Origin of the sequence: Bacillus sp. THAF10 (genome assembly GCF_009363695.1) — a bacterium.
Taxonomy (GTDB): domain Bacteria; phylum Bacillota; class Bacilli; order Bacillales; family Bacillaceae_I; genus Sutcliffiella_A.
Genome location: NZ_CP045403.1, coordinates 95,172 through 152,842, shown reverse-complemented (window position 1 = coordinate 152,842; position 57,671 = coordinate 95,172). Strand labels below are relative to the sequence as shown.

Here is a 57,671-nt window from a genome sequence, read left to right as displayed (position 1 = left end):
ACCGTCTAATAAAAAGCCGTCCTTGCAATCTTCTTTTTCTAATCTTTCACGAACGATACCGATCGTTACTTCATCCGGAACAAGCTGACCTTGATCCATAAAAGACTTAGCTTTCATGCCAAGTTCAGTTTCTTCCTTCATAGCAGCACGAAACATATCTCCAGTAGAGATATGAGGGATATTGTACTTTTCGACAATTCGTTCTGCTTGAGTACCCTTACCGGCACCCGGAAGTCCCATTAGAACTAAATTCATCTTTTTGCCCCCTCAGTATCTTTAAGAAGTACATTGGGATAAAAGCTATCCCAATTACTTCATTACTTGATAAACCCTTTATAATGACGCTTCACTAATTGGCTTTCAAGCTGTTTCATCGTTTCAAGGGCTACCCCTACTACGATAAGTAAGCTAGTTCCGCCAATCTGCACTGCTGCAGGTAGGCCGGCAAAGCTCATAAAGATAATTGGGAGGATAGAAATAGCTGCTAAGAAAAGAGCTCCAACAAAAGTAAGTCGGTAAATAATCTTTGTCAAATATTCCTGTGTATTCACACCAGGACGAATTCCCGGTATATACCCACCTTGTTTCTTTAAGTTTTCTGCCATTTGTTCAGGGTTAGACTGAACAAATGTGTAGAAATAAGTGAAGGCAATTATAAGAGCTACGTAGACAACCATACCAATTGGATTTGTATAGTCAAAAGAACTAATAATCCATCTTGTTACTGCATTCTGTTCAAAGAATGAAGCGATTGTCGGTGGTGTAATGATAAAGGATACGGCAAAGATAACAGGAATTACCCCTGCAGCATTCACTTTTAATGGTAAGTGTGTGTTGTGTCCTCCACCAGTAGGTGTACGTCCAGCTGACTTTTTCGCATACTGGATTGGAATCTTACGTAACGCCTGCTGAATGAAGATAACTCCAACGATTACAGCCAAAATAGCAAGTACGATTAACGCAACAATCACAAGATTTAAGAATAGCTGATCACCAGCTCCCTCAATCATGGATGCATAAATCTGGTTGGCGCCATTCGGGATGGCAGCAACGATACCTGCAAAGATAAGAATAGAAATTCCATTCCCTACTCCATGCGCGGTAATTTGCTCACCAAGCCACATTAAAAATGCAGTTCCTGCAGTTAACACGATTGCTATCAGTACATAAGTAGCAATGGTCGGATTTGAAATCAATTGCCCTTGAGCCATTGTGTTAAATCCGATTGACATTCCAATTGCCTGAACAAAACCAAGTGCAATAGTAAAATACCTAGTGAATTGAGCAAGTTTGCGACGACCTGCTTCTCCTTGCTTAGACCATTCCGTAAATTTAGGAACAACATCCATTTGTAACAACTGTACGATAATGGACGCTGTGATATACGGCATGATACCCATTGCAAAGATGGAGAAGTTTTGAAGTGCTCCACCACCAAAGGTATTTAATATACCAAAAACGCTTAGTTCATCCTGGAATTTCAAAATGTCTGCGTTCACCCCTGGTACTGGGATAAACGTACCGATACGAAATACGATTAGCATTAGTAGGGTGAATACTATTTTGTTTCTTATATCACCCACGCGCATAAAATTGGAGAATGTCTGGAACATTAAATCACCTCAACTGAACCGCCAGCGGCTTCGATAGCTTCCTTAGCTGCTGAGGAGAATTTATGAGCACGAACTGTAAGCTTTTTCTCAACTGAACCGTTACCCAATACTTTAAGACCAGCGTTTAATTTGCTCACTAAACCTGTTTCTACAAGTAATTCAGGTGTAACTTCCGTTCCTTCGTCAAAGCGGTTTAGTGCATCTAGGTTGATAATTGCATACTCTTTACGATGAATGTTCGTGAATCCGCGCTTTGGTAAGCGTTGGAATAGAGGTGTTTGACCACCTTCAAATCCAGGACGAACGCCACCGCCAGAGCGTGCATTTTGACCTTTATGACCTTTACCAGAAGTTTTTCCGTTACCAGAACCAATTCCGCGACCTACACGGTTGCGCTCTTTACGAGATCCTTCGTTTGGTTTTAACTCATGAAGTTTCATTGTGGCACCTCCTTATTTAAAAAAACCGTTTCTAATTATTGCTCTTTCACAGTAACAAGGTGAGATACCTTGTTAATCATTCCACGGATAGCTGCGTTATCCTCATGGACAACTGTTTGGTGCATCTTCTTCAAACCTAAAGTTTGAACAGTCACACGTTGATCTTGTGGACGACCGATTACACTGCGAGTGAGGGTGATTGCTAATTTGTTCGCCATTTTGTTTCCCTCCTTATCCTAACAGTTCTTCTACCGTTTTACCACGCAATTTAGCAACGTCCTCTGCACGTTTCAATTGCTTTAATCCGTTTAGTGTTGCACGGATCATGTTGATTGGTGTGTTAGATCCTAAAGATTTAGAAAGGATGTCTTGTACACCCGCTAACTCAAGTACCGCACGAACCGGTCCTCCAGCGATAACCCCAGTACCTTCAGAAGCAGGCTTCAATAGGATTTCACCAGAACCGAACTCTCCAAGTACTTGGTGAGGAATTGTTGTACCAACGATAGGTACAGCAACCAAGTTCTTTTTCGCATCTTCAATTGCTTTACGGATTGCTTCTGGTACTTCTTGTGCTTTACCAGTACCAAAACCAACATTACCGTTTTTATCTCCTACTACTACAAGAGCAGCAAAGCGGAAACGACGTCCACCTTTTACTACTTTCGCAACGCGGTTAACCGTAACTACGCGTTCTTCAAGTTCTAATTTGTTTGGATCAATACGACGCATCAGTGTCCCTCCTTTGTCGATTAAAATTCTAGACCAGCCTCACGTGCAGCATCTGCTAATGCTTTCACTTTGCCGTGATATAAGTATCCACCGCGGTCGAATACTACTGATTTAATTCCTTTTTCGATTGCGCGCTTAGCAACTAGTTCTCCAACTGCTGTTGCAGACTCAACATTGCTTCCATTTAACGTTAACTCTTTATCAAGTGTAGATGCACTTGCAATTGTTACAGCGTTAGCATCGTCAATAACTTGAGCATAAATGTGTTGGTTTGAACGGAACACATTTAAACGCGGACGAGTTGCAGTTCCTGATAGCTTAGCACGAACACGAGTGTGTCTTTTCTTACGAGTAGAATTCTTATCAGGTTTTGTAATCATCGTGCAGTCACTCCTTTCTTTCTGCTTATGCCGTATTACTTAGCAGTTTTACCTTCTTTACGACGTACATGTTCACCTTCATAGCGAATACCTTTACCTTTGTAAGGCTCTGGTGGGCGAACGTCACGGATGTTTGCTGCTAAAGCACCTACGCGCTCTTTATCAATACCTTTAATAACGATTTTTGTGTTTGCCGGTACTTCCACTTCAATCCCTTGTTCAGGAGTGATTTCAACTGGATGAGAGTAACCAACGTTAAGAACTAGTTTATTACCTTGCTTGGAAGCACGGTAACCAACCCCGATAAGTTCCAATCCTCTTTCGAAACCTTTTGTCACACCTTCTACCATGTTGGAAAGAAGCGCACGAGTTGTTCCGTGGATTGTACGGTGTTCTTTGCTTTCAGATGGACGTACAACTGTTAGCACGTTATCTTCTAATGTAATAGCCATATCTTGGCTGAATGTACGAGTTAATTCACCTTTAGGACCTTTTACGGTAACTGTGTTGTTGTCGTTTGTGATTGTAACCCCAGTTGGGACTTCAATAGGTTTTTTACCTACACGTGACATAAGTTACACCTCCGTTCATTTAAAGAAATTAATTACCAAACGTATGCTAATACTTCTCCGCCAGCTTGCTTTTGGCGAGCTTCTTTATCAGTGATTACACCTTGAGAAGTAGAGATGATCGCAATACCTAAACCGTTTAATACACGAGGTACTTCATTTGCTTTTGCATAAACACGAAGACCTGGCTTACTGATACGCTTAAGACCAGTAATTACACGCTCGTTGTTTGTACCGTACTTCAAGAAGATACGAATAACACCTTGCTTGTTGTCTTCGATGAATTCTACGTCACGTACGAAACCTTCACGCTTTAAGATTTCGGCAACTTCTTTTTTGATTTTGGAAGCTGGAAGTTCAAGCTTCTCGTGACGTACCATGTTCGCATTACGGATGCGAGTAAGCATATCTGCAATAGGATCTGTCATAACCATTTAATTTACCTCCTTCCCATTTATCGGGTTTTACCAACTTGCTTTTTTAACGCCAGGAATTTGGCCTTTATAAGCTAATTCACGGAAACAAATACGGCAAAGCTTAAACTTACGGATTACAGAGTGTGGACGCCCACAACGCTCGCAACGAGTGTAAGCTTGCACGTTATATTTTGGTGTGCGCTTTTGTTTCGCAATCATTGATTTTTTAGCCACATTTTCGCCTCCCTCTACCACACGCTGGTATTATTTTTGGAATGGCATTCCGAAAGATGTTAAAAGCTCACGAGCTTCTTCATCTGTGTTAGCAGTAGTAACGATAACGATATCCATACCACGAACTTTGCTAACTTTATCGTAATCAATTTCAGGGAAGATAAGTTGTTCTTTTACACCAAGAGTGTAGTTTCCACGACCATCGAAAGACTTCTTAGAGATTCCACGGAAGTCACGTACACGAGGTAAGGAAATAGCTACTAACTTATCTAGGAATTCGTACATACGCTCTCCGCGTAATGTAACTTTCGCACCGATTGGCATACCTTCACGAAGACGGAAACCAGCGATAGATTTTTTTGCTCTTGTTACAACAGGCTTTTGACCAGTAATAGCAGTTAACTCTTCAACAGCAGCATCTAGCGCTTTAGAGTTAGCAACCGCATCACCAACACCCATGTTGATAACGATTTTTTCAAGCTTTGGAGCTTGCATCACAGATTTATAGTTAAACTTGCCCATTAGAGCAGGAATAATTTCACTTTGATACTTTTCTTTTAGGCGGTTCATCAGAAGTACCTCCTTTCTTCACGTTCTATTTATCTAATTGTTCACCTGATTTTTTTGCAACACGTACTTTTTTACCGTCTACTACCTTGTATCCTACACGAGTCGGTTCACCAGACTTAGGATCTAAAGGCATAACGTTTGATACATGAATAGGTGCCTCACGGTTGATGATTCCACCTTGAGGGTTTTCTTGAGATGGTTTCGCGTGCTTTTTAATCACGTTGATTCCTTCTACAAGAACACGATCCTTTTTAGGGTAAGACTCAAGAATAACACCTTGTTTACCTTTGTCTTTACCGGAGATAACTACAACTTTATCACCTTTTCTTACATGCATCCTTTCGCACCTCCTTGACAAACATCTTTTCTATTTATTACAGAACTTCTGGAGCTAAAGATACAATCTTCATGTAGTTGTTATCACGTAATTCACGTGCAACTGGTCCGAAGATACGAGTTCCACGAGGGCTCTTATCATCCTTGATGATTACGCATGCGTTCTCATCGAAACGGATGTATGAACCGTCATTACGACGAACACCGCGCTTTGTACGTACTACAACAGCCTTCACTACGTCACCTTTTTTAACAACGCCTCCTGGTGTTGCTTGTTTCACTGTACAAACAATAACATCACCAATGTTAGCGTAACGACGACCAGATCCACCTAGTACTTTAATTGCAAGCACTTCACGTGCACCTGAGTTATCAGCAACTTTCAAACGAGATTCTTGTTGAATCATGCATGGTACCTCCCTTCGGAATTAGATATCCGAACTTGTATATTAGATAATTACAGCTTTCTCTACTACCTCTACTAAACGGAAACGCTTCGTTGAAGACAATGGACGAGTTTCCATGATTTTCACGATGTCGCCAGTTTTAGCCGTGCTGTTTTCATCATGCGCTTTGTACTTTTTAGAGTACTTAACACGTTTGCCGTAGAGTGCATGAGTTTTGTAAGTTTCAACTAGTACAGTGATTGTCTTATCCATTTTATCGGAAACAACACGCCCAGTGTAAACTTTACGTTGGTTACGTTCACTCATTTCGCGAACCTCCTCTTAATTATTTGTTAGAAGCGATCTCTCTCTCGCGAACTACTGTTTTCATACGAGCGATTGACTTACGCACTTCGCGAATACGAGCAGTGTTTTCTAATTGACCAGTCGCTAATTGAAAGCGTAGGTTGAATAACTCTTCTTTTAAAGATTTCACTTTTTGTTCAATCTCGGCAGTGGTTAAGTCGCGTAGTTCATTAGCTTTCATTAGATTCACCACCAATTTCTTCACGTTTTACAAACTTACATTTAACAGGCAATTTGTGCATTGCTAAACGTAGAGCTTCACGAGCTACTTCTTCAGATACACCTGAAATTTCAAACATAACCTTTCCAGGTTTAACAACTGCTACCCATCCTTCTGGAGCACCTTTACCGGAACCCATGCGGACCTCTAGAGGCTTAGCTGTATATGGTTTTGAAGGGAAAATTTTAATCCAAACTTTACCGCCACGTTTCATATAACGAGTCATCGCACGACGAGCTGCCTCGATTTGACGGTTTGTGATCCAAGAAGCTTCAAGAGCTTGTAGACCGAACTCACCGAAGTGTACTTCTGTACCGCCTTTTGCGTTACCACGCATTTTCCCACGATGTTCGCGACGATATTTTACGCGTTTTGGTAATAACATAATTATTTTCCTCCTTCCTCAGTTTTCTTCTTTGTAGGAAGGACCTCTCCACGGTAGATCCATACTTTCACACCTAATTTACCGTAAGTTGTATCAGCTTCAGCTGTACCGTAGTCAATGTCAGCACGAAGAGTATGAAGTGGAACTGTACCCTCACTATAATGTTCAGAACGAGCGATGTCTGCTCCGCCTAAGCGACCAGATACCATCGTTTTAATACCTTTCGCACCTGCACGCATAGCACGTTGAATAGCTTGCTTTTGAGCGCGACGGAAAGATACGCGGTTTTCTAATTGACGAGCGATGTTATCAGCTACTAATTTAGCATCAAGATCTGCTCTCTTAACCTCTAAGATGTTAATGTGTACACGTTTACCAGTTAATTGGTTTAGTGCTTTACGAAGTGCTTCAACTTCTGTACCACCTTTACCAATAACCATTCCTGGCTTAGCAGTGTGAACAGTTACATTTAAGCGGTTTGCAGCACGTTCGATTTCTACTTTAGAAACAGATGCGTCATTTAGACGTTTTGTAATATATTCACGAACTTTGATGTCTTCATGTAACAGGTTAGCGTAATCTTTACCTGCGTACCATTTGGACTCCCAGTCACGAATAACTCCTACACGAAGACCGATCGGATTTACCTTTTGACCCACTGATTATCCCTCCTTCTTTTCTGATACCACGATTGTAATGTGGCTAGTACGTTTGTTGATTTGGCTCGCTCGACCCATAGCACGCGGGCGGAAACGTTTCAAAGTAGGACCTTCGTTAACGTATGCCTCTGTTACCAATAGGGAGTTTGCGTCCATTTCAAAGTTATGCTCTGCGTTTGCGATAGCGGACTTAAGAACTTTTTCGATAATTGGTGAAGCGGATTTTGGAGTTAACTTCAAAATCGCAACTGCTTCGCCTACTTGCTTTCCTCGAATTAAATCCATTACTAGACGAGCTTTACGAGGAGCAATACGAACTGTTCTTGCAACAGCTTTAGCTTGCATGTAAAAGCCTCCTCTCTAATTAGCGTTTTGTTTTCTTATCATCATTTGCGTGACCTTTGTAAGTACGAGATGGAGCGAATTCTCCAAGCTTGTGACCTACCATGTCTTCTGTCACATATACTGGTACGTGTTTACGGCCATCATATACAGCGATTGTGTGACCGATGAATTGTGGGAAAATAGTAGAACGACGAGACCAAGTTTTAACAACTTGTTTACCCTCAGTTTCATTTAACTTTTCAATCTTGCTCATTAAATGATCATCTACAAAAGGCCCTTTCTTTAAGCTGCGACCCATGTGGAAACCTCCCTTCGTGATTGCTCTACGGCTCCGTTGAACCGTAGTACAACCCCGTTATTTTTTACGACGACGAACGATAAATTTATCAGACTTGTTTTTCTTCTTACGAGTTTTGAATCCAAGAGTTGGTTTGCCCCAAGGAGTCATAGGTGATTTACGTCCGATTGGTGAACGTCCTTCACCACCACCGTGCGGGTGATCGTTAGGGTTCATTACAGAACCACGTACAGTTGGGCGAATACCCATCCAACGAGAACGTCCTGCTTTACCAATGTTGATAAGTTCGTGTTGTTCGTTACCAACTTGACCTACAGTTGCACGACAAGTGGAAAGAATCATACGAGTTTCACCAGAAGTTAAACGTACAAGTACGTATTTACCTTCTTTACCAAGCACTTGTGCAGATGTACCTGCAGAGCGAACTAATTGTCCACCTTTACCTGGTTTTAATTCAATGTTGTGAACAACAGTACCTACTGGAATATTGATTAGTGGTAATGCATTCCCTACCTTGATATCTGCTTCTGGGCCAGCCATTACAGTTAATCCTACTTCTAATCCTTTAGGAGCTAGGATGTAACGCTTTTCTCCATCTGCATAGTTGATTAACGCGATATTTGCGGAACGGTTAGGATCGTACTCGATTGTAGCAACGCGTCCTGGTATACCATCTTTATCACGTTTAAAGTCGATGACGCGGTATTGACGTTTGTGTCCACCACCTTGGTGACGTACAGTCAATTTACCTTGGTTATTACGACCACCTTTTCTGTGTAACGGTTGAAGCAAGCTTTTTTCTGGTTTGTCTGTAGTAATCTCAGCAAAGTCAGATACAGTCATGCCACGACGTCCATTAGAGGTTGGTTTGTATTTTTTGATCGCCATCATGTTCCCTCCTTTTCAATGATGTTATTTTATTTGTTATTAAACCTCGAAGAATTCGATTTCTTTGCTATCAGCTTTAAGCGTTACGATAGCTTTTCTACGACGGTTAGTTAATCCGCTATGACGACCTACACGACGGAATTTACCTTTGTAGTTCATGATGTTAACTTTTTCAACAGTTACGCCAAAGATTGCTTCAACAGCATCTTTCACTTCTGTTTTGTTAGCTCTAACATCTACTTCAAAAGTATATTTCTTTTCAGTCATTAAATCTGTAGAACGCTCAGTAATCACGGGGCGCTTAAGAACATCACGATGATCTCTCATTATGAAAGCACCTCCTCTAATTTTTGGACAGCGTCTTTCGTAAAGATGACCTTATCGTGGTTAACAACGTCAAGTACGCTTACTCCGTTTGCTGTAACAACTGTTACTCCAGGGATGTTACGAGCAGATAGAGCTACGTTTTCTTCAACGTCTGCAGTTACGATTAACGCTTTACGATTGATTTCTAAACCTTTTAATACTGAAGTCATTTCTTTTGTTTTTGGAGCATCAAAAGCAAGTCCTTCTAATACTAATAGTTCGTTTTCTAATACCTTAGATGATAATGCAGATTTGATAGCTAAGCGACGAACCTTCTTAGGAAGCTTGTAGCTGTAGCTTCTTGGTGTAGGACCGAATACGATTCCACCACCACGCCATTGTGGAGAGCGGATAGATCCTTGACGAGCACGACCAGTACCCTTTTGACGCCATGGTTTACGTCCACCACCTGCTACTTCAGAACGTCCTTTTACTTTAGAAGTACCTTGACGTAAAGATGCTCTTTGCATAAGGATTGCATCGAACAATACGCTGTTGTTTGGCTCGATACCGAACACAGCATCTGCTAATTCAACTTCACCAACGTTTGCGCCAGTTTGGTTGTATAATGCTACTTTAGGCATTTTGTAGTTCCTCCTTTCCTAGACAATTAGTTTGCTTTTACCGCACTTTTAATTGTGATTAAAGATTTTTTTGGACCAGGTACGTTACCTTTAACTAAAAGAAGGTTACGCTCTGTGTCTACTTTTACGATCTCAAGGTTTTGAATCGTAATGCGCTCTCCACCCATACGTCCAGGTAGTAATTTACCTTTGAATACGCGGTTTGGAGCAACAGGTCCCATAGAACCAGGACGACGGTGATAACGGGAACCGTGACTCATAGGTCCACGAGATTGTCCGTGGCGCTTGATAGAGCCTTGGAAACCTTTACCTTTTGAAATTCCTGTTACATCTACTACATCGCCTTCTGCGAAAATATCAACTTTGACTTCTTGACCAACTTCTAAGCCTTCTGTACTGATTTCACGAACGAAGCGCTTAGGTGCTGTGCTTGCTTTAGCAACATGTCCTTTTTCAGGCTTGTTCGCTAATTTATCACGTTTGTCGGCAAAACCAAGCTGAGCAGCTACGTAACCGTCTGTTTCAACAGTTTTCACTTGAAGTACTACGTTTGGAGTAGCTTCGATTACTGTTACAGGGATAAGATCGCCGTTTTCAGCAAAAACTTGAGTCATACCAACTTTTCTTCCTAAGATTCCTTTGGTCATCAGTCACACCTCCTAAAAATAATAAGTATTTATTGATTAAAGCTTGATTTCGATGTCCACACCAGATGGTAAGTCTAAGCGCATTAAGCTGTCAACTGTTTGTGGTGTTGGGTTGATGATATCGATTAAGCGCTTATGAGTGCGCATCTCGAATTGCTCACGAGAATCTTTGTATTTGTGTACCGCACGTAGGATTGTGTATACAGATCTTTCCGTCGGTAATGGGATCGGACCGGAAACTGTTGCACCAGAACGTTTTGCAGTCTCAACAATCTTTTCAGAAGATTGATCAAGAATTCTGTGATCATAAGCTTTTAAACGAATGCGAATCTTTTCTTTTGCCATTATTTTTCCCTCCTTTTTTCGCCTATATTATTGATAGACATTCTCCGTGAAAATTAACCTGACGCACTCGCCATGGCAAAGCGGCCGGGTGTGTCAGCAACCTTTCACATCATCGCAGTCAAAGACCAACATTATTTATTATACATGGAGATAATAGACAATGCAACTATATTTCTAATAAATCTCTGAGCACTTTTCCTATTATAACGAGAAGTGTTTTTTAATGCAACCAGGTGTTGAAAGATTTATTCGTTTCATTTTTTTCCAGCAAGAAAAATGGGGTGTGTTTGTGTTTTGGTGTGGGGGTGGACAGGGGATGCTTGGTAGGTGGGATGGAGTTGCTGGCTGGTGTGGGTTGGAAATAAGGATTTTGGTAGGGGGGGTTGGGTTATGTACGGACATTCGGCTGGATGTTTTAGGGGTTAGTCGGATTAGCATGTGGTTTTTTGTTGGTTAGCTATCTATAAGGGGCACGGGGTATGGATGATACATTTTTTCAGATGGTATTTTGGCGAACTCGGTAGGTTTTTAGTACTTAAGACGAATAGTAGTGAAATTTTAGTTAGCTCAGTAGTCTTTTTGCACTTTTTTGTATGGTGTATGGGGGATTGCAGCAGTTATCGATGTTATTGGAACACTTTTTGGGGTTATTGCATCACTTTTCGGAGTTATTGCATCACTCCCTTAGGTTATTGCAACACTTTTCGGGATTATTGCAACACTTCTCGGAGTTATTGCAACACTTTCTCCGGTTATTGCGACACTTCTCGGAGTTATTGCGACACTTTCTCCGGTTATTGCGACACTTCTCATAGTTATTGCAACACTTCCTCCGGTTATTGCGACACTTCTCATAGTTATTGCATCACTTTCTCCGGTTTTTGCAACACTTCTTGGAGTTATTGCAACACTTCTCAAATTTATTGCAACACTTTCTCCGGTTATTGCAACACTTCAAATTTGCCTATACCCCCCAACATAACAAAAGCAGTCCCTTACGCCTTTTAAGATATGACATTTATATAGAAGAAACTCAACAAACTAAAAAACCGGTACCCCTTAAAGGGATACCGGTTTGAAAGATCATAAAGGATCTTAGATTATTCTTGGATAGATGCTACTACTCCAGCACCTACAGTACGTCCACCCTCACGGATAGAGAACTTAGTTCCTTCTTCGATAGCGATTGGAGAGATAAGTTCAACAGTCATCTCAACGTTGTCGCCAGGCATAACCATTTCGATGCCTTCAGGAAGGTTACAAATACCAGTTACGTCAGTTGTACGGAAGTAGAACTGAGGACGGTAGTTTGTGAAGAATGGAGTGTGACGTCCACCCTCTTCTTTAGAAAGAACGTATACTTCAGCTTTGAACTTTGTGTGTGGAGTGATTGTACCAGGCTTAGCTAATACTTGTCCACGTTGGATGTCATCACGAGCAACCCCACGAAGAAGTGCACCGATGTTGTCTCCAGCTTCAGCATAGTCAAGAAGCTTACGGAACATTTCTACTCCAGTTACTGTAGTAGATTTTGCTTCTTCAGCAAGACCGATGATGTCGATAGTGTCTCCAACTTTAACTTGTCCACGCTCAACACGTCCAGTAGCAACTGTTCCACGACCAGTGATTGAGAATACGTCCTCAACTGGCATCATGAATGGCTTTTCAGTGTCACGCTCAGGAGTTGGGATGTACTCGTCAACAGCGTTCATTAGCTCAACGATTCTTTCTTCCCACTCAGCATCTCCTTCAAGAGCTTTAAGAGCAGAACCTTTGATTACAGGAACATCGTCTCCAGGGAAATCGTACTCAGAAAGAAGGTCACGAACTTCCATTTCAACTAATTCTAGTAATTCTTCGTCGTCTACCATGTCGCATTTGTTTAAGAATACTACTAGGTAAGGTACACCTACTTGACGAGAAAGAAGGATGTGCTCACGAGTTTGTGGCATTGGGCCGTCAGCAGCAGATACTACTAGGATACCGCCGTCCATTTGCGCAGCACCAGTGATCATGTTTTTAACATAGTCAGCGTGACCTGGGCAGTCAACGTGTGCATAGTGACGGTTGTCAGTTTCGTACTCAACGTGAGCTGTGGAGATTGTGATTCCACGCTCTCTTTCTTCTGGAGCAGCATCGATCATGTCGTATGCCATTGCAGCACCTTTACCACTGCGCTTAGCAAGTACAGTAGTGATTGCAGCTGTTAAAGTTGTTTTACCGTGGTCAACGTGACCGATTGTACCGATATTAGCATGAGTCTTGGATCTATCGAATTTCTCTTTACCCATTATTATATCCTCCTTAAAAATCATTAATTTTTTATTATATATGTTATTAATAAGTGATTTCCACTTATTAACCTACATACTATTTATAAAACAAGATAGGGTGAAAATCAATTATTCACCTTTATTTTTTTTGATGATTTCTTCAGAAATCGATTTTGGTACTTCTTCGTAGTGATCGAAATGCATCGTGAACACTCCACGTCCTTGTGTGTTAGAACGAAGAGATGTTGCGTAACCGAACATTTCAGATAGTGGAACCATTGCGCGTACAACTTGAGCGTTACCGCGAGCTTCCATACCTTCTACACGACCGCGACGGGAAGTGATACCACCCATGATGTCTCCCATGTACTCTTCAGGTGTCACTACTTCTACTTTCATGACAGGCTCAAGGATTACAGGGTTACACTTGGATACTGCATTTTTAAGAGCTAAAGATGCAGCAACTTTAAACGCCATCTCAGAGGAGTCAACGTCATGGTAAGAACCATCAACTAATGCAGCTTTCACATCAATTAGAGGGTAACCAGCAAGTACACCATTTTTCATGGAGTCTTCAAGACCAGCTTGAACTGCAGGTACGTATTCACGAGGTACTACCCCACCAACGATTTTGTTTTCAAATTCGAAGCCTGCTCCTTCTTCGTTTGGTTCGAATTCGATCCAAACGTGTCCGAATTGACCACGTCCACCAGATTGACGAGCAAATTTACCTTCAACCTTAGCAGATCCGCGGAACGTTTCACGGTACGCTACTTGAGGAGCACCAACGTTTGCTTCTACTTTGAACTCACGCTTCATACGATCAACTAGGATGTCAAGGTGAAGCTCACCCATACCTGCGATGATTGTTTGACCAGTCTCTTGGTCTGTATGTGCGCGGAAAGTAGGATCTTCTTCTTGAAGCTTTTGTAGAGCAGTTGTCATCTTATCTTGGTCAGCTTTAGATTTAGGCTCAACAGATAATTGGATAACTGGCTCTGGGAATTCCATGGACTCTAAGATAACTTGGTTCTTGTCGTCACATAGAGTGTCACCAGTAGTTGTGTCTTTAAGACCAACTGCAGCAGCGATATCTCCAGAGTAAACAACTGGAATTTCTTCACGGCTGTTTGCGTGCATTTGTAGGATACGTCCTACACGCTCACGCTTCCCTTTTGTAGAGTTGATAACGTAAGATCCAGAGTTTAATGTACCAGAGTACACACGGAAGAACGTTAATTTACCTACATAAGGGTCAGTCATAACTTTGAATGCTAGAGCTGCAAACGGGTTGTCATCTCCAGATTCACGAGTTACTTCCTCATCAGTGTCAGGAATGATACCTTTGATTGCAGGTACATCTGTTGGCGCAGGAAGGTAATCGATAACTGCGTCAAGCATTAACTGTACACCTTTGTTTTTGAAAGCAGAACCACAGATTACTGGGTAGAATTCAACGTTACAAGTACCTTTACGGATCGTAGCTTTTAACTCTTCAGTTGTAAGCTCTTCTCCTTCTAAATACTTCATCATTAATTCTTCGTCTAATTCTGCTACTGCTTCCACTAAGCGTTGACGGTACTCGTCAGCTTGGTCTTTGTACTCAGCAGGAATTTCTCTTGCGTCTGTACGAGTTCCTAAGTCATCAGCATAGTAGTATGCAACCATATCTACTAAGTCGATGATACCTTCAAACTCATCTTCAGCTCCGATAGGAAGTTGAATTGGATGAGCGTTTGCTTGAAGGCGGTCATGGATTGTCCCTACAGAGTATAAGAAATCTGCACCGATCTTGTCCATTTTGTTAACGAACACGATACGTGGAACACCATAAGTTGTTGCTTGGCGCCAAACTGTTTCAGTTTGAGGCTCAACTCCAGATTGTGCATCTAGAACTGCTACTGCACCATCAAGTACACGAAGGGAACGTTCTACTTCAACTGTGAAGTCTACGTGACCTGGTGTATCGATAATGTTAACACGGTGGTTTTTCCATTGAGCTGTTGTCGCAGCAGATGTGATCGTGATTCCACGCTCTTGCTCTTGCTCCATCCAGTCCATTTGAGAAGCACCTTCGTGAGTTTCACCGATTTTGTGAATACGTCCTGTGTAGAACAAAACACGCTCAGTTGTTGTTGTTTTACCAGCATCGATGTGAGCCATGATACCGATATTACGTGTTTTTTCTAAGGAGAACTCTCTTGACATAGTGTATTTCTCCTTCCTAAGTATCTTAGAATGTATTTATACCTAAAGCTGTTAAGTGGGTAACCTAACAGCTCCAGATAATATGTGATCTTACCAGCGGTAGTGAGCAAACGCTTTGTTTGCTTCTGCCATTTTGTGCATATCTTCGCGCTTCTTAACTGAAGCACCAGTGTTGTTCGCTGCATCTAGGATTTCGTTAGCTAAACGCTCTTCCATCGTTTTTTCTCCACGAAGACGAGAGTAGTTAACTAGGTAACGAAGACCTAGAGTTGTGCGACGGTCTGGGCGCACCTCTACAGGTACTTGGTAGTTTGCTCCACCTACACGGCGTGCTCTAACTTCAAGAACAGGCATGATGTTTTTCATTGCTTGTTCGAACACTTCCATAGGTTCTTGTCCGGAACGCTCACCAACTAGTTTAAATGCGTTATAGATGATAGCTTGAGATTTACCTCTTTTGCCATCGATCATTAATTTATTTACAAGACGAGTTACTAACTTAGAGTTATATAACGGATCTGGTAAAACATCTCTTTTTGCAACAGGGCCTTTACGTGGCATGTTATTTTCCTCCTTTCAGGTAGCTTTTTCTATGCTGTTAAGAAGCTATTACTTCTTAGCTGCTTTTGGTCTCTTAGTACCATATTTAGAACGACCTTGCATACGGTTGTTAACTCCCGCAGTATCAAGCGCTCCACGAACGATGTGATAACGTACCCCTGGTAAGTCTTTTACACGTCCACCGCGGATTAGTACCACGCTGTGCTCTTGTAGGTTGTGACCGATACCTGGGATATAAGCAGTTACCTCAATTTGGTTAGTTAAACGAACACGCGCATATTTACGTAATGCGGAGTTCGGTTTCTTTGGAGTCATTGTACCAACACGAGTACAAACTCCACGTTTTTGAGGTGAAGACACATCAGTTTGTGCTTTCTTGAAACTGTTATAACCTTTGTTTAAAGCTGGAGATTTAGACTTTACAACTTTACTTGTACGACCTTTGCGTACTAACTGGTTAATAGTAGGCATTATTGTTTCCTCCTTCCTAACTTTTTAAGACCACATATCCAGGTGGTTCATTTTTAGGTAAAAAACAAAGTCTTTGCAAACCTTCATTCGCAAAAACAGTTTTTATTGAATAATCGCAACAGCTGAGGCACCTACTTCAATTCCGCATGCTTTTCCGAGTTTTTTCATCGAATCGACTTTAGAGACTGGAGTATTGCTTTCATTGGCAACCTGGATTACCTTCTGTGTCACCATCACATCGGCATCCTCTGCAATGACAACCTCTTGTACTGTTCCGGTTTTCAGCGCCTTCACTGTTTGTTTAGTACCAACAATGAAGGTGTTTGCCTGCATTACTTTTTCATAAGACATTCACATATCCTCCAAAGCAACAGGTTATATAAGCACCTTTGCTATATTACCATCTCTATTTTTGATTGTCAACACTTTATAGAATAACATTGAAAAGATTGCCGGGGGTTACCCGGCAATCTCTCTATTCTACTGTTACCGGCTCTTCTTCTTGACCAACTGCTTTGGTTAGATCGAATTTACGGTAACGATTCATACCAGTACCAGCTGGAACTAGTTTACCGATGATAACATTTTCTTTCAGACCTAGTAACTCGTCTCGTTTTCCTTTGATTGCCGCATCTGTCAAGACTCTTGTCGTTTCTTGGAAGGATGCTGCAGATAAGAAGGAATCCGTTTCAAGTGATGCTTTTGTAATACCAAGCAACACTGGACGACCAGTTGCAGGTGTTTTACCTTCAAGAAGTACTTTTTCGTTTGCATCGGTGAATTGGTGTACATCAAGTAGTGTTCCTGGTAATACATCTGTATCACCCGCGTCAATTACACGTACTTTACGTAGCATTTGACGTACCATAACCTCAACGTGTTTATCTCCAATTTCTACCCCTTGCATACGGTATACTTTTTGAACTTCAAGTAGTAGATACTCCTGAACAGAAACCATATCTTTTACTTTTAGTAGCTCTTTAGGGTCAATAGAACCTTCTGTAAGCTCTTGACCACGAGCAACTTCAGCGTTCACGCCAACTTTAAGACGTGCAGTATATGGAACGGTGTAGTTTCTCGTTTCCACTTCACCTTGTACGGTGATTTCTTGTTGACGATCGCGGCCTTCGTTAATAGAGGTTACTACCCCATCAATTTCAGAGATAACCGCTTGCCCTTTCGGATTACGCGCTTCGAAAATCTCTTGAATACGCGGTAAACCTTGGGTAATATCGTCTCCGGCAACTCCACCTGTATGGAACGTACGCATCGTTAACTGTGTACCTGGCTCACCGATAGATTGGGCAGCGATGATACCAACTGCTTCTCCAACTTCAACTTCTAAGCCGGTTGCAAGGTTGCGACCGTAACATTTTTTACATACACCATGGCGAGTATTACATGTGAATACAGAGCGAATCCAGACGTCTTCTACTCCTGCTTCCACAATGATTGTTGCAATATCTTCTGTAATCAAATCGTTTTCCGCTACAAGAACTTCTCCCGTATCCGGATGCTTAACAGCCTTTCTAGCATAACGGCCAATTAAGCGTTCTTCTAGCTTCTCTACAACCTCTGTGCCATCTTTAAGTGCCGTGATGTGTAGACCGCGGTCTGTTCCGCAATCTTTTTCACGAACGATGACATCCTGCGCCACGTCTACAAGACGACGAGTCAAGTAACCTGAGTCAGCAGTTTTCAGTGCCGTATCGGCAAGACCTTTACGAGCACCATGGGTAGAGATGAAGTACTCCAATACGGTTAATCCTTCACGGAAACTGGATTTGATTGGAAGCTCAATGATACGTCCAGATGGGTTGGCCATCAGACCACGCATACCAGCTAGCTGTGTAAAGTTAGATGCGTTACCACGGGCACCAGAATCACTCATCATGAAGATGTGGTTGAGACGTGGTAAGGACTCCATCAATTTGCCTTGGATTTTATCCTTCGCTGCACTCCAAATAGAAATAACACGGTCATAGCGCTCTTCCTCTGTGATTAGACCACGGCGGAATTGTTTTAAGACGGTATCTACTTTTGTTTGTGCTTCAACTAGGATTTCTTCTTTCTCTTTAAGAACAACGATATCTGCCACACCTACGGTAATACCGGCTTTTGTGGAGTAACGGAATCCAAGGTTCTTCATGCGGTCAAGCATTTCAGATGTTTGTGTAATCTTGAAGCGCTTGAATACTTCCGCGATGATGTTTCCAAGGATTTTTTTCTTAAATGGATCAACCAATGGTCTTGATTGAATGATTTCTTTTGCGTTTTCCCCTTTGTCTACAAAATACTTGTCTGGCGTTTCTACTTCCAGATTGAACTTTGTAGGCTCGTTGATATATGGGAATGACGGTGGCAGGATTTCATTAAAGATCATCTTACCAACAGTCGTAATTAATAGCTTTTGTTTTTGCTCATCAGTGAACGTTTCGTTATTTAAAGTGCCTGCATGAACGGCAACACGAGTGTGCAGGTGAACGTAACCATTTGCATAAGCAATTAATGCCTCGTTCGTATCTTTAAAGATCATTCCTTCACCAACTGCATTTTCACGCTCAAGTGTTAGGTAGTAGTTACCTAATACCATATCCTGAGATGGTGTTACAACAGGTTTTCCATCCTTAGGGTTAAGGATGTTCTGTGCTGCAAGCATCAGGATGCGCGCTTCTGCCTGAGCTTCTGCAGATAATGGTACGTGAACGGCCATTTGGTCTCCATCAAAGTCTGCGTTGTATGCTGTACATACAAGCGGGTGAAGACGAATTGCGCGTCCTTCCACAAGCGTTGGTTCAAACGCTTGGATACCTAGTCTGTGAAGCGTTGGTGCACGGTTAAGTAATACTGGATGTTCTTTAATGACAGATTCTAAAACATCCCAAACTTCTGGTTGTACGCGCTCGATCTTACGCTTCGCACTCTTGATGTTATGCGCAAGGCCGCGCTCTACAAGCTCTTTCATTACGAAAGGTTTGAAAAGCTCTAGTGCCATTTCTTTTGGAAGACCGCACTGATACATTTTTAGGTTCGGACCAACTACGATAACGGAACGACCAGAGTAGTCAACACGTTTTCCTAGAAGGTTCTGACGGAAACGTCCTTGTTTTCCTTTCAGCATATGAGAAAGAGATTTCAATGGACGGTTACCAGGTCCTGTTACTGGACGACCGCGACGACCATTATCGATTAATGCATCCACAGCCTCTTGAAGCATACGTTTCTCGTTTTGCACGATAATGCTAGGAGCACCAAGATCAAGTAATCTTTTCAAACGGTTGTTACGGTTAATGACACGACGATATAAGTCATTCAAGTCAGAAGTTGCAAAACGGCCACCATCAAGCTGTACCATTGGACGTAATTCTGGTGGAATAACCGGAAGTACATCAAGGATCATCCATGATGGCTCATTTCCGGAACCACGGAAGGACTCTAATACTTCTAAGCGTTTGATTGCTCGAGTACGTCTTTGTCCTTGAGCAGTTTTCAATTCTTCTTTTAGCGTATCTACTTCTTTTTCCAAGTCGATATCAAAAAGTAATTTCTTAATTGCCTCAGCTCCCATGGAAGCTTGGAATGTCTGTCCGTACTTTTCACGGTACGCACGGAATTCTTTTTCTGAGAGCAATTGCTTCTTTTCTAGTGGCGTATCGCCTGTTTCTGTTACAACATAGGAAGCGAAATAAATAACTTCCTCAAGCGCACGTGGAGACATATCAAGGACAAGACCCATGCGGCTTGGAATGCCTTTAAAGTACCAAATGTGGGAAACAGGAGCAGCAAGTTCAATATGACCCATGCGCTCACGGCGAACCTTTGCTCTTGTTACTTCTACACCACAACGGTCACAAACAACGCCCTTATAGCGGACGCGTTTGTATTTACCGCAGTGACACTCCCAGTCCTTTGTAGGACCGAAAATACGTTCACAGAACAACCCATCTTTTTCTGGCTTTAATGTACGATAGTTAATGGTTTCAGGTTTTTTCACTTCTCCGAAAGACCAGGATCTGATCTTGTCCGGAGAAGCTAGACCTATCTTCATATACTCAAAATTATTAACATCTAGCAAGGGGCCTACCTCCCTTATAATCTACAGGTTCTACCCAAATGCTTCATCTTAAGACCTGTTAGCATCAGTCTTTTGCAACGGTTTCTTTTACATCTTCCGCTTGATCGGAATCAAGGGAAATACCTTCAGATGATTGTTCTTCATCATCTTCTAGGTCTCTCATCTCTATTTCTGTTTCATCGCCTGAAAGAATTTTCACATCCATACCCAAGCTTTGAAGTTCTTTAATTAGTACTTTGAAGGATTCAGGAACGCCTGGCTCCGGAACATTTTCACCTTTGACAATCGCTTCGTATGTTTTCACACGACCGACAACATCATCCGATTTAACTGTTAAAATCTCTTGAAGTGTGTACGCAGCACCATAAGCTTCAAGTGCCCATACCTCCATCTCACCGAAACGCTGTCCACCAAATTGTGCTTTACCACCTAGTGGCTGTTGCGTTACTAGGGAGTATGGTCCAGTTGAACGAGCGTGCAGCTTGTCGTCAACCATGTGAGCAAGCTTGATCATGTACATGATCCCTACAGACACACGGTTGTCAAACGGCTCTCCTGTTCTTCCATCATAAAGAACAGTTTTTGCATCTCTTGCCATCCCAGCTTCTTCTAAGGTGCTCCACACATCTTCCTCACGCGCTCCATCGAATACCGCAGAAGCAACATGAATACCAAGTGTTCTCGCAGCCATCCCAAGGTGAAGCTCAAGCACCTGACCGATGTTCATACGGGAAGGAACCCCCAGTGGGTTAAGCATGATGTCGATTGGTGTACCATCTGGTAAATATGGCATATCTTCTTCCGGTAAAATACGGGAGATAACACCTTTGTTACCATGTCGTCCAGCCATCTTATCTCCTTCAGAAATTTTACGCTTCTGAACGATGTAAGCGCGAACGAGCTGGTTAACACCTGGTGGTAGCTCATCGCCATCTTCACGGTTAAACACTTTCACATCAAGGACAATACCGCCGCCACCATGAGGAACTCTTAATGACGTATCGCGTACTTCCCTAGCTTTTTCTCCGAAGATTGCATGTAATAGACGTTCTTCTGCAGTAAGCTCTGTAACCCCTTTAGGTGTTACTTTCCCTACAAGCAAATCGCCATCTTTTACTTCTGCACCAATACGGATGATTCCACGGTCATCAAGGTTCTTTAACGCTTCTTCCCCGACGTTTGGAATATCACGCGTGATTTCTTCAGGTCCAAGCTTTGTATCACGAGCTTCTGATTCATACTCTTCAATATGAATAGATGTATAAACATCATCCTTCACAAGGCGTTCACTCATAATGATGGCATCCTCGTAGTTGTAACCATCCCATGTCATGAATCCAACAAGAACGTTACGACCAAGAGCCAATTCACCTTTTTCCATAGAAGGACCATCAGCAAGGATTTCTCCTTTTGTTACTACATCGCCAACGGAAACGATTGGACGCTGGTTGTAGCAAGTACCTTGATTGGAACGAATGAACTTAAGCATTCTGTACTTATCAAGATTGCCTTTTACCTGCTGACCATCTACTTCCTCCATGCGGCGTACCCATACTTCACGAGCTTCTACACGTTCTACTACACCAGGATGCTTACAGATTACAGCTGCACCTGAGTCTTTAGCTGAAACGTGTTCCATACCTGTACCTACAATTGGAGCTTCTGGCTGCATCAATGGAACAGCCTGACGTTGCATGTTCGCTCCCATTAGCGCACGGTTGGAGTCATCATTTTCTAAGAACGGGATACACGCTGTTGCAGCGGATACTACCTGTTTAGGAGAGACGTCCATATAGTCGATACGGTCACTTGCAACAACCGTGTTCTCACCGCGGAAACGGGATACAACATTGTCATCAAGGAACGCACCGTCATCACCTAAGCGAGCATTTGCTTGGGCTACCACATAGTTGTCCTCTTCATCAGCTGTTAAATAGTCAATTTGATCCGTTACTTTCCCTGTTTCAGGGTCTACTCTTCTATATGGTGTTTCGATAAATCCAAATTTGTTTACCTTCGCGAAGGAAGATAAGGAGTTAATCAAACCAATGTTCGGACCCTCTGGCGTTTCAATCGGACACATACGGCCATAGTGAGAGTAGTGAACGTCACGTACTTCAAAGCCTGCGCGCTCACGCGTAAGACCACCAGGTCCAAGCGCTGAAAGTCTGCGTTTATGTGTTAATTCAGCTAATGGGTTTGTTTGATCCATGAACTGAGATAATTGAGAACTACCAAAGAACTCTTTTATAGAGGCAATAACAGGTCTGATATTAATGAGCTGCTGTGGCGTGATAGTGTTGGTGTCTTGAATAGACATTCTTTCACGAACCACACGCTCCATTCTGGATAACCCGATGCGGAACTGATTTTGTAAAAGTTCCCCAACTGAACGTAAACGACGGTTACCTAAATGGTCGATATCATCTGTGTCGCCAACTCCGTGCAGAAGGTCAAAGAAATAACTGATAGACGCGATAATGTCAGCAGGTGCAATGTGCTTCACCTTTTCATCGATAAATCCGTTACCAAGAACAACAATTTCTTTTTCTCCTTCTGAATCGTTTGGAGAGTAAATCTTAATAGATTGCATTGGAACCTCATCTTCAATGACACCACTATGAGGGTGGAAAGAAGTTAGTCCAACACCATCTTCAATAAATGGCAGAATACGATCTAACGTTCTGCGGTCAAGTAATGTACCCTTTTCAACAATGATTTCTCCTGTTTCAGAGTCCACCAATGTTTCCGCAATACGCTGATTGAATAATCTATTCTTAATATGAAGCTTTTTATTAATCTTGTATCTTCCAACGCTTGCCAAATCATAGCGTTTAGGATCAAAAAATCTTGATTCCAATAGACTTTTCGCGTTTTCTACCGTTGGTGGTTCACCAGGGCGAAGGCGCTCATATATTTCAAGTAATGCCTTTTCAGTGCTTTCTGTGTTATCCTTATCTAAAGTATTGCGCAGGTATTCATTTTCCCCGATAAGATCGATAATCTCTTGGTCAGATCCGAACCCAAGGGCACGCAAAAGAACCGTTACTGGTAGTTTACGAGTACGATCGATACGAACATAAACAACATCTTTCGCATCTGTCTCATATTCTAACCATGCACCACGGTTTGGAATAACAGTAGCTGAAAAGCCTTTTTTACCATTTTTATCTACTTTTCCGCTGTAATACACACTTGGAGAACGCACTAACTGAGATACAATAACACGTTCTGCACCATTAATAACGAACGTACCAGTATCCGTCATCAACGGGAAATCACCCATAAATACATCCTGGTCTTTTACTTCACCAGTTTCTTTGTTAATGAGACGAACCTTCACACGTAAAGGAGCTGAGTATGTAACATCTCTTTCCTTTGATTCTTCAACAGAATATTTAGGTTCTCCTAAGCTATAATCGATGAATTCTAAAGATAGATTTCCAGTGAAGTCTTCAATCGGAGAAATATCATGAAACATTTCTCTTAGCCCCTCATCAAGGAACCATTGATAAGAAGCAGTTTGAATTTCTATTAGATTTGGTAAATCTAATACTTCACTAATGCGAGCATAACTTCTGCGTTGGCGGTGTCGTCCGTATTGAACTAGTTGACCTGTCAACTGATTCACCCCTCGTATCAAGCGTTATTAAAGAAGATGTTCAAAAAAACACAACAAAAATGACAGTAAACCTTCCTTTTAGAAAAGTTTCCTATATCAATTCAAGCCTTTTTTTGAACAGCCTTTCTAGCCAAACAAAAAATATTTAACACAGAATCCATTATCAGAAACTATGTCAAAAATAAAAAATGGTTTCAATACAGAAAACCACATTTTTTTACAATCGCTCTATTGATTTTACTATCTTTTCCAAGCATACTAATTTTATACATGTAAACATCATAAAATTATTATTGCTCAGAAAAATACATATTGGCATTAAACAATGCTACCATAACAAAAAAGACTAGTCAACCTTTTTTTGACTTAATAATATAGTAGCCTTTTTTCTTTGTCACTACTTCCACTTCTTCATACAGACTCTCTAATCTCTCTAGTGCAGAAGGAGCTCCTTGCTTTTTCTGAATAACAATCCAAAGCTCTCCTCCAACCACAAGATGATCCTTTGCTTTTTCCAAAATTTCATGAACAACCGTTTTGCCAGCGCGAATGGGTGGATTAGATAAGATGGCAGCATAATTAGTAGAGGTTACCTTTTCATAGCGATCACTCATGAATACAGAAACATTTTCTACATTATTCGCTTTCGCATTTTCCTTCGCCAATTCCATTGCCCGTTCATTTACATCAACCATATGAACTTCTCGGCTTGGAAATGCTTTAGCTAAGGATAACCCAATCGGGCCGTAGCCGCAGCCTACATCTAAAATTTCACCAGCAACTTCCGGCAATTCAAACGCATCAATTAATACACGCGAACCGAAATCCACTTCTTTTTTAGAAAAAACACCTGTGTCTGTGGTGAAATGTAAACGATGACCTTTTAGTTCGAAATCCCACTGCTGGCGATTACTTTCCACAGAAGGTTTGTTTGTATAATAATGATTAGTCATACTTAGTCTCCTTATCTGATTAACAACCTTTACTTTGTTAACCAACAACTCAACCGCATATTCCAGGTTTCTAGCATACTTGAAAAAAACAGTAACGAATCGTTTAAAAAAAGCCCGCTAGGTAGCGAGCTTTTTCTTTTAAGAGCCTGTATTACTTAACTTCTACAGAAGCTCCAACTTCTTCAAGTTTAGCTTTGATTTCTTCAGCTTCTTCTTTTGCAATGCCTTCTTTAAGAGCTTTAGGAGCATTGTCAACTAGTTCTTTTGCTTCTTTTAGTCCAAGGCCAGTAAGTTCGCGAACTACTTTGATAACCTTGATTTTTTGTCCACCAGCGTTAGCTAGTACTACGTCGAATTCAGTTTGCTCAGCAGCAGCTTCAGGAGCAGCAGCACCAGCAGCTACAGGAGCAGCAGCAGTTACACCAAATTCTTCTTCGATTGCTTTTACTAGATCGTTTAATTCTAAAACAGTCATATTTTTAACCGCTTCAATGATTTGTTCGTGTGTCATTGTTAATTTCCTCCTTAGATATTATAAGTTTTATTGTTTGTCTTACTTAACTTGCTAGATTGAAATTATGCACCTTGTTCTTCTTTTTGATCTGCAACTGCTTTTGTAACAAGAGCGAGGTTGCGCATTGGAGCTTGAAGAACGCTAAGCAACATAGAAAGTAGACCTTCGCGGGATGGAAGTTCAGCAAGAGCTTTCACTTCTTCAACCGTTGCAACGTTTCCTTCGATGACACCAGCTTTGATTTCTAACGCTTCGTGTTTTTTCGCGAAGTCGTTAAGGATCTTAGCAGGAGCTACTACATCTTCAGTAGAGAATGCGATAGCGTTTGGTCCTGTTAATGCATCGTTAAGTCCGTTGATTTCAGCTGCTTCAGCCGCACGGCGAGTTAAAGAGTTTTTGTAAACCTTGAACTCAACACCTGCTTCACGAAGTTGCTTACGAAGTTCTGTTACTTCCGCTACGTTAAGTCCGCGGTAGTCTACTACGATTGTAGATACAGACGCTTTGAACTTGTCGGAGATTTCTCCAACAGCTTGTTTCTTTAATTCAACTGCTTTGCTCATCGTTACACCTCCTAAAAGTTGGTTACTACTCATACCGATCGGTGTACATTAAAAATGCCCCCACGCAGGTGGAGGCAGAAATTTTATCGCATAAAAGCACAAGGCTTTTGTTCGTAAAAATTCACACCTCGGTAGGAAATTAAGCTTTTTCAAGCACCTACTGTCTACGGTACAAACAATATCAATTTATAAACACAACGATTATTATAATCGTGTTGTTCTGTAATGTCAATATGTTAGTTTTTAACAGGTACTACAGTAGAAGTATCTACTTTTACACCAGGTCCCATTGTAGAAGTAACAGCAACGTTCTTCATGAATGTACCTTTTGCAGCAGCAGGCTTCGCTTTTTGTAGTGTTTCAAAGATTGTAGCTAAGTTATCAACTAGCTTGCTATCTTCGAAAGAGATTTTTCCGATTGGTACGTGGATGTTACCGGATTTATCAAGACGGTATTCAACTTTACCAGCTTTGATTTCGTTAACAGCTTTTGTCACATCAAATGTAACTGTACCAGTCTTAGGGTTTGGCATTAAGCCTTTAGGACCTAATACGCGTCCAAGCTTACCAACTTCACCCATCATGTCAGGAGTAGCAACGATTACGTCGAAATCGAACCAACCTTGGTTGATTTTCGCGATCATGTCAGCATCTCCAACATAGTCAGCTCCAGCAGCTTCTGCTTCTTTCGCTTTTTCGCCTTTAGCGAATACTAGAACCTTTTGTGTTTTACCAGTACCGTGTGGTAGTACTACTGCACCACGGATTTGCTGGTCGTTTTTACGAGGGTCAACTCCAAGGCGGAATGCAACTTCCACAGTAGCGTCAAACTTCGCAGTGTTTGTTTTCTTTACTAATTCGATAGCTTCGTTAACAGTGTAAGCCGTTTGACGGTCTACAAGCTTCGCAGCTTCGATGTACTTTTTACCTCTTTTAGCCATTTTAAATGTCCTCCTTATGTGGTTTTAGCGGAATAACCTCCCACGAATAAAGGTTGCGAATGAGCATAAGCAAATCCGCAACCCCAAACAGCAGTTAAATCAAAAGCGATGGGATTAGTCTTCGATAACGATACCCATGCTACGAGCAGTACCTTCAACCATGCGCATTGCAGCTTCTACGCTTGCAGCGTTAAGGTCTGGCATTTTCGTTTCCGCAATCTCGCGTACTTTATCACGCTTAACTGTTGCAACTTTATTACGGTTTGGTTCACCAGAACCAGACTCAATACCAGCTGCTTTTTTAAGTAAAACTGCAGCAGGTGGAGTTTTCGTAATAAATGTAAAGGAACGGTCTTCAAAAACCGTAATTTCAACAGGAATAATTAATCCAGCTTGATCTGCTGTACGAGCGTTGAACTCTTTACAGAAGCCCATGATGTTAACACCTGCTTGACCTAGTGCTGGTCCAACTGGTGGTGCAGGGTTAGCTTTCGCCGCTGGAATTTGTAGCTTTACCATTTTGATTACTTTTTTAGCCACGAGACACACCTCCTTAAGTCCGTGATGTGGTATCTGGGATTGCTCCCTCCCACTCAACTCATTCTTTATATATCTAATAAAGAATATTTTTTGTATTAATAGTCTCCATTCAGAGACATACTGACCTTTGAAATAATATCATTTTTACAATACGATTTCAAGTTTTTTTACATTATAATTTTTCAATTTGTGTAAAATCAAGCTCTACAGGCGTTTCTCGCCCAAACATATTCACTAGTACTTTGACTTTATGCTTCACTTTATCAAGCTCCACAATATGCCCTGTGAAGTTCGCAAATGGTCCTTCTGTAACCTTTACAGATTCTTTTATCTCGAAGTCTACCTCGACTTGCTTTTCCATCATGCCCATTCTCTTTAGGATAAAAGCAATTTCATCATCCAAAAGTGGAGTAGGCTTGGAACCAGAACCACTGGAACCAACAAATCCAGTTACTCCTGGAGTGTTTCTTACAACATACCAAGAATCGTCGGTCATGACGATTTCAACCAATACATAACCTGGGAACACTTTCTTTTTTGTTACTTTTTTCTTGCCGTTTTTAATGTCGGTTTCTTCTTCTTCAGGAACTACTACACGGAAGATTTTGTCTTGCATTCCCATCGATTCTACACGTTTTTCTAAGTTTGCTTTTACTTTATTCTCGTAACCGGAATAAGTATGAACGACGTACCAATTTTTTTCCATCCTCAAGGACTAGTGTCCGTCCCTCCCTTTTCTATCATTTCTACTATGATTTCTCTTAGTTTGACTTTTAAAAAACACCGTTTAACGCCGATGTTGGTTTCCGCAAAATGGCTTCGTGTCCTGCAGGGGCGAGTTGTGAGCCTCTTCGGCTTTCGCCTTTAGGGTCTCAAGATTGTCGCTTCATTCCCGTGGGAGTCTCCGCCATTTGCTCCAATCACCAGCTTGAAACAAATTAATAAAAAGCAAAACTAGTAGTATGGATTTTTTTCCAAATGAAAAAACCCGTTGAACGGGCTTTTGTCAGAAAGTAATATTCACATTATACCATGATATATCATTACTTATTCAAGCGCAAAAGGAATTATTTAATCACAGCGCGCAATAACTCGGAGATTCCTAAGTCCACTGCCCAGAAAAACAAAGCCATAACTACTACAGTTGTTACCACTGTAATTGTGTATCGAGTTAATTCTTTGCGTTTTGGCCAACTTACTTTCTTCATTTCACGAGCTACATCACGAAAAAAACCAGACAAACGTTGCATCCATGTAACCTCCAACCCCAGAAATACTGATCTATTTTGTCTCCCGATGAACGGTGTGAGCATTACAAACCTTACAAAACTTCTTTATCTCTAGACGCTCGCCACTTTGTGATTTCCCTTTCACTGTTGAATAGTTACGGGAAGAGCACGCCGCGCAAGCCAGTGCTACCTTACTTTGCATGAGTAACACCACCTACACATTGATGTCCATAAAAATGTAACATAGATGTAATAATTAGTCAATGTCAAGTGAATTGCTCACATGCTAAACTTCTGTAAAATTTCGAAGCGTTTACAAGGTAATTTCTCTTAGCTCTAAATATCTTTCAAGTTTTCTTTTTACTCTTTGTAACGCATTATCGATTGATTTTACATGCCGGTTTAAATCTTCTGAAATTTCCTGATAGGATCGGCCATCTAAATAAAGGGCGAGGACCTTTCTCTCCAGGTCACTTAAGAGTTCCCCCATTTTTACTTCTATATCATCAAACTCTTCTTGATTAATAATAAGCTCTTCAGGGTCCATCACTTTTGCACCGGAAATAACATCCATTAGTGTGCGGTCTGATTCTTCATCGTAAATAGGCTTGTCCAGTGATACATACGAATTTAATGGAATGTGCTTCTGCCTAGTCGCTGTTTTTATGGCAGTAATAATTTGACGCGTGATACAAAGCTCGGCAAACGCTTTAAAGGAAGTAAGCTTGTCCTCTTTAAAATCACGAATTGCTTTGTACAGCCCTATCATTCCTTCTTGAACAATATCCTCACGATCTGCACCAATGAGAAAATAGGATCTGGCCTTTGCACGGACAAAGTTTTTGTACTTGTTTATTAAGTAATCAAGTGCTTCACTATCTCCTGTATGCACAAGCTCTACCATTTGTTCGTCTTCCATAAGCTCTAATGTCCTGTTGGCATTTCTCGGTTCGCTTAATATCACACCTATCCCCCCGGATGAATCAGTAGATAGAAATATTATACAGTAGGCGTAAATTGACCGTCAACCACTCATCGCTGTCCTCGGCGCCATTTTTCGAAAATTGCAGAAATTTCATGATCTAATTCAATCCGTTTGGACGGCTTCTGATTTGTGAATTTTGACACCCGTTTCTTAATGCGCTCTTCAATGTTATTGGATTCATTTAACAGTTCCCTGGCCGACTTTCTTAAAGCTCCCTGGCCAAAAATAGCCCATTGTTCCGTAAAGTCCGATGTAGCTACGTGGATCTGCGTCCGAATATCACTGAGACTGATTGCAAGCTTTTCAATTCGCTCATCTGCGGTTTCATTTTCCTTTGTATAAATAACTTCTATTCTGTGATTTTTATATTTTGTTTCTATTCCTTGTGAAAGATGGGCATCAAATACAATAATTACTTTATAGCCTGTGTAAGCTTGGTATTCTGCCATTTTGGAAATCAGGATGTCACGAGCCAGAGCGAGATCCTGATCTTTCCATTTCCTAAGCTCTGGCCATGCTCCAATTATGTTGTATCCATCCACCAATAGAATATCCATCCCGCTTACTCTCCTGCCGGCATTCTTTTACGAAAAACCTCATACATTAATAGACTTGCTGCCACAGATGCATTCAATGAGGTTACCTTACCAACCATGGGCAAAGAGACAAGAAAGTCACATTTATCCCGTAAGAGTCGTGCCATTCCCTTGCCCTCACTTCCGATAATGAGGCCAACAGGTAAGGAGCCATCCATGTTTCGGTAATCCACCTTCCCCTTCGCATCTGTACCGAAAATCCATACGCCTTTTCCCTTCAACTCATCCACCGTACGGGCAAGATTCGTTACACGAACAACAGGAATATGTTCAATGGCGCCAGTGGAAGCCTTCGCCACCGTTGCAGTAAGCCCTACCGCTCGTCGTTTTGGAATGATGATTCCGTGTGCACCAACGGCATCTGCTGTTCTCATGATGGAGCCTAAATTATGCGGATCTTCTATCTCATCTAGTATCAAAAAGAAGGGATCTTCGTTTCTTTCTGCAGCTACTTGAAATAGATCATCCATTTCTGCATAGTCATACGCAGCCACAGACGCTACTACACCTTGATGATTTCCTTCCACCATCTGATCTATTTTTTTGCGCGGCACGAATTGCACCAACACGTTTGCTTCTTTCGCCATTGCGATAACCTGTTGGATCGAACCTTTTTGTCCGCCTTCTGCTATCCAAAGCTTATTAATTTCACGGTTTGACTTTAAAGCCTCCAACACTGGATTGCGCCCCATGATAAATTCTTGTGTCATCCTTCCTCACCTCTCTTACCTTCTGCAAGCTCTATGCAAGTAACTATGATTTCTTCCATTCTTTCCATTTGTCCTCCTAAATACAAGTAGCCAAGCAATGCTTCAAACGCCGTAGAATAACGATAGGTTTGAACATCTGTGTTTTTTGGAACGGTCCCAGATTTGGCATTCCTACCTCTGCGGATGACCGCCTGTTCCTCCTCTGTGAAGAAACCCTTGTCCATTAATTGATGAAGGTGCTGTGCCTGCGACTTTGCAGACACATAACTTGTAGCAGCCCGGTGTAGCTGATTCGGACGAACCTTACCTGCTTTCAACAGATGATGCCGGATATACCCTTCGTATACGGCATCTCCCATGTAGGCAAGCGCTAAACTATTTAGCATCTTCACATCTATTTTGTTGTTCATGAAGGTCTATCCTCTTTTCCAACGTGTACCTTGAGCTGTATCTTCCAAAATAATATTTTTTGCCTTCAGCTCATCACGAATTTCATCTGACCTAGTAAAGTCACGATTTTTACGTGCTTCTATTCGTTCCTGAATTAACTTTTCAATTTCCTCATCCAGCAGCTCTTCCTCGGCGGTCAATGATACGCCAAGCACCTCAAATAATTCTTCAAACTGTGTAATAAATGCTTCTAACACCTTTTTAGACGTGTTTTTCTCGTTTAAGTAAACATTGGCCTGTTTCGCCATTTCAAAAAGCACTGATACTGCATTAGCCGTATTAAAATCATCATCCATCACTTCAACAAATTCGCGATTGAACCCTGCTATCTTCTCTACCCACTCTGCTTCATTCTCAGCAAGGTCTGCTGTGTTTGCTAAGCGATGCTTAAGATTTTCATAGGCTGTGCGAAGTCTGTCCAAGCCGTTTTTTGTGCTTTGCAAAAGCTCCTCGTTGTAATTGATAGGATGACGGTAATGAACCGATATCATGAAAAAGCGAAGCAGCTGTGGATCATACTTTTTGATAATATCGTGTACAAGCACAAAGTTCCCAAGTGACTTGGACATTTTTTCGTTATCGATATTAATATACCCATTATGAAGCCAGTATTTTGCAAAGGTTTTTCCTGTCATAGCTTCAGACTGGGCAATTTCATTTTCATGATGTGGAAAGGATAGATCCTGGCCGCCTGCATGAATATCAATCGTATCACCTAAGTATTTTCGTACCATAGCTGAGCATTCAATGTGCCAGCCTGGACGTCCTTCTCCCCATGGGCTCTCCCAAGCAATTTCCCCTGGCTTCGCCGCTTTCCATAGTACAAAGTCCAATGCATCTTGTTTCTTTTCCCCTACTCCGATTCGTGAGCCCAGCTGCAGGTCCTCAATAGGCTGATGAGATAGCTTTCCATATTCTTTAAACGCTTTTGTACGATAATAAACGTCGCCACCTGACTCGTAAGCATAGCCTTTGTCTATAAGCGCCTCAATAAACTCAATAATAATATCGATGTTTTCGGTTACTCTTGGATGCACGTCGGCTTTTTTGCAGCCAAGTGCGGACACATCCTCATGATAAGCAGCAATAAAGCGTTCTGCAATCGTCGGAACATCCTCCCCAAGCTCTTCTGCTGCTTTAATCAGCTTGTCGTCTACGTCGGTGAAATTTGAAACAAAATTCACTTCATATCCACGGTACTCCAGATACCTTCTTACCGTATCAAATACAATGGCAGGCCTTGCATTTCCGATATGGATATAATTATAAACGGTCGGTCCGCAAACATACATTTTTACTTTTCCTTCTTGTAGCGGAACGAATTTTTCTTTCTTTCGAGTTAATGTATTAAAAAGATGAATGCTCATCTACGTTCTTCCCTTCTTTTAAAAGTTGCAGTTCTTTTTGTAGGTTTGCAATTTGCATTTCCATATTCGCACACCTGTCCCCTAAAGGATCTGGAAGGTCATGGTGATCTAAATTCCTCATTTTCACCTTAACTCCATCCTGTATGACAATTTTTCCTGGAATCCCAACTACAGTGGAATTTGCCGGCACATCCTTCAACACAACAGAGCCCGCTCCCACCTTGGAATTTTCTCCAATGGTGATAGAGCCTAACACTTTCGCTCCCGTTGCAATCAAGGCATTATCCAGGATGGTCGGGTGTCTTTTTCCTTTTTCTTTCCCTGTCCCGCCAAGTGTCACACCTTGAAATACAGTTACATTATTCCCAATTTCACAGGTTTCTCCTATAACGACACCCATGCCGTGGTCAATAAAGAAGCGACGACCTATCTTTGCTCCTGGATGAATTTCGATACCTGTAAAGAAACGGCTCACTTGTGAAATGATTCTAGCAATAAAGAACATTTTCCGTTTAAAGAAACCGTGTGCAAGCCTGTGTGCCCAAATAGCATGAAGGCCTGAATACGTTAATATTACCTCAATATAGCTTCTAGCCGCAGGATCCTGTTCGAATACCACTTCGATGTCTTCCTTTAACGTTCGGAACATATTCGCTCCTCCTTTCCGAATACGCGCATTCTTCTGTGATATGTTGCATGTTAATGCACGAATAGAAAAAGCGCCCCTGTGTCCATGACACAGAGACGCTTTTTGCGCGGTTCCACTCTGTTTGGATGAATATCAATCTTTCATCCCTACTTAAACCCTCATAACGGGAGGTACCGCCATTACCTAGTAGACATTCATGCCGTTCAGCAATAGACTCAGAGGTGCATTTCAAAGAATTCATACCTTAAATCGCTTGCAGCCCATGGCGATTCTCTCTAAAAAGGATGATGTTCTTTTACTCTCCTCTTCTACATTCTATATAGGACGTAACTAATCGTTAAAAATAAGATAGTTATATCATATTACGTTTTATTAAAAATGTTAACCAATAAGTTTTGATAATCTAGCAAGAACCGTATCTTTTCCTAAAAGATGTAGGGTTTGTGGTAAATCACGGCCATGTGTCTGCCCAGTTGTTGCTACACGAATTGGCATAAATAGCTTTTTCCCTTTATGTCCTGTTGCTTTTTGAACAGCTTTCGTTGCAGCTTTGATTTCTTCCACCGTGAAGTCCACAGTTGCCTCTAATTGCTCTTTAAAGGATGCCACTACCTCTGGCACCTGCTCTTCGGCTAGCACTGCTTTTGCCTCTTCATCATATGCAATATCGGTTTGGAAGAACATTTCTGTTAGCTCAACAATTTCCGCTCCAAAGCTCATTTGTTCCTGGTAAAGGGCGATTAACTCCTTTGCCCACTCTTGTTGCTCTGGCGATAAATCCTTCGGCAAACGTCCTGCCTTCATAAGATGCGGCAAGGATAGTTCCGTTAGTTTATCCAGCTCTAGTGTTTTTATATACTGATTGTTCATCCACATTAGCTTGTGTGTATCAAAAACAGCTGGTGATTTAGACAAACGTGCTGTATCAAAGATTTCGATAAAAGTCTCCTTCGAGAACACTTCCTCTTCTCCAGCCGGTGACCACCCTAGTAATGCAATAAAATTGAACAAGGCCTCAGGAAGGTAGCCTAGCTCTTCATACTGCTCGATGAACTGAATAATCGACTCATCACGTTTACTTAGCTTTTTGCGGCTTTCATTTACAATCAGTGTCATATGACCGAATGTAGGAATGTCCCAGCCAAGCGCATCATAAATCAAAATTTGTTTTGGCGTATTGGAAATATGATCATCTCCACGAAGAACATGAGAGATTTTCATTTGATGGTCATCTACCGCAACAGCGAAGTTGTAGGTTGGCGTACCGTCCTTCTTGACGATTACATAGTCTCCCATGCCATCTGTTTCAAAGGTTACTTCCCCCTTCACCATATCGGTAAAGGTAACATCCTGACCTTCTGGTACACGGAAACGAATGCTTGGCTGTCTGCCCTCCGCTTCAAAAGCTTGCTGCTCTTCTTGTGTTAAATCGCGATGCTTACCAGAATAGCGCGGGTTTTCCCCCTTTGCCATTTGCTCTTCGCGTTCTGCTTCAAGCTCCTCTTCCGTACAATAGCATTTATAGGCAAGACCTTTATCTAATAGCTCATTATAGTACTTTGCATAGATATCGTTTCTTTCCGATTGGCGGTATGGTCCGTACTCTCCGCCTACATCGACACTCTCATCCCAATCCATTCCTAGCCATTTTAAATATTTCAGCTGACTCTCTTCTCCGCCAGCAATGTTTCTCTTTTTATCGGTATCTTCAATACGGATAATAAATTGGCCATTTTGGCTGCGCGCAAAAAGATAATTAAATAGCGCAGTTCTGGCATTTCCTATATGTAAGTGCCCTGTTGGACTTGGGGCATAGCGAACACGAACTGTCATCGTTTGTACCTCCGTTTTCCGCCCACTTTCCTCCGGCGGTTATTTCAAAAATTCCTTGCATTATTTTAACACAAAAAATGCCGCTCGTATCTATTTCTTTCGTAACAACACAGCAGCCTGGGCAGCGATTCCTTCTTCTCTACCCGTAAAGCCCAGCTTTTCCGTTGTGGTGGCTTTAACATTGACACACTCCACGTCTGCTTCTAACAGCTCCGCAATTCGTTTTCGCATCGGTTCAATATAAGGAGCCATTTTGGGCTTTTGTGCAATAATCGTACAGTCTACATTCCCAAGCTCATAGCCTTTTTCCTTTACTATCGCCCAGACCTGTTGCATCAACACCGCGGAATCTGCATTTTTAAAGGCTGGATCTGTATCGGGAAAATGCTTGCCAATGTCTCCTTCGCCTATTGCGCCAAGACATGCGTCAGAAATCGTATGTAAAAGAACGTCTGCATCCGAATGACCAAGCAGCCCTTTTTCATACGGTATGGTAATTCCTCCAATAATTAACGGCCGGTTTTCTGCAAATTGATGTACATCAAATCCTTGTCCAATTCGAAACATTACGCCCTCTCCTTTTGTTTTTCTAAGATAGCTTTAGCTAATATTAAATCATCTGGTGTGGTTAATTTTATATTTTCATAATCGCCTTCTACTATTTTAACGGGGAAGGATATTTTTTCAACAAGACTCGCTTCATCTGTTCCTAAATAGCCTGTTTTCTTTGCTTTGGCGTGAGCATCCATCAAAACCGGATAGCGAAATGCTTGCGGAGTTTGAATAGACCACAGGCTGGATCGTTCCACAGTTTCCTCCACCATTCCCTCTTGATTCACTCGTTTAATGGTATCTTTTACAGGAACAGCAACAATCGCCGCTCCTTCGTTGGCAGCTTCATGGACCAGTCTGTGGATGACTTTTTGCGTGATAAAGGGTCTCGCGCCATCATGCACAAGCACAATTCCTTCTGGAGTCGTCGCCTTGAGCCCATTATACACACTATCTTGACGTTCTTTTCCACCATACGTTACTTCTTTTATTTTTTGGAACGAATAGGTGGTAAGAAGCTCTTGAAAAATGGTGGTTTCTTTTTCGTTGATGACGAGCTTGATTTCCATGCAGGCTGGGTCTTGCTCAAAAACAGACAAGGTGTGAATGATGACGGGCTTGCCTGCAAGTTCGATGAATTGTTTGTTCATGCCTGCGTTCATGCGTTTACCTTGTCCTGCCGCTAATACGATGACATTATACTTCATTTTTGCCTCTCCCATAGCATTTCTATTTTTATGGCTGTTGTTTCCGCTAAACAACATCAACCCTCTTATATGGTGTTAAGAGGGTGAGGATGTTGGTAGTATTCTCTTATAATGCGGCCCGTTCTAGTTGCTTGGGCTTGGCGAAAATCATCCGACCTGCGGAAGTTTGCAATACGCTCGTAACCAAGACTTGAATATGCTTTCCGATATAGTCGCGGCCTTCCTCTACCACAATCATCGTGCCATCATCTAGGTAGGCAACTCCTTGATTATGTTCTTTGCCGTCTTTAATCACTTGAACGGTCAGCTCTTCACCAGGAAGGACAACCGGTTTTACCGCATTGGCCAGATCATTAATATTTAGCACTTCCACATTTTGCAGTTCACACACTTTATTTAAGTTAAAGTCATTTGTGACGACTACCCCTGAAGTGAGCTTGGCCAATTTTACAAGCTTACTGTCCACTTCCTGTATATCCTCAAAATTACCTTCATAAATTTCCACTTTTATGGCTAGTTCTTTTTGAATTCTATTTAAGATATCTAATCCTCGTCTGCCTCGATTTCTCTTTAACACATCCGATGAGTCGGCGATGTGCTGAAGTTCTTCTAGAACAAAGCGTGGGATGACAATCGTTCCTTCTAAAAAGCCTGTCTGACAAATATCTGCTACTCTGCCATCTATAATCACACTAGTATCCAATATTTTTAGCTTCTTAGAGGACAAGTCTAGCTCATCATCCTCTATAGATTTTTTCTTTCCAAACTTGGATGAGATAGAGAATAGATTCACCAGTTCGTCTCGCTTTTTAAAGCCGACCTGAAATCCAAGATAACCTAATAGAATAGTAATAAATATAGGGAAAATAGCGCTGACAAATGGAATCCTTTCCAAAGGAATGACAGCCAGATAGGCAACAATCAACCCGAAAATAAGGCCGAGACTTCCGAATAATACATCGGTTACTGGTGCTTTTACCAGCGATTCCTCTATCCATTTAATAAATCCAACTACATAATCCACTAACCAAAAAGTAAGGATAAAAAATATAATTGCTCCTAATATCGCAACAGTATAAGGCTTTGTAAGAAAAGGAATGTCTCCTAGATTTAAGATGGAAAAAAGCTCTGGAATAAAGAATATTCCAAGGGTCCCACCAAGAATTAAAAAGAAAAGTTGAACCATACGCCTTAACATTATTGCCTCACCTCCCTTTATTCATTATAAACAGTTTCGCTTAAATAAAACCTGCAAAAGGCTATTAATTTTTTTTGTTATGAATTTGTCACATTCCCTACATCTGACGGTCTATTAAAAGCTGGTCCTGAATTCGCTTCAGGCCTTCTTTTATTTTTCTAGCGCGCACCTCGCCAATCCCATCTACTTCATCTAGTTCTTCTACCGTAGCGGTGAGGATATGCTTTAATTTTTGAAACTGACAAACAAGATTTTCAATAACAAGGGGAGGAAGTCTCGGAATCTTGTGCAATACTCTATAGCCTCTTGGCAGCACCATTTCATCCTGATTCATAAAACCTGAGTATCCTAGCATCTTCAAAATAACAGCATCATCTAATAGATCGGTATTTGCCATATCCTGAAGCCTCTTTAAAATGAGGAAGGCATCCATATCCTTGTCTGCACAATAATCTTTAATCAGCAAGATTGCTTCTTCCTCAATATGTGCCAATAGCTCGGTCATTTGCAATCGAATGAGGCGCCCTTCTGTTCCCAGCTCATTAATATAGCTAATAATCTCATTTTTAATTCGTAATACCATTTCTATACGATGCACAACCTGTAAAAGTTCCGAAAGTGAAACTTGTTCTTCAAATTCCAGCGCACCAAGCGTAGTTATCCCTTGGTCCAATACGGTTTTGTATTTTTCTAACGTTTGGATTGCTTGATTGGCTTTGGTAAAAATAACCCCGATATCCCGGAGTGCATACCGAAAATCGCCTTTATAAAGGGTAATGACATTTCGGCGCTGAGAAATAGCAATCACAAGACAGCCCGTTTGCTTGGCCACACGCTCGGCCGTACGGTGCCTCATCCCCGTTTCTGTGGAGAGAATGGTAGGATTTGGGGTTAATTGGGCATTAGCATAAAGGATTTTTGTTCCTTTTTCATTTAAAATAATTGCGCCGTCCATCTTGGCCAATTCATATACATAGGCAGGACTGAACGAGCAGTTAATCGAAAAGCCACCATCGACCATATCACGAACCTTTTCATTAAAGCCTACCACGACGAGACCACCCGTTTTCGAGCGAAGGATATTGTTAATCCCCTCCCGTATTGGCGTTCCTGGGGCAATAAATTGCAAGGTATCTGCCATTACATCTTTTTTCCTTTGTTCTTCCATCTCTATCCCCCTAGAGTATATTGAAGAGCCTGGTCAATTGTTGCAACACCTATCACGCTAATCCCTTCTGGAGCTGTCCACCCTCCTAAATTTTTGGAAGGGATGATAACACGCTTAAAGCCTAGTTTGGCTGCTTCCTGCACTCTTTGTTCTATACGAGATACTCGCCGTATTTCTCCTGTTAAGCCTACCTCTCCAATGACTACATCGGTTGGTTCAGAGGTTTGATTTCGAAAGCTTGAAGCAATACTCACAGCCACAGCCAAATCGATCGCAGGTTCATCCAGCTTTACCCCGCCTGCCACCTTTAAATAGGCATCCTGGTTTTGTAGAAGCAGACCAACCCTTTTTTCCAACACTGCCATAATTAACGAGACTCTGTTATGATCAATGCCTGTTGCCATTCTTCTTGGGTTTCCGTAGCCTGTTGGCGAAATGAGCGCTTGAATTTCCACAAGCACTGGTCGGGTACCTTCCATTGAGGCAACCACGGTCGACCCCGCCGCTCCTTTAGAACGCTCTTCTAAGAAAATTTCAGAAGGATTTTTCACCTCTGTTAATCCTTCTTCCTTCATTTCAAAAATTCCTATCTCATTTGTGGAACCGAATCGATTTTTTACGGACCGAAGTATCCGGTATGTATGATGTCGTTCCCCTTCAAAATACAAAACAGTATCCACCATATGTTCTAAAAGTCGAGGTCCCGCTATTGAACCCTCTTTTGTCACATGTCCAACTATAAAGACAGCGATATTTTTTGTTTTGGCGATGCGCATCAATTCTGCGGTACATTCCCTTACCTGAGATACACTTCCTGGTGCGGAGGTAACAGCAGGATGATAGACTGTTTGGATGGAGTCTACTACGAGTAACGTAGGCTGTACATCATCCACCGCTTTTGCGACTAGCTCAAAGTCCGTCTCTGATAACACAAACAGTTCTTCCGCTTGCACGCCTAGTCGGTCTGCACGTAGCTTTGTCTGTTGAACAGATTCTTCTCCTGAAATATAAAGAACGCGATGCTTCTTTAATGCTAGCTGACAGCATACCTGAAGCAATAAGGTAGATTTGCCAATACCGGGATCTCCCCCAATAAGAACGAGGGAGCCTTGAACAAGTCCTCCACCAAGCACGCGATTACACTCTTCCATATCTGTATGAATTCTTGTTTCATTTAGCTTCTCTACTGTGGTTATGGATTCTGCTTTTTTTGCAAGCGTCGAAACAGAAGTGGTAAACCCTCCCCTTCTTGGGGTCCTGGATTCCTCTAGCTCTTCTGTCATCGTATTCCATGCATGACACCCTGGACATTTCCCCATCCATTTGGGAGACTCATAGCCACATTCCTTACACATGAATTTCGTCTTTCTTTTTGCCATCCAAAAAATCCTCTCTATTCTGGTGGCATGTCTCTCTTTAGCTTCGTATTGTATTCCACCAATTATTTTATTCCATTCATTCCTCTCCTTAGAACAAAAAAGGAATGAAATACCATTGTTTTCCTTAATCTAATGATACATTATTTCTAGCCTGTTAATCCATTGTAAACCCTTGGAAAATATAAGAAAGGGAGGAAAGCCTACGGTGTTATGGCTTCCCTCCACTTTCTATTTCGTCGGTGCGACGGACATCCTTTATTTCACTTTCTCTGCTGAGCGGACAGCAAATTCTCCGTCCACCACATCTAATAAGATCTTTTTCCCCTTTTCAATATTGCCACGTAGAAGCTCCTCAGATAACTTATCTTCTACATGCTTTTGGATCGCTCTGCGCAATGGTCTAGCTCCATACTCTGGATCATAGCCCTCTTCAGAAATTTTCTCTTTCGCAGCATCTGTTAATTCCAGCTCAATATCCTGTTCTCTCAAACGTTTAGTTAACTGATCAGATAGCAGCGTAACAATTTCCTTCAAGTGCTTCTTCTCTAATGAATGGAACACAATCATTTCATCGATACGGTTAAGGAATTCTGGACGGAAAGCTTTTTTCAGCTCCTCCATCACTTTCCCTTTCATATCTTTATAGTTTTGATTTTCATCCTGAACATTAAAGCCAACATATTTGTTGCGTTTCAATGCATCCGCCCCAACGTTTGAGGTCATGATGACAAGTGTATTGCGGAAATCAACGGTACGACCCTTTGAATCCGTTAAGCGGCCATCCTCTAATACCTGCAAGAGAATGTTAAATACATCCGGGTGTGCTTTTTCAATTTCATCTAATAAGATAACAGAGTAAGGCTTACGGCGAACCTTTTCTGTTAACTGTCCACCCTCATCATATCCTACGTATCCTGGAGGGGACCCCACAAGTCTTGAGGTCGCATGTTTTTCCATATACTCCGACATATCGATGCGGATCATCGCATCCTCATCACCGAAGATGGATTCTGCTAACGCTCTTGCAAGCTCCGTTTTCCCTACCCCTGTAGGACCTAGGAAGATGAACGAACCAATAGGGCGCTTTGGATCCTTTAAGCCTGCACGTGCTCGACGAACGGCTTTGGATACAGCTTTTACAGCTTCATCCTGCCCAATCACTCGAGAGTGAAGCAATTCTTCCATATTTAAAAGCTTATCCGTTTCGGTTTGTGCTAGCTTAGATACTGGAATACGCGTCCAGCTAGAAACAACCATCGCAATATCTTCGACTGTGACCTCTGAATTTTCTTGGCCTTGCTTTTCTTTCCAAGTTTTCTTCGTTTCTTCTAATTGCTCGCGCAGTCGTTGCTCGGTATCTCTTAAAGAAGCAGCTTTTTCAAATTCCTGACTCTGTACAGCAGCATCCTTCTCATTGCGAACGGACTCAAGCTTTACTTCCAGCTCTTTCAGATTTGGCGGTGTCGTAAAGGAGCGTAAACGAACCTTCGAGCCTGCCTCATCAATTAAATCAATCGCTTTATCCGGTAAGAAGCGGTCAGAAATGTAACGATCCGATAACTTAACCGCCTGCTCAATTGCTTCATCGGTAATGGATACACGGTGATGCGCTTCATAGCGATCTCGCAATCCAGTTAAGATTTGAATGGACTCTTCAATGGTTGGTTCATCCACTTGAATTGGCTGGAATCGACGTTCAAGAGCCGCATCCTTTTCGATATATTTACGATACTCATCTAACGTAGTAGCACCAATACATTGTAATTCCCCACGTGCAAGAGAAGGCTTCAAAATATTCGATGCATCAATCGCACCTTCTGCTCCTCCAGCTCCAATCAACGTATGCAACTCATCAATGAACAGAATGATGTTTCCTGCCTGACGAATTTCATCCATGACCTTTTTCAGGCGGTCCTCAAATTCGCCACGATATTTCGTTCCAGCAACCACTGTTCCCATATCGAGCGTCATCACGCGCTTATCACGAAGGATTTCCGGCACCTCATTGTTGACAATCTGCTGTGCTAAACCTTCTGCGATCGCTGTTTTACCAACGCCTGGCTCCCCAATTAACACTGGGTTATTTTTCGTTCTTCTGCTTAATACTTCAATTACACGTTGTATTTCTTTGCTTCGGCCAATCACCGGATCAAGACTTCCTTCACGAGCAACAGCCGTCAAGTCTCTTGCCAAACTATCCAGAGTAGGGGTGTTCACGTTATTAGAGGACCCACCTTGATGACCTCCGGAGGATTCATTGCTGCCAAGTAGCTGCAACACTTGTTGGCGTGCTTTATTTAAGCTTACGCCCAAGTTATTTAAAACGCGGGCAGCAACTCCTTCTCCCTCACGAATTAACCCAAGCAGCACATGCTCTGTTCCAACGTAGGAATGTCCAAGCTTTCTTGCTTCATCCATGGAGAGCTCGATCACTTTTTTCGCTCTTGGTGTATAGTGCGGAATGGATTGTCCGCTATCTTGTCCTCTACCAATTAAATTTTCTACTTCTTTTTGTATTTTTTCTGGTCCCAAGCCAAGGGCAATCAACGCTTTCGCCGCAATACCTTCTCCTTCTCTTACCAATCCAAGAAGAATATGCTCTGTTCCAATATTCGTATGACTTAAGCGCAAGGCTTCTTCCTGAGCAAGCGCTAATACTTTTTGAGCTCTTTCTGTAAATCGACCAAACATCATACAAAATCGCCTCCTAAAGTTTTTATCTCTTTAATCTCATTCTTTCCCGAATTAAGCTCGCCCTTCGAACATCTCGTTCCTTTGGCTTTAATGGTCCTCCAGCATATTGCTGCAGAAAACCAGGCTGCGTTAAAATCATTAATTCATTTAAAATAGATCGGGATATATCTTCAATAAATCCTAAGTCAATGCCAAGCCTTACATCTGATAAACATTTTGCTGCCTCTTTCGTCTCCATAATCCTGCTGTGTAAAAGTAACCCGTATGAGCGAAACACTCTGTCTTCTAATTGTATGTTGGAAGTTTTCACTAATGCTTCACGGGCAGAGCGTTCCTGAGTTATCAGCTGATTCACAACACCAAGCAAATCCTGAACAATATCCTCTTCACTTTTACCGAGTGTCATTTGATTAGAAATCTGAAAGATGTTCCCTAATGCTTCGCTACCTTCCCCATAAATTCCTCTAACAACTAATCCTAATTGATTAATTGCTGGAACAATTCGGTTCATCTGCTGCGTAAGAACCAATGCTGGAAGGTGCATCATGACCGAGGCCCTAAGCCCCGTACCCACATTAGTCGGACAACTTGTTAAGTATCCTTTTTTCTCCTCAAAAGCATAATCAATATTTCCTTCTAACCAATTATCAAGAGAATTTGCCATTTGCAATGCTTGCTCGAGCTGCAAACCAGGATACAAGCACTGAATTCGGATATGATCCTCTTCATTTATCATAATGCTCACTTCTTCATTCGGTGATAATAAACATGCACCATATGATGAATCCTCCGCGAGCTGTGGACTTATCAGATGCTTTTCCACCAGCACTCTTTTTTCTAAGTTGTTTAGCTCCTCCATCAAAAGGAACTCCATTTCACCAAGCTCGTGAAAAGTCTTTCCTCCAAAATGCTGCTTCATAACATCCACAACCATTTGTGACTCTTCATTGCTAGCTACAGTTGGAAAAACCATTTTCTCTAGATTCCTAGCTAGCCTTACCCTGCTGCTTAACACAATATCAGATGAGGGCCCTTCCTGCTTCATCCAGGAACTCACCGCATTATTTAAAAAGTGTTCAAGAGACATCTAGTGCTCCCCCTCTCTTTTATCACTTAATTCTCGCTCAAGCTCTCTGATTCTATCTCTCGTATTGGCTGCACTCTCAAACTCCTCTTGCTGTATCAACTCCTGCAGCTCCTGCTTCAATTGCTCTATTTCTTTACGAACATGCAAGCTTCCACCAATTCTTGTTGGTATTTTCCCAGCATGCTCTGTATTCCCGCTATGAAGCCTTTTTAAAATAGGCTGTAATCTATCGGAAAAAGTTTTATAGCACTCCGAACAACCAAAGCGGCCAATTTTTGCAAACTGCTGATACGTCATTTTACAGCGTTCACACTGTAACACCTTCTGTGGCTCCAAGTTTTCCTTTTTCGGATTTGCAAGCGGCTGTTCCGTATTTAAAAGTCCTGCTAATAGGTTATTGATGGAAAATCCAGATCCACCTGTAAACATTGCCATATTCCCCTTTTCATGGGCACAATGCTCACAAACATGAATCTCAGACTTTTCTCCATTGATGATTTTCGTAAAATGCAAGGTAGCCGGTCGCTCATTACACTCCTGACACACCATTGTTTATCCCCCCTACCTATATTTCAACGTCGTTAACATCGCTATTAACATCCTAGCACGCAATTCATCCCGTTCAGGCAGCCCCAAGTACAACACGGATCGGTCCATCACACTCAGCATAATCTTAGCCTCCCGCGGGGAAATCACCTTCTCTTCCACCAACCGAAATACAACATCCTCAGCATTCGATTGTGTTACTCTTGCATCTATTAATTCAATAATTTGATTGATCATTTGCAACTGGTCATGAGGTTTTATTTTTATTATCCTAATATAGCCCCCGCCACCACGCTTGCTTTCTACTAAATATCCTCGTTCCATCGTAAAACGAGTATTTATCACATAATTAATTTGAGAAGGTACACATTCAAACCTGTCTGCAATTTCACTCCGCTTGATTTCTGCAGCATTTTCCCTGCTTTGCTCCAGCACCTGCTTCAAATATTGTTCAATCACATCAGATATGTTCCGCATGCTCTCCCTCCAATCTGACCTTGACTATCTTTGACTATAATTAAAATATATAAAACCTCTAAAAAAATTTCAACAAATAACCTTCGCTAAATTTTGGCATCAGCAGCTTTTAAAGACCATATATGTAATCCTATGTAGAATCGTTGGGAATCTTCAAGCCCATTATACTATCAGAATTCCACTTTTTTTCGGTCTCTAAACGTGTATTGGTCAAATTTGTTCAAAGTGGTGAGAATGGGGGGGTGGCGGGCAATGAGTTTGGGAAGTGGAGGTAGAGAAGTGGTGGATATTTAATGGAGATTGTTATACCGGTATGCAGTTTTGACCATCTAACTCCATACTTTACCCCATCTTTTCATTGTAAAATAAACAAATGAAGCACTTGCACTTGAACTGTTCCCATACAATATTAATCGCACAGTCCGAGCTCATTCACACCTTCTATTGCAGCAACCTTGCGTTTGTTCATGATTTCTTGGAAGTAAGTTCAACGAAAATTCCTTTTTATATTCATGGCTTTTTGATGCATGTGTTAGGGGTGGGTGGAGTAGGTTAGGGGGATGGGCCGGACTGGGGCATAGAATGGGTGGCTGGGATGGCGGCGAGGATACCTGTGGATTGGTGCTGTTTTGGTTGCTTGACCTATTTTTACGGTGCGGACGCTTTTTTGTGTCTTCCAGACTAACTGCTCGACCTATTTTTTCTAGCTCTACTCATTTTTGCGTCGTCCACCACCTCTGCTCGACCTATTTTTACGAGTGCTGCTCATTTTTGCGTCGTCCACCACCTCTGCTCGACCTATTTTTACGAGTGCTACTAATTTTTGTGTCGTCCACCAACTCTGCTCGACCTATTTTTACGAGTGCCACTCATTTTTGCGTCGTCCACCACGTCTGCTCGACCTATTTTTATCAGCTCATTTCATTTTTAGGTCGTCCGATCGAGAAAATTTGTGACTAAAATAGGATCGGCATCAACTCGGGGCTTTTTGGCATGAACTCGACCAATTTTGGCACGAACTCGGACCGTTTCGGCATCAACTTGCCTGGTTTTGGCACGAACTTTTGAAAAAGATTATTTTGATTACCTTTTTTTGTAATAAACACCTAAATTCCAGGCATTTTTACCACGCAATGTCTCATGAGCACGTCAAGCTTGGCTATCTAACTAAAATAATCACCCCAAACCCCATCTTTTCATGAAAAATAAGCAAATTTTGCACTTAAAAACACAAAAAAACCAGCGCCTACTCACATAAGCACTGGTTTCTCTCATTTGCCTGGCAACGTCCTACTCTCACAGGGGGACAGCCCCCAACTACCATCGGCGCCGCAGAGCTTAACTTCCGTGTTCTAGGCGTCCTCATAGGAGCGGCGCATTTCTGCGTCAGCTCGGTCGGTCCGGTCCTGGTGTACCCAAAGAACGTACACTCCGGTCCTCCCTCGGTCGCTTCCTTGATCTACTTGCTCCTCTGAGCCCGCCACTCGAGCATCGGTTTTCTAGAAAAACACATCGAGTATTTCCAATTAGATGACCTAACGGTCCGTCCCCTTAGCTACCTTTCCTTCCCTCATACCAACAAGAGAAAAGAAAACACAAAAGAACCAGCGCCTACTCTCATAAGCACTGGTTCTTTTCATTTGCCTGGCAACGTCCTACTCTCACAGGGGGACAGCCCCCAACTACCATCGGCGCTGAAGAGCTTAACTTCCGTGTTCGGTATGGGAACGGGTGTGACCTCTTCGCTATCGCCACCAGACAAATTATATTATACGGTTTTCCAAAGGAAAATCAAGCTATTTTTCAAGCTTTTTTGTTCCTTCAAAACTAGATAATGTGTTCCTATCAAGAATTCTATCGTGTCATCATGTAAATCATATTGGGTTAAGTCCTCGATCGATTAGTATTCGTCAGCTGCACGTGTCGCCACGCTTCCACCTCGAACCTATCTACCTGATCATCTTTCAGGGATCTTACTTACCGAAGTAAAAGGAAATCTCATCTTGAGGGGGGCTTCATGCTTAGATGCTTTCAGCACTTATCCCGTCCGCACGTAGCTACCCAGCTATGCCTTTGGCAAGACAACTGGTACACCAGCGGTGCGTCCATCCCGGTCCTCTCGTACTAAGGACAGCTCCTCTCAAATTTCCTGCGCCCACGACGGATAGGGACCGAACTGTCTCACGACGTTCTGAACCCAGCTCGCGTACCGCTTTAATGGGCGAACAGCCCAACCCTTGGGACCGACTACAGCCCCAGGATGCGATGAGCCGACATCGAGGTGCCAAACCTCCCCGTCGATGTGGACTCTTGGGGGAGATAAGCCTGTTATCCCCGGGGTAGCTTTTATCCGTTGAGCGATGGCCCTTCCATGCGGAACCACCGGATCACTAAGCCCGACTTTCGTCCCTGCTCGACTTGTAGGTCTCGCAGTCAAGCTCCCTTGTGCCTTTACACTCTGCGAATGATTTCCAACCATTCTGAGGGAACCTTTGGGCGCCTCCGTTACTCTTTAGGAGGCGACCGCCCCAGTCAAACTGCCCACCTGACACTGTCTCCCAGCCCGATAAGGGCTGCGGGTTAGAATTTCAATACAGCCAGGGTAGTATCCCACCGACGCCTCCACCGAAGCTAGCGCTCCGGCTTCCAAGGCTCCTACCTATCCTGTACAAGCTGTACCAAAATTCAATATCAGGCTACAGTAAAGCTCCACGGGGTCTTTCCGTCCTGTCGCGGGTAACCTGCATCTTCACAGGTACTATAATTTCACCGAGTCTCTGGTTGAGACAGTGCCCAGATCGTTACGCCTTTCGTGCGGGTCGGAACTTACCCGACAAGGAATTTCGCTACCTTAGGACCGTTATAGTTACGGCCGCCGTTTACTGGGGCTTCGGTTCAAAGCTTCGCTTGCGCTAACCTCTCCCCTTAACCTTCCAGCACCGGGCAGGCGTCAGCCCCTATACTTCGCCTTACGGCTTCGCAGAGACCTGTGTTTTTGCTAAACAGTCGCCTGGGCCTATTCACTGCGGCTCTCTCGGGCTTTAACACCCTAACAGAGCACCCCTTCTCCCGAAGTTACGGGGTCATTTTGCCGAGTTCCTTAACCAGAGTTCTCTCGCTCACCTTAGGATTCTCTCCTCGCCTACCTGTGTCGGTTTGCGGTACGGGCACCTCACTCCTCGCTAGAGGCTTTTCTTGGCAGTGTGAAATCAGGAACTTCGGTACTATATTTCCCTCGCTATCACAGCTCAGCCTTATAGGAGAAGCGGATTTGCCTACTTCTCAGCCTTACTGCTTAGACGCGCATATCCAACAGCGCGCTTACCCTATCCTTCTGCGTCCCCCCGTTGCTCAAACGGAGTGGAGGTGGTACAGGAATATCAACCTGTTATCCATCGCCTACGCCTTTCGGCCTCGGCTTAGGTCCCGACTAACCCTGAGCGGACGAGCCTTCCTCAGGAAACCTTAGGCATTCGGTGGAAGGGATTCTCACCCTTCTTTCGCTACTCATACCGGCATTCTCACTTCTAAGCGCTCCACCAGTCCTTCCGGTCTAGCTTCAACGCCCTTAGAACGCTCTCCTACCACTGTTCGTAAGAACAGTCCGCAGCTTCGGTGATACGTTTAGCCCCGGTACATTTTCGGCGCAGAGTCACTCGACCAGTGAGCTATTACGCACTCTTTAAATGGTGGCTGCTTCTAAGCCAACATCCTGGTTGTCTAAGCAACTCCACATCCTTTTCCACTTAACGTATACTTGGGGACCTTAGCTGGCGGTCTGGGCTGTTTCCCTCTTGACTACGGATCTTATCACTCGCAGTCTGACTCCCATGGATAAGTCTTTGGCATTCGGAGTTTGACTGAATTCGGTAATCCGATGAGGACCCCTAGTCCAATCAGTGCTCTACCTCCAAGACTCTTACTACATGAGGCTAGCCCTAAAGCTATTTCGGAGAGAACCAGCTATCTCCAGGTTCGATTGGCATTTCACCCCTACCCACACCTCATCCGCTCACTTTTCAACGTGAGTCGGTTCGGGCCTCCATTCAGTGTTACCTGAACTTCACCCTGGACATGGGTAGATCACCTGGTTTCGGGTCTACGACCACGTACTCATGCGCCCTATTCAGACTCGCTTTCGCTACGGCTCCGTCTCTTCGACTTAACCTTGCACGGGATCGTAACTCGCCGGTTCATTCTACAAAAGGCACGCTATCACCCATTAACGGGCTCTAACTACTTGTAGGCACACGGTTTCAGGATCTATTTCACTCCCCTTCCGGGGTGCTTTTCACCTTTCCCTCACGGTACTGGTTCACTATCGGTCACTAGGGAGTATTTAGCCTTGGGAGATGGTCCTCCCTGCTTCCGACGGGATTTCTCGTGTCCCGCCGTACTCAGGATCCACTCAGGAGGGAACGAAGTTTCAACTACAGGGTTTTTACCTTCTATGACGGACCTTTCCAGGTCGCTTCATCTACCCCGTTCCTTTGTAACTCCATGTAGAGTGTCCTACAACCCCAAGAGGCAAGCCTCTTGGTTTGGGCTAATTCCGTTTCGCTCGCCGCTACTCAGGAAATCGCATTTGCTTTCTCTTCCTCCGGGTACTAAGATGTTTCAGTTCCCCGGGTCTGCCTTCCATACCCTATGTATTCAGATAAGGATACTGCTCCATTACGAGCAGTGGGTTTCCCCATTCGGAAATCTCCGGATCAACGCTTACTTACAGCTCCCCGAAGCATATCGGTGTTAGTCCCGTCCTTCATCGGCTCCTAGTGCCAAGGCATCCACCGTGCGCCCTTAATAACTTAACCGTTGACCAAAATTGGTCTGTGTCGATATCAGCGATGATATCTATTAGAAAATTACTAAGATGAACGATATTTTGTGAATATCTTGATATTAGTTACATTATCTAGTTTTCAAGGAACAAATGAGACAAATCGTCAGATTTGCCATTCATAATTGAGAGAATGCTCTCTCAAAACTAAACAAAACAACAAGCGTCTTTATCCTTAGAAAGGAGGTGATCCAGCCGCACCTTCCGATACGGCTACCTTGTTACGACTTCACCCCAATCATCTGTCCCACCTTAGGCGGCTGGCTCCAAAAGGTTACCCCACCGACTTCGGGTGTTACAAACTCTCGTGGTGTGACGGGCGGTGTGTACAAGGCCCGGGAACGTATTCACCGCGGCATGCTGATCCGCGATTACTAGCGATTCCGGCTTCATGCAGGCGAGTTGCAGCCTGCAATCCGAACTGAGAACGGTTTTATGGGATTGGCTCGACCTCGCGGTTTTGCTGCCCTTTGTACCGTCCATTGTAGCACGTGTGTAGCCCAGGTCATAAGGGGCATGATGATTTGACGTCATCCCCACCTTCCTCCGGTTTGTCACCGGCAGTCACCTTAGAGTGCCCAACTGAATGCTGGCAACTAAGATCAAGGGTTGCGCTCGTTGCGGGACTTAACCCAACATCTCACGACACGAGCTGACGACAACCATGCACCACCTGTCACTCTGTCCCCCGAAGGGGAAGGCTCTATCTCTAGAGTGGTCAGAGGATGTCAAGACCTGGTAAGGTTCTTCGCGTTGCTTCGAATTAAACCACATGCTCCACCGCTTGTGCGGGCCCCCGTCAATTCCTTTGAGTTTCAGTCTTGCGACCGTACTCCCCAGGCGGAGTGCTTAATGCGTTAGCTGCAGCACTAAAGGGCGGAAACCCTCTAACACTTAGCACTCATCGTTTACGGCGTGGACTACCAGGGTATCTAATCCTGTTTGCTCCCCACGCTTTCGCGCCTCAGCGTCAGTTACAGACCAGAGAGTCGCCTTCGCCACTGGTGTTCCTCCACATCTCTACGCATTTCACCGCTACACGTGGAATTCCACTCTCCTCTTCTGCACTCAAGTTCCCCAGTTTCCAATGACCCTCCACGGTTGAGCCGTGGGCTTTCACATCAGACTTAAGAAACCGCCTGCGCGCGCTTTACGCCCAATAATTCCGGACAACGCTTGCCACCTACGTATTACCGCGGCTGCTGGCACGTAGTTAGCCGTGGCTTTCTGGTTAGGTACCGTCAAGGTGCGAGCAGTTACTCTCGCACTTGTTCTTCCCTAACAACAGAGCTTTACGACCCGAAGGCCTTCATCGCTCACGCGGCGTTGCTCCATCAGACTTTCGTCCATTGTGGAAGATTCCCTACTGCTGCCTCCCGTAGGAGTCTGGGCCGTGTCTCAGTCCCAGTGTGGCCGATCACCCTCTCAGGTCGGCTACGCATCGTCGCCTTGGTGAGCCGTTACCTCACCAACTAGCTAATGCGCCGCGGGCCCATCTGTAAGTGATAGCCGAAACCATCTTTCAACAAGAAACCAGGAGGTTTCTTGTATTATCCGGTATTAGCTCCGGTTTCCCGAAGTTATCCCAGTCTTACAGGCAGGTTGCCCACGTGTTACTCACCCGTCCGCCGCTAACTTCTATAAAAGCAAGCTTTTAAGAAGTTCGCTCGACTTGCATGTATTAGGCACGCCGCCAGCGTTCGTCCTGAGCCAGGATCAAACTCTCCAATAAAGAGTTTGAGCTGTTGCTCAAAATTTGTTGCTAGCTTGTTACTTAAATTCGTTCATGTTAACCCCGTAAGGTCAACGTGGACGCTGTTGTTTTGTTTAGTTTTCAAAGAGCATCGGTAATATTGAAGGTTGTTTTCACTAGTAGATGAAAACATCCTGGTGGAGCCTAGCGGGATCGAACCGCTGACCTCCTGCGTGCAAAGCAGGCGCTCTCCCAGCTGAGCTAAGGCCCCTTAAACATATGATTTTCTACTGGTCGGGAAGACAGGATTTGAACCTGCGACCCCTTGGTCCCAAACCAAGTGCTCTACCAAGCTGAGCTACTCCCCGTAAATGGCGCGCCCGAGAGGACTCGAACCCCTAACCTTTTGATCCGTAGTCAAACGCTCTATCCAATTGAGCTACGGGCGCATTATCTATTAATTTGAAAAAGATGGTGCCGAGGACCGGAATCGAACCGGTACGGTAGTCACCTACCGCAGGATTTTAAGTCCTGTGCGTCTGCCAGTTCCGCCACCCCGGCAATTCAATGGAGCGGAAGACGGGATTCGAACCCGCGACCCCCACCTTGGCAAGGTGGTGTTCTACCACTGAACTACTTCCGCTAACTATAATGCGGGTGAAGGGACTCGAACCCCCACGTCAAAGACACTAGATCCTAAGTCTAGCGCGTCTGCCAATTCCGCCACACCCGCATGATAAATGGTGTGCCATGAAGGACTCGAACCTTCGACCCTCTGATTAAAAGTCAGATGCTCTACCGACTGAGCTAATGGCACAAGATGGTGCCGGCGATAGGAGTCGAACCCACGACCTACTGATTACAAGTCAGTTGCTCTACCAACTGAGCTACACCGGCATATAAGAAACTTTCACTTCGTGAAAAAATAATGGTGGAGGATGACGGGATCGAACCGCCGACCCCCTGCTTGTAAGGCAGGTGCTCTCCCAGCTGAGCTAATCCTCCATTTTTAATCCGCCTGGCAACGTCCTACTCTCACAGGGGGACAGCCCCCAACTACCATCGGCGCTGAAGAGCTTAACTTCCGTGTTCGGTATGGGAACGGGTGTGACCTCTTCGCTATCGCCACCAGACAAATTATATTATACGGTTTTCCAAAGGAAAATCAAGCTATTTTTCAAGCTTTTTTGTTCCTTCAAAACTAGATAATGTGTTCCTATCAAGAATTCTATCGTGTCATCATGTAAATCATATTGGGTTAAGTCCTCGATCGATTAGTATTCGTCAGCTGCACGTGTCGCCACGCTTCCACCTCGAACCTATCTACCTGATCATCTTTCAGGGATCTTACTTACCGAAGTAAAAGGAAATCTCATCTTGAGGGGGGCTTCATGCTTAGATGCTTTCAGCACTTATCCCGTCCGCACGTAGCTACCCAGCTATGCCTTTGGCAAGACAACTGGTACACCAGCGGTGCGTCCATCCCGGTCCTCTCGTACTAAGGACAGCTCCTCTCAAATTTCCTGCGCCCACGACGGATAGGGACCGAACTGTCTCACGACGTTCTGAACCCAGCTCGCGTACCGCTTTAATGGGCGAACAGCCCAACCCTTGGGACCGACTACAGCCCCAGGATGCGATGAGCCGACATCGAGGTGCCAAACCTCCCCGTCGATGTGGACTCTTGGGGGAGATAAGCCTGTTATCCCCGGGGTAGCTTTTATCCGTTGAGCGATGGCCCTTCCATGCGGAACCACCGGATCACTAAGCCCGACTTTCGTCCCTGCTCGACTTGTAGGTCTCGCAGTCAAGCTCCCTTGTGCCTTTACACTCTGCGAATGATTTCCAACCATTCTGAGGGAACCTTTGGGCGCCTCCGTTACTCTTTAGGAGGCGACCGCCCCAGTCAAACTGCCCACCTGACACTGTCTCCCAGCCCGATAAGGGCTGCGGGTTAGAATTTCAATACAGCCAGGGTAGTATCCCACCGACGCCTCCACCGAAGCTAGCGCTCCGGCTTCCAAGGCTCCTACCTATCCTGTACAAGCTGTACCAAAATTCAATATCAGGCTACAGTAAAGCTCCACGGGGTCTTTCCGTCCTGTCGCGGGTAACCTGCATCTTCACAGGTACTATAATTTCACCGAGTCTCTGGTTGAGACAGTGCCCAGATCGTTACGCCTTTCGTGCGGGTCGGAACTTACCCGACAAGGAATTTCGCTACCTTAGGACCGTTATAGTTACGGCCGCCGTTTACTGGGGCTTCGGTTCAAAGCTTCGCTTGCGCTAACCTCTCCCCTTAACCTTCCAGCACCGGGCAGGCGTCAGCCCCTATACTTCGCCTTACGGCTTCGCAGAGACCTGTGTTTTTGCTAAACAGTCGCCTGGGCCTATTCACTGCGGCTCTCTCGGGCTTTAACACCCTAACAGAGCACCCCTTCTCCCGAAGTTACGGGGTCATTTTGCCGAGTTCCTTAACCAGAGTTCTCTCGCTCACCTTAGGATTCTCTCCTCGCCTACCTGTGTCGGTTTGCGGTACGGGCACCTCACTCCTCGCTAGAGGCTTTTCTTGGCAGTGTGAAATCAGGAACTTCGGTACTATATTTCCCTCGCTATCACAGCTCAGCCTTATAGGAGAAGCGGATTTGCCTACTTCTCAGCCTTACTGCTTAGACGCGCATATCCAACAGCGCGCTTACCCTATCCTTCTGCGTCCCCCCGTTGCTCAAACGGAGTGGAGGTGGTACAGGAATATCAACCTGTTATCCATCGCCTACGCCTTTCGGCCTCGGCTTAGGTCCCGACTAACCCTGAGCGGACGAGCCTTCCTCAGGAAACCTTAGGCATTCGGTGGAAGGGATTCTCACCCTTCTTTCGCTACTCATACCGGCATTCTCACTTCTAAGCGCTCCACCAGTCCTTCCGGTCTAGCTTCAACGCCCTTAGAACGCTCTCCTACCACTGTTCGTAAGAACAGTCCGCAGCTTCGGTGATACGTTTAGCCCCGGTACATTTTCGGCGCAGAGTCACTCGACCAGTGAGCTATTACGCACTCTTTAAATGGTGGCTGCTTCTAAGCCAACATCCTGGTTGTCTAAGCAACTCCACATCCTTTTCCACTTAACGTATACTTGGGGACCTTAGCTGGCGGTCTGGGCTGTTTCCCTCTTGACTACGGATCTTATCACTCGCAGTCTGACTCCCATGGATAAGTCTTTGGCATTCGGAGTTTGACTGAATTCGGTAATCCGATGAGGACCCCTAGTCCAATCAGTGCTCTACCTCCAAGACTCTTACTACATGAGGCTAGCCCTAAAGCTATTTCGGAGAGAACCAGCTATCTCCAGGTTCGATTGGCATTTCACCCCTACCCACACCTCATCCGCTCACTTTTCAACGTGAGTCGGTTCGGGCCTCCATTCAGTGTTACCTGAACTTCACCCTGGACATGGGTAGATCACCTGGTTTCGGGTCTACGACCACGTACTCATGCGCCCTATTCAGACTCGCTTTCGCTACGGCTCCGTCTCTTCGACTTAACCTTGCACGGGATCGTAACTCGCCGGTTCATTCTACAAAAGGCACGCTATCACCCATTAACGGGCTCTAACTACTTGTAGGCACACGGTTTCAGGATCTATTTCACTCCCCTTCCGGGGTGCTTTTCACCTTTCCCTCACGGTACTGGTTCACTATCGGTCACTAGGGAGTATTTAGCCTTGGGAGATGGTCCTCCCTGCTTCCGACGGGATTTCTCGTGTCCCGCCGTACTCAGGATCCACTCAGGAGGGAACGAAGTTTCAACTACAGGGTTTTTACCTTCTATGACGGACCTTTCCAGGTCGCTTCATCTACCCCGTTCCTTTGTAACTCCATGTAGAGTGTCCTACAACCCCAAGAGGCAAGCCTCTTGGTTTGGGCTAATTCCGTTTCGCTCGCCGCTACTCAGGAAATCGCATTTGCTTTCTCTTCCTCCGGGTACTAAGATGTTTCAGTTCCCCGGGTCTGCCTTCCATACCCTATGTATTCAGATAAGGATACTGCTCCATTACGAGCAGTGGGTTTCCCCATTCGGAAATCTCCGGATCAACGCTTACTTACAGCTCCCCGAAGCATATCGGTGTTAGTCCCGTCCTTCATCGGCTCCTAGTGCCAAGGCATCCACCGTGCGCCCTTAATAACTTAACCGTTGACCAAAATTGGTCTGTGTCGATATCAGCGATGATATCTATTAGAAAATTACTAAGATGAACGATATTTTGTGAATATCTTGATATTAGTTACATTATCTAGTTTTCAAGGAACAAATGAGACAAATCGTCAGATTTGCCATTCATAATTGAGAGAATGCTCTCTCAAAACTAAACAAAACAACAAGCGTCTTTATCCTTAGAAAGGAGGTGATCCAGCCGCACCTTCCGATACGGCTACCTTGTTACGACTTCACCCCAATCATCTGTCCCACCTTAGGCGGCTGGCTCCAAAAGGTTACCCCACCGACTTCGGGTGTTACAAACTCTCGTGGTGTGACGGGCGGTGTGTACAAGGCCCGGGAACGTATTCACCGCGGCATGCTGATCCGCGATTACTAGCGATTCCGGCTTCATGCAGGCGAGTTGCAGCCTGCAATCCGAACTGAGAACGGTTTTATGGGATTGGCTCGACCTCGCGGTTTTGCTGCCCTTTGTACCGTCCATTGTAGCACGTGTGTAGCCCAGGTCATAAGGGGCATGATGATTTGACGTCATCCCCACCTTCCTCCGGTTTGTCACCGGCAGTCACCTTAGAGTGCCCAACTGAATGCTGGCAACTAAGATCAAGGGTTGCGCTCGTTGCGGGACTTAACCCAACATCTCACGACACGAGCTGACGACAACCATGCACCACCTGTCACTCTGTCCCCCGAAGGGGAAGGCTCTATCTCTAGAGTGGTCAGAGGATGTCAAGACCTGGTAAGGTTCTTCGCGTTGCTTCGAATTAAACCACATGCTCCACCGCTTGTGCGGGCCCCCGTCAATTCCTTTGAGTTTCAGTCTTGCGACCGTACTCCCCAGGCGGAGTGCTTAATGCGTTAGCTGCAGCACTAAAGGGCGGAAACCCTCTAACACTTAGCACTCATCGTTTACGGCGTGGACTACCAGGGTATCTAATCCTGTTTGCTCCCCACGCTTTCGCGCCTCAGCGTCAGTTACAGACCAGAGAGTCGCCTTCGCCACTGGTGTTCCTCCACATCTCTACGCATTTCACCGCTACACGTGGAATTCCACTCTCCTCTTCTGCACTCAAGTTCCCCAGTTTCCAATGACCCTCCACGGTTGAGCCGTGGGCTTTCACATCAGACTTAAGAAACCGCCTGCGCGCGCTTTACGCCCAATAATTCCGGACAACGCTTGCCACCTACGTATTACCGCGGCTGCTGGCACGTAGTTAGCCGTGGCTTTCTGGTTAGGTACCGTCAAGGTGCGAGCAGTTACTCTCGCACTTGTTCTTCCCTAACAACAGAGCTTTACGACCCGAAGGCCTTCATCGCTCACGCGGCGTTGCTCCATCAGACTTTCGTCCATTGTGGAAGATTCCCTACTGCTGCCTCCCGTAGGAGTCTGGGCCGTGTCTCAGTCCCAGTGTGGCCGATCACCCTCTCAGGTCGGCTACGCATCGTCGCCTTGGTGAGCCGTTACCTCACCAACTAGCTAATGCGCCGCGGGCCCATCTGTAAGTGATAGCCGAAACCATCTTTCAACAAGAAACCAGGAGGTTTCTTGTATTATCCGGTATTAGCTCCGGTTTCCCGAAGTTATCCCAGTCTTACAGGCAGGTTGCCCACGTGTTACTCACCCGTCCGCCGCTAACTTCTATAAAAGCAAGCTTTTAAGAAGTTCGCTCGACTTGCATGTATTAGGCACGCCGCCAGCGTTCGTCCTGAGCCAGGATCAAACTCTCCAATAAAGAGTTTGAGCTGTTGCTCAAAATTTGTTGCTAGCTTGTTACTTAAATTCGTTCATGTTAACCCC

Annotated in this window: 55 protein-coding genes, 9 tRNA genes, 6 rRNA genes and 2 other annotated features (1 of these 72 only partly in view); all 70 genes read right to left on the bottom strand. The window is 43.7% G+C overall.

What is annotated here, in order from left to right; genetic code table 11:
- Positions 1-255, bottom strand: the beginning of a protein-coding gene (locus tag FIU87_RS00830; protein WP_152442852.1) for an adenylate kinase. It extends 399 nt beyond the left edge of the window; only the first 255 of its 654 coding nucleotides appear in the window; it begins with the start codon at positions 253-255; its stop codon lies off the left edge, out of view.
- A 62-nt stretch (positions 256-317) separates the two neighbouring features.
- Positions 318-1,613, bottom strand: a complete 1,296-nt coding sequence (gene secY / locus FIU87_RS00825; protein ID WP_152442851.1) for a preprotein translocase subunit SecY — start codon at positions 1,611-1,613, stop codon at positions 318-320.
- The gene (gene rplO, locus FIU87_RS00820) at positions 1,613-2,053 is read right to left on the bottom strand and encodes a 50S ribosomal protein L15 (protein WP_152442850.1); all 441 of its coding nucleotides are present in this window, start codon (positions 2,051-2,053) and stop codon (positions 1,613-1,615) included. The genes secY and rplO overlap by 1 nt, the downstream gene beginning before the upstream one ends.
- A 35-nt stretch (positions 2,054-2,088) precedes the next feature.
- Positions 2,089-2,271, bottom strand: coding sequence for a 50S ribosomal protein L30 (rpmD, locus tag FIU87_RS00815; RefSeq protein WP_047972360.1), 183 nt, complete (start codon positions 2,269-2,271; stop codon positions 2,089-2,091).
- A 13-nt stretch (positions 2,272-2,284) separates the two neighbouring features.
- Positions 2,285-2,785 (bottom strand): 30S ribosomal protein S5, encoded by a 501-nt coding sequence (rpsE, locus tag FIU87_RS00810; RefSeq protein ID WP_060666597.1) that lies wholly within the window; start codon positions 2,783-2,785, stop codon positions 2,285-2,287.
- A gap of 20 nt (positions 2,786-2,805) precedes the next feature.
- Positions 2,806-3,165: a 50S ribosomal protein L18 gene (gene rplR / locus FIU87_RS00805; protein ID WP_152442849.1), complete on the bottom strand. Its 360-nt coding sequence runs from the start codon at positions 3,163-3,165 to the stop codon at positions 2,806-2,808.
- A 35-nt stretch (positions 3,166-3,200) separates the two neighbouring features.
- Positions 3,201-3,737, bottom strand: coding sequence for a 50S ribosomal protein L6 (gene rplF / locus FIU87_RS00800; RefSeq protein WP_152442848.1), 537 nt, complete (start codon positions 3,735-3,737; stop codon positions 3,201-3,203).
- Positions 3,738-3,769: 32 nt separating this feature from the next.
- Positions 3,770-4,168 carry a 30S ribosomal protein S8 gene (gene rpsH, locus FIU87_RS00795; RefSeq protein WP_152442847.1) on the bottom strand — a complete coding sequence of 133 codons (399 nt, stop codon included), beginning with the start codon at positions 4,166-4,168 and terminating at the stop codon, positions 3,770-3,772.
- A gap of 30 nt (positions 4,169-4,198) precedes the next feature.
- Positions 4,199-4,384, bottom strand: coding sequence for a type Z 30S ribosomal protein S14 (locus FIU87_RS00790; RefSeq protein WP_060666600.1), 186 nt, complete (start codon positions 4,382-4,384; stop codon positions 4,199-4,201).
- A 30-nt stretch (positions 4,385-4,414) separates the two neighbouring features.
- Positions 4,415-4,954, bottom strand: a complete 540-nt coding sequence (gene rplE, locus FIU87_RS00785) for a 50S ribosomal protein L5 (RefSeq protein ID WP_152442846.1) — start codon at positions 4,952-4,954, stop codon at positions 4,415-4,417.
- 25 nt (positions 4,955-4,979) lie between these two features.
- Entirely contained in the window at positions 4,980-5,291 is a 312-nt protein-coding gene (gene rplX / locus FIU87_RS00780; RefSeq protein WP_152442845.1) for a 50S ribosomal protein L24, read from the bottom strand.
- A gap of 37 nt (positions 5,292-5,328) precedes the next feature.
- Entirely contained in the window at positions 5,329-5,697 is a 369-nt protein-coding gene (rplN, locus tag FIU87_RS00775) for a 50S ribosomal protein L14 (RefSeq protein WP_010191501.1), read from the bottom strand.
- Between the two features lie 42 nt (positions 5,698-5,739).
- A complete protein-coding gene (gene rpsQ, locus FIU87_RS00770; RefSeq protein WP_047972353.1) occupies positions 5,740-6,003 on the bottom strand; it encodes a 30S ribosomal protein S17 in 264 nt (87 codons plus the stop codon).
- A gap of 19 nt (positions 6,004-6,022) precedes the next feature.
- A complete protein-coding gene (rpmC, locus tag FIU87_RS00765; RefSeq protein ID WP_010191499.1) occupies positions 6,023-6,223 on the bottom strand; it encodes a 50S ribosomal protein L29 in 201 nt (66 codons plus the stop codon).
- Positions 6,213-6,647 carry a 50S ribosomal protein L16 gene (gene rplP, locus FIU87_RS00760; RefSeq protein WP_152442844.1) on the bottom strand — a complete coding sequence of 145 codons (435 nt, stop codon included), beginning with the start codon at positions 6,645-6,647 and terminating at the stop codon, positions 6,213-6,215. Before rplP ends, rpmC begins: the two co-directional genes overlap by 11 nt.
- 2 nt (positions 6,648-6,649) lie before the next feature.
- Positions 6,650-7,306 carry a 30S ribosomal protein S3 gene (gene rpsC, locus FIU87_RS00755; RefSeq protein WP_152442843.1) on the bottom strand — a complete coding sequence of 219 codons (657 nt, stop codon included), beginning with the start codon at positions 7,304-7,306 and terminating at the stop codon, positions 6,650-6,652.
- Between the two features lie 3 nt (positions 7,307-7,309).
- Entirely contained in the window at positions 7,310-7,651 is a 342-nt protein-coding gene (rplV, locus tag FIU87_RS00750; RefSeq protein ID WP_152442842.1) for a 50S ribosomal protein L22, read from the bottom strand.
- Between the two features lie 19 nt (positions 7,652-7,670).
- Positions 7,671-7,949 carry a 30S ribosomal protein S19 gene (gene rpsS, locus FIU87_RS00745; RefSeq protein ID WP_152442841.1) on the bottom strand — a complete coding sequence of 93 codons (279 nt, stop codon included), beginning with the start codon at positions 7,947-7,949 and terminating at the stop codon, positions 7,671-7,673.
- A 57-nt stretch (positions 7,950-8,006) separates the two neighbouring features.
- The gene (rplB, locus tag FIU87_RS00740; protein ID WP_152446357.1) at positions 8,007-8,837 is read right to left on the bottom strand and encodes a 50S ribosomal protein L2; all 831 of its coding nucleotides are present in this window, start codon (positions 8,835-8,837) and stop codon (positions 8,007-8,009) included.
- Positions 8,838-8,876: 39 nt separating this feature from the next.
- Positions 8,877-9,164 carry a 50S ribosomal protein L23 gene (rplW, locus tag FIU87_RS00735; RefSeq protein WP_152442840.1) on the bottom strand — a complete coding sequence of 96 codons (288 nt, stop codon included), beginning with the start codon at positions 9,162-9,164 and terminating at the stop codon, positions 8,877-8,879.
- Positions 9,164-9,787, bottom strand: coding sequence for a 50S ribosomal protein L4 (gene rplD / locus FIU87_RS00730; RefSeq protein WP_152442839.1), 624 nt, complete (start codon positions 9,785-9,787; stop codon positions 9,164-9,166). The genes rplW and rplD overlap by 1 nt, the downstream gene beginning before the upstream one ends.
- Before the next feature lie 26 nt (positions 9,788-9,813).
- On the bottom strand, positions 9,814-10,434 hold the full coding sequence (gene rplC, locus FIU87_RS00725; RefSeq protein ID WP_152442838.1) for a 50S ribosomal protein L3: 621 nt from the start codon (positions 10,432-10,434) through the stop codon (positions 9,814-9,816).
- Positions 10,435-10,470: 36 nt separating this feature from the next.
- On the bottom strand, positions 10,471-10,779 hold the full coding sequence (gene rpsJ, locus FIU87_RS00720) for a 30S ribosomal protein S10 (protein ID WP_010191483.1): 309 nt from the start codon (positions 10,777-10,779) through the stop codon (positions 10,471-10,473).
- Positions 10,780-11,463: 684 nt separating this feature from the next.
- Complete coding sequence (locus tag FIU87_RS00715) at positions 11,464-11,697, bottom strand: hypothetical protein (RefSeq protein ID WP_152442837.1); 234 nt, start codon at positions 11,695-11,697, stop codon at positions 11,464-11,466.
- A 182-nt stretch (positions 11,698-11,879) separates the two neighbouring features.
- Entirely contained in the window at positions 11,880-13,070 is a 1,191-nt protein-coding gene (gene tuf, locus FIU87_RS00710; RefSeq protein WP_152442836.1) for an elongation factor Tu, read from the bottom strand.
- A gap of 111 nt (positions 13,071-13,181) precedes the next feature.
- A complete protein-coding gene (fusA, locus tag FIU87_RS00705; RefSeq protein WP_152442835.1) occupies positions 13,182-15,260 on the bottom strand; it encodes an elongation factor G in 2,079 nt (692 codons plus the stop codon).
- 90 nt (positions 15,261-15,350) lie between these two features.
- On the bottom strand, positions 15,351-15,821 hold the full coding sequence (rpsG, locus tag FIU87_RS00700; RefSeq protein ID WP_010191480.1) for a 30S ribosomal protein S7: 471 nt from the start codon (positions 15,819-15,821) through the stop codon (positions 15,351-15,353).
- Positions 15,822-15,869: 48 nt separating this feature from the next.
- Complete coding sequence (rpsL, locus tag FIU87_RS00695) at positions 15,870-16,292, bottom strand: 30S ribosomal protein S12 (protein WP_152442834.1); 423 nt, start codon at positions 16,290-16,292, stop codon at positions 15,870-15,872.
- Between the two features lie 102 nt (positions 16,293-16,394).
- Complete coding sequence (locus tag FIU87_RS00690; RefSeq protein ID WP_152442833.1) at positions 16,395-16,643, bottom strand: 50S ribosomal protein L7ae-like protein; 249 nt, start codon at positions 16,641-16,643, stop codon at positions 16,395-16,397.
- Positions 16,644-16,767: 124 nt separating this feature from the next.
- The gene (gene rpoC / locus FIU87_RS00685; RefSeq protein WP_152442832.1) at positions 16,768-20,367 is read right to left on the bottom strand and encodes a DNA-directed RNA polymerase subunit beta'; all 3,600 of its coding nucleotides are present in this window, start codon (positions 20,365-20,367) and stop codon (positions 16,768-16,770) included.
- 64 nt (positions 20,368-20,431) lie between these two features.
- Entirely contained in the window at positions 20,432-23,989 is a 3,558-nt protein-coding gene (rpoB, locus tag FIU87_RS00680) for a DNA-directed RNA polymerase subunit beta (RefSeq protein ID WP_152442831.1), read from the bottom strand.
- A gap of 350 nt (positions 23,990-24,339) precedes the next feature.
- Positions 24,340-24,942, bottom strand: a complete 603-nt coding sequence (locus tag FIU87_RS00675; RefSeq protein WP_152442830.1) for a class I SAM-dependent methyltransferase — start codon at positions 24,940-24,942, stop codon at positions 24,340-24,342.
- Positions 24,943-25,093: 151 nt separating this feature from the next.
- Complete coding sequence (gene rplL, locus FIU87_RS00670) at positions 25,094-25,453, bottom strand: 50S ribosomal protein L7/L12 (protein WP_152442829.1); 360 nt, start codon at positions 25,451-25,453, stop codon at positions 25,094-25,096.
- Between the two features lie 65 nt (positions 25,454-25,518).
- Positions 25,519-26,019 carry a 50S ribosomal protein L10 gene (gene rplJ, locus FIU87_RS00665; RefSeq protein WP_152442828.1) on the bottom strand — a complete coding sequence of 167 codons (501 nt, stop codon included), beginning with the start codon at positions 26,017-26,019 and terminating at the stop codon, positions 25,519-25,521.
- A gap of 41 nt (positions 26,020-26,060) precedes the next feature.
- Positions 26,061-26,207, bottom strand: a sequence feature (ribosomal protein L10 leader region).
- Positions 26,208-26,255: 48 nt separating this feature from the next.
- The gene (rplA, locus tag FIU87_RS00660; RefSeq protein ID WP_152442827.1) at positions 26,256-26,960 is read right to left on the bottom strand and encodes a 50S ribosomal protein L1; all 705 of its coding nucleotides are present in this window, start codon (positions 26,958-26,960) and stop codon (positions 26,256-26,258) included.
- A 114-nt stretch (positions 26,961-27,074) separates the two neighbouring features.
- Positions 27,075-27,500: a 50S ribosomal protein L11 gene (rplK, locus tag FIU87_RS00655; RefSeq protein ID WP_148990097.1), complete on the bottom strand. Its 426-nt coding sequence runs from the start codon at positions 27,498-27,500 to the stop codon at positions 27,075-27,077.
- 172 nt (positions 27,501-27,672) lie between these two features.
- Positions 27,673-28,206 (bottom strand): transcription termination/antitermination protein NusG, encoded by a 534-nt coding sequence (nusG, locus tag FIU87_RS00650; RefSeq protein WP_152442826.1) that lies wholly within the window; start codon positions 28,204-28,206, stop codon positions 27,673-27,675.
- Positions 28,207-28,567: 361 nt separating this feature from the next.
- Entirely contained in the window at positions 28,568-28,750 is a 183-nt protein-coding gene (secE, locus tag FIU87_RS00645) for a preprotein translocase subunit SecE (RefSeq protein ID WP_152442825.1), read from the bottom strand.
- Between the two features lie 31 nt (positions 28,751-28,781).
- Complete coding sequence (rpmG, locus tag FIU87_RS00640; protein ID WP_152442824.1) at positions 28,782-28,931, bottom strand: 50S ribosomal protein L33; 150 nt, start codon at positions 28,929-28,931, stop codon at positions 28,782-28,784.
- 111 nt (positions 28,932-29,042) lie between these two features.
- Positions 29,043-29,699, bottom strand: a complete 657-nt coding sequence (gene sigH / locus FIU87_RS00635) for an RNA polymerase sporulation sigma factor SigH (protein ID WP_301538664.1) — start codon at positions 29,697-29,699, stop codon at positions 29,043-29,045.
- A 62-nt stretch (positions 29,700-29,761) separates the two neighbouring features.
- A complete protein-coding gene (locus FIU87_RS00630; protein WP_152442822.1) occupies positions 29,762-30,271 on the bottom strand; it encodes an NYN domain-containing protein in 510 nt (169 codons plus the stop codon).
- 5 nt (positions 30,272-30,276) lie between these two features.
- Positions 30,277-31,020 carry a 23S rRNA (guanosine(2251)-2'-O)-methyltransferase RlmB gene (gene rlmB, locus FIU87_RS00625; RefSeq protein WP_152442821.1) on the bottom strand — a complete coding sequence of 248 codons (744 nt, stop codon included), beginning with the start codon at positions 31,018-31,020 and terminating at the stop codon, positions 30,277-30,279.
- Positions 31,017-31,430: a Mini-ribonuclease 3 gene (locus FIU87_RS00620; protein WP_152442820.1), complete on the bottom strand. Its 414-nt coding sequence runs from the start codon at positions 31,428-31,430 to the stop codon at positions 31,017-31,019. Before FIU87_RS00620 ends, rlmB begins: the two co-directional genes overlap by 4 nt.
- Positions 31,431-31,436: 6 nt before the next feature.
- Positions 31,437-32,837 carry a cysteine--tRNA ligase gene (gene cysS / locus FIU87_RS00615; RefSeq protein WP_152442819.1) on the bottom strand — a complete coding sequence of 467 codons (1,401 nt, stop codon included), beginning with the start codon at positions 32,835-32,837 and terminating at the stop codon, positions 31,437-31,439.
- On the bottom strand, positions 32,818-33,486 hold the full coding sequence (cysE, locus tag FIU87_RS00610) for a serine O-acetyltransferase (RefSeq protein ID WP_152442818.1): 669 nt from the start codon (positions 33,484-33,486) through the stop codon (positions 32,818-32,820). The genes cysS and cysE overlap by 20 nt, the downstream gene beginning before the upstream one ends.
- Positions 33,487-33,574: 88 nt before the next feature.
- Positions 33,575-33,806, bottom strand: a binding site (T-box leader).
- Positions 33,807-33,867: 61 nt separating this feature from the next.
- Positions 33,868-35,319 (bottom strand): glutamate--tRNA ligase, encoded by a 1,452-nt coding sequence (gene gltX / locus FIU87_RS00605; protein ID WP_152442817.1) that lies wholly within the window; start codon positions 35,317-35,319, stop codon positions 33,868-33,870.
- A gap of 90 nt (positions 35,320-35,409) precedes the next feature.
- The gene (gene ispF / locus FIU87_RS00600) at positions 35,410-35,886 is read right to left on the bottom strand and encodes a 2-C-methyl-D-erythritol 2,4-cyclodiphosphate synthase (protein ID WP_152442816.1); all 477 of its coding nucleotides are present in this window, start codon (positions 35,884-35,886) and stop codon (positions 35,410-35,412) included.
- A complete protein-coding gene (gene ispD / locus FIU87_RS00595; RefSeq protein WP_152442815.1) occupies positions 35,886-36,578 on the bottom strand; it encodes a 2-C-methyl-D-erythritol 4-phosphate cytidylyltransferase in 693 nt (230 codons plus the stop codon). The genes ispF and ispD overlap by 1 nt, the downstream gene beginning before the upstream one ends.
- Positions 36,579-36,684: 106 nt before the next feature.
- The gene (locus FIU87_RS00590; protein WP_152442814.1) at positions 36,685-37,776 is read right to left on the bottom strand and encodes a PIN/TRAM domain-containing protein; all 1,092 of its coding nucleotides are present in this window, start codon (positions 37,774-37,776) and stop codon (positions 36,685-36,687) included.
- A gap of 97 nt (positions 37,777-37,873) precedes the next feature.
- Positions 37,874-38,944 (bottom strand): DNA integrity scanning diadenylate cyclase DisA, encoded by a 1,071-nt coding sequence (gene disA / locus FIU87_RS00585; RefSeq protein WP_152442813.1) that lies wholly within the window; start codon positions 38,942-38,944, stop codon positions 37,874-37,876.
- Positions 38,945-38,946: 2 nt separating this feature from the next.
- A complete protein-coding gene (gene radA / locus FIU87_RS00580) occupies positions 38,947-40,323 on the bottom strand; it encodes a DNA repair protein RadA (protein WP_152442812.1) in 1,377 nt (458 codons plus the stop codon).
- Between the two features lie 255 nt (positions 40,324-40,578).
- Positions 40,579-43,017, bottom strand: coding sequence for an ATP-dependent protease ATP-binding subunit ClpC (gene clpC / locus FIU87_RS00575; protein ID WP_152442811.1), 2,439 nt, complete (start codon positions 43,015-43,017; stop codon positions 40,579-40,581).
- 22 nt (positions 43,018-43,039) lie between these two features.
- Complete coding sequence (locus tag FIU87_RS00570) at positions 43,040-44,104, bottom strand: protein-arginine kinase McsB (RefSeq protein WP_152442810.1); 1,065 nt, start codon at positions 44,102-44,104, stop codon at positions 43,040-43,042.
- Entirely contained in the window at positions 44,105-44,653 is a 549-nt protein-coding gene (locus FIU87_RS00565; RefSeq protein ID WP_152442809.1) for a protein-arginine kinase activator protein McsA, read from the bottom strand.
- Positions 44,654-44,665: 12 nt separating this feature from the next.
- A complete protein-coding gene (locus FIU87_RS00560) occupies positions 44,666-45,127 on the bottom strand; it encodes a CtsR family transcriptional regulator (protein ID WP_152442808.1) in 462 nt (153 codons plus the stop codon).
- Between the two features lie 1,642 nt (positions 45,128-46,769).
- Positions 46,770-46,886: ribosomal RNA gene (gene rrf, locus FIU87_RS00550) — 5S ribosomal RNA — on the bottom strand.
- 121 nt (positions 46,887-47,007) lie between these two features.
- Positions 47,008-49,941 (bottom strand): 23S ribosomal RNA (locus FIU87_RS00545).
- A gap of 205 nt (positions 49,942-50,146) precedes the next feature.
- A 16S ribosomal RNA gene (locus tag FIU87_RS00540) occupies positions 50,147-51,699 on the bottom strand.
- Between the two features lie 156 nt (positions 51,700-51,855).
- Positions 51,856-51,931: transfer RNA gene (locus tag FIU87_RS00535), tRNA-Ala, on the bottom strand.
- Between the two features lie 20 nt (positions 51,932-51,951).
- Positions 51,952-52,028 (bottom strand) — tRNA-Pro (locus FIU87_RS00530).
- A gap of 4 nt (positions 52,029-52,032) precedes the next feature.
- Positions 52,033-52,109: transfer RNA gene (locus FIU87_RS00525), tRNA-Arg, on the bottom strand.
- 23 nt (positions 52,110-52,132) lie between these two features.
- A tRNA-Leu gene (locus tag FIU87_RS00520) sits at positions 52,133-52,221 on the bottom strand.
- A 7-nt stretch (positions 52,222-52,228) separates the two neighbouring features.
- Positions 52,229-52,303, bottom strand: a tRNA-Gly gene (locus FIU87_RS00515).
- Positions 52,304-52,312: 9 nt separating this feature from the next.
- A tRNA-Leu gene (locus FIU87_RS00510) sits at positions 52,313-52,393 on the bottom strand.
- An 8-nt stretch (positions 52,394-52,401) separates the two neighbouring features.
- Positions 52,402-52,477: transfer RNA gene (locus FIU87_RS00505), tRNA-Lys, on the bottom strand.
- Between the two features lie 4 nt (positions 52,478-52,481).
- Positions 52,482-52,557, bottom strand: a tRNA-Thr gene (locus FIU87_RS00500).
- A gap of 32 nt (positions 52,558-52,589) precedes the next feature.
- Positions 52,590-52,665 (bottom strand) — tRNA-Val (locus tag FIU87_RS00495).
- A gap of 11 nt (positions 52,666-52,676) precedes the next feature.
- A 5S ribosomal RNA gene (rrf, locus tag FIU87_RS00490) occupies positions 52,677-52,793 on the bottom strand.
- A gap of 121 nt (positions 52,794-52,914) precedes the next feature.
- Positions 52,915-55,848, bottom strand: a 23S ribosomal RNA gene (locus tag FIU87_RS00485).
- A 205-nt stretch (positions 55,849-56,053) separates the two neighbouring features.
- A 16S ribosomal RNA gene (locus FIU87_RS00480) occupies positions 56,054-57,606 on the bottom strand.
- The 16S, 23S and 5S rRNA genes sit together here with 9 tRNA genes alongside, the layout of an rRNA operon.
- Between the last annotated feature and the right edge of the window lie 65 nt (positions 57,607-57,671).

Coding starts and splice junctions, on each gene's coding strand:
- fusA (WP_152442835.1), bottom strand. CDS start 15,260: ATGTCAAGAGAGTTCTCCTTAGAAAAAACACGTAATATCGGTATCATG.
- clpC (WP_152442811.1), bottom strand. CDS start 43,017: ATGATGTTTGGTCGATTTACAGAAAGAGCTCAAAAAGTATTAGCGCTT.
- FIU87_RS00630 (WP_152442822.1), bottom strand. CDS start 30,271: ATGGATATTCTATTGGTGGATGGATACAACATAATTGGAGCATGGCCA.
- rpmG (WP_152442824.1), bottom strand. CDS start 28,931: ATGCAAAGTAAGGTAGCACTGGCTTGCGCGGCGTGCTCTTCCCGTAAC.
- rplL (WP_152442829.1), bottom strand. CDS start 25,453: ATGACACACGAACAAATCATTGAAGCGGTTAAAAATATGACTGTTTTA.
- rplV (WP_152442842.1), bottom strand. CDS start 7,651: ATGCAAGCTAAAGCTGTTGCAAGAACAGTTCGTATTGCTCCTCGTAAA.
- rplW (WP_152442840.1), bottom strand. CDS start 9,164: ATGAGAGATCATCGTGATGTTCTTAAGCGCCCCGTGATTACTGAGCGT.
- cysE (WP_152442818.1), bottom strand. CDS start 33,486: ATGTTCCGAACGTTAAAGGAAGACATCGAAGTGGTATTCGAACAGGAT.
- rplX (WP_152442845.1), bottom strand. CDS start 5,291: ATGCATGTAAGAAAAGGTGATAAAGTTGTAGTTATCTCCGGTAAAGAC.
- rpsQ (WP_047972353.1), bottom strand. CDS start 6,003: ATGAGTGAACGTAACCAACGTAAAGTTTACACTGGGCGTGTTGTTTCC.
- secE (WP_152442825.1), bottom strand. CDS start 28,750: ATGCAACGTTTGTCTGGTTTTTTTCGTGATGTAGCTCGTGAAATGAAG.
- rplC (WP_152442838.1), bottom strand. CDS start 10,434: ATGACCAAAGGAATCTTAGGAAGAAAAGTTGGTATGACTCAAGTTTTT.
- ispF (WP_152442816.1), bottom strand. CDS start 35,886: ATGTTTCGAATTGGACAAGGATTTGATGTACATCAATTTGCAGAAAAC.
- FIU87_RS00560 (WP_152442808.1), bottom strand. CDS start 45,127: ATGCGGAACATATCTGATGTGATTGAACAATATTTGAAGCAGGTGCTG.
- rpsH (WP_152442847.1), bottom strand. CDS start 4,168: ATGGTTATGACAGATCCTATTGCAGATATGCTTACTCGCATCCGTAAT.
- FIU87_RS00565 (WP_152442809.1), bottom strand. CDS start 44,653: ATGGTGTGTCAGGAGTGTAATGAGCGACCGGCTACCTTGCATTTTACG.
- FIU87_RS00675 (WP_152442830.1), bottom strand. CDS start 24,942: ATGACTAATCATTATTATACAAACAAACCTTCTGTGGAAAGTAATCGC.
- rplO (WP_152442850.1), bottom strand. CDS start 2,053: ATGAAACTTCATGAGTTAAAACCAAACGAAGGATCTCGTAAAGAGCGC.
- rplF (WP_152442848.1), bottom strand. CDS start 3,737: ATGTCACGTGTAGGTAAAAAACCTATTGAAGTCCCAACTGGGGTTACA.
- rplP (WP_152442844.1), bottom strand. CDS start 6,647: ATGTTATTACCAAAACGCGTAAAATATCGTCGCGAACATCGTGGGAAA.
- rplN (WP_010191501.1), bottom strand. CDS start 5,697: ATGATTCAACAAGAATCTCGTTTGAAAGTTGCTGATAACTCAGGTGCA.
- FIU87_RS00590 (WP_152442814.1), bottom strand. CDS start 37,776: ATGTTAAGGCGTATGGTTCAACTTTTCTTTTTAATTCTTGGTGGGACC.
- rpsJ (WP_010191483.1), bottom strand. CDS start 10,779: ATGGCAAAAGAAAAGATTCGCATTCGTTTAAAAGCTTATGATCACAGA.
- gltX (WP_152442817.1), bottom strand. CDS start 35,319: ATGACAGTTCGTGTTCGCTATGCCCCAAGTCCAACAGGGCACTTACAT.
- secY (WP_152442851.1), bottom strand. CDS start 1,613: ATGTTCCAGACATTCTCCAATTTTATGCGCGTGGGTGATATAAGAAAC.
- FIU87_RS00690 (WP_152442833.1), bottom strand. CDS start 16,643: ATGTCTTATGAAAAAGTAATGCAGGCAAACACCTTCATTGTTGGTACT.
- rpsL (WP_152442834.1), bottom strand. CDS start 16,292: ATGCCTACTATTAACCAGTTAGTACGCAAAGGTCGTACAAGTAAAGTT.
- FIU87_RS00570 (WP_152442810.1), bottom strand. CDS start 44,104: ATGTCTCTTGAACACTTTTTAAATAATGCGGTGAGTTCCTGGATGAAG.
- rplB (WP_152446357.1), bottom strand. CDS start 8,837: ATGGCGATCAAAAAATACAAACCAACCTCTAATGGACGTCGTGGCATG.
- nusG (WP_152442826.1), bottom strand. CDS start 28,206: ATGGAAAAAAATTGGTACGTCGTTCATACTTATTCCGGTTACGAGAAT.
- tuf (WP_152442836.1), bottom strand. CDS start 13,070: ATGGGTAAAGAGAAATTCGATAGATCCAAGACTCATGCTAATATCGGT.
- rplD (WP_152442839.1), bottom strand. CDS start 9,787: ATGCCTAAAGTAGCATTATACAACCAAACTGGCGCAAACGTTGGTGAA.
- disA (WP_152442813.1), bottom strand. CDS start 38,944: ATGGAAGAACAAAGGAAAAAAGATGTAATGGCAGATACCTTGCAATTT.
- rlmB (WP_152442821.1), bottom strand. CDS start 31,020: ATGACACAAGAATTTATCATGGGGCGCAATCCAGTGTTGGAGGCTTTA.
- rpmC (WP_010191499.1), bottom strand. CDS start 6,223: ATGAAAGCTAATGAACTACGCGACTTAACCACTGCCGAGATTGAACAA.
- rplE (WP_152442846.1), bottom strand. CDS start 4,954: ATGAACCGCCTAAAAGAAAAGTATCAAAGTGAAATTATTCCTGCTCTA.
- ispD (WP_152442815.1), bottom strand. CDS start 36,578: ATGAAGTATAATGTCATCGTATTAGCGGCAGGACAAGGTAAACGCATG.
- rpsE (WP_060666597.1), bottom strand. CDS start 2,785: ATGCGTCGTATTGATCCAAACAAATTAGAACTTGAAGAACGCGTAGTT.
- cysS (WP_152442819.1), bottom strand. CDS start 32,837: ATGAGCATTCATCTTTTTAATACATTAACTCGAAAGAAAGAAAAATTC.
- rplJ (WP_152442828.1), bottom strand. CDS start 26,019: ATGAGCAAAGCAGTTGAATTAAAGAAACAAGCTGTTGGAGAAATCTCC.
- radA (WP_152442812.1), bottom strand. CDS start 40,323: ATGGCAAAAAGAAAGACGAAATTCATGTGTAAGGAATGTGGCTATGAG.
- rpsS (WP_152442841.1), bottom strand. CDS start 7,949: ATGGGTCGCAGCTTAAAGAAAGGGCCTTTTGTAGATGATCATTTAATG.
- rplR (WP_152442849.1), bottom strand. CDS start 3,165: ATGATTACAAAACCTGATAAGAATTCTACTCGTAAGAAAAGACACACT.
- rpsG (WP_010191480.1), bottom strand. CDS start 15,821: ATGCCACGTAAAGGCCCTGTTGCAAAAAGAGATGTTTTACCAGATCCG.
- rplA (WP_152442827.1), bottom strand. CDS start 26,960: ATGGCTAAAAGAGGTAAAAAGTACATCGAAGCTGCGAAGCTTGTAGAC.
- FIU87_RS00620 (WP_152442820.1), bottom strand. CDS start 31,430: ATGAACAACAAAATAGATGTGAAGATGCTAAATAGTTTAGCGCTTGCC.
- rpmD (WP_047972360.1), bottom strand. CDS start 2,271: ATGGCGAACAAATTAGCAATCACCCTCACTCGCAGTGTAATCGGTCGT.